The 57,671-nt window shown below is 62.3% G+C and carries 44 protein-coding genes and 1 pseudogene (2 of these 45 cut by a window edge); 26 read left to right on the top strand and 19 right to left on the bottom strand.

The features are described from left to right. Positions 1 to 983, top strand: the 3' portion of a protein-coding gene (locus tag AOT96_RS27490; protein WP_231915827.1) for a GGDEF domain-containing protein. The gene continues 430 nt to the left of window position 1, outside the view; 983 of the gene's 1,413 nt are visible here — the last part of the coding sequence; the start codon falls outside the window, past its left edge; the stop codon is at positions 981 to 983. A 61-nt stretch (positions 984 to 1,044) separates the two neighbouring features. Here AOT96_RS27490 and AOT96_RS27485 read toward each other — a convergent pair whose 3' ends face one another. From AOT96_RS27485 to AOT96_RS36380, 7 genes are all read right to left on the bottom strand, one after another. After that, on the bottom strand, positions 1,045 to 2,427 hold the full coding sequence (locus AOT96_RS27485; protein WP_047270124.1) for a tripartite tricarboxylate transporter permease: 1,383 nt from the start codon (positions 2,425 to 2,427) through the stop codon (positions 1,045 to 1,047). Next, positions 2,424 to 2,915: a hypothetical protein gene (locus AOT96_RS27480; protein WP_003941716.1), complete on the bottom strand. Its 492-nt coding sequence runs from the start codon at positions 2,913 to 2,915 to the stop codon at positions 2,424 to 2,426. Before AOT96_RS27480 ends, AOT96_RS27485 begins: the two co-directional genes overlap by 4 nt. A gap of 76 nt (positions 2,916 to 2,991) precedes the next feature. Next, positions 2,992 to 3,960 (bottom strand): hydroxymethylglutaryl-CoA lyase, encoded by a 969-nt coding sequence (locus AOT96_RS27475; RefSeq protein WP_082845755.1) that lies wholly within the window; start codon positions 3,958 to 3,960, stop codon positions 2,992 to 2,994. Positions 3,961 to 3,965: 5 nt separating this feature from the next. Beyond that, the gene (locus AOT96_RS27470; protein ID WP_037129754.1) at positions 3,966 to 5,249 is read right to left on the bottom strand and encodes a hydroxymethylglutaryl-CoA reductase, degradative; all 1,284 of its coding nucleotides are present in this window, start codon (positions 5,247 to 5,249) and stop codon (positions 3,966 to 3,968) included. 112 nt (positions 5,250 to 5,361) lie between these two features. After that, on the bottom strand, positions 5,362 to 7,335 hold the full coding sequence (locus AOT96_RS27465; RefSeq protein ID WP_065352954.1) for a helix-turn-helix domain-containing protein: 1,974 nt from the start codon (positions 7,333 to 7,335) through the stop codon (positions 5,362 to 5,364). A gap of 10 nt (positions 7,336 to 7,345) precedes the next feature. After that, positions 7,346 to 7,861, bottom strand: a complete 516-nt coding sequence (locus tag AOT96_RS27460; protein ID WP_030537101.1) for a tail fiber domain-containing protein — start codon at positions 7,859 to 7,861, stop codon at positions 7,346 to 7,348. Beyond that, positions 7,845 to 7,973 (bottom strand): hypothetical protein, encoded by a 129-nt coding sequence (locus AOT96_RS36380; RefSeq protein ID WP_003941742.1) that lies wholly within the window; start codon positions 7,971 to 7,973, stop codon positions 7,845 to 7,847. Before AOT96_RS36380 ends, AOT96_RS27460 begins: the two co-directional genes overlap by 17 nt. A gap of 288 nt (positions 7,974 to 8,261) precedes the next feature. Between AOT96_RS36380 and AOT96_RS35825 the strand changes: the two genes are divergently transcribed. Beyond that, positions 8,262 to 8,426 (top strand): hypothetical protein, encoded by a 165-nt coding sequence (locus AOT96_RS35825; protein WP_003941708.1) that lies wholly within the window; start codon positions 8,262 to 8,264, stop codon positions 8,424 to 8,426. A 5-nt stretch (positions 8,427 to 8,431) separates the two neighbouring features. On the opposite strand, the gene AOT96_RS27455 is transcribed toward AOT96_RS35825, so the two are convergent. The 3 genes from AOT96_RS27455 to AOT96_RS27445 form a co-directional block, all read right to left on the bottom strand. Beyond that, on the bottom strand, positions 8,432 to 8,806 hold the full coding sequence (locus AOT96_RS27455; protein WP_030537100.1) for a VOC family protein: 375 nt from the start codon (positions 8,804 to 8,806) through the stop codon (positions 8,432 to 8,434). 29 nt (positions 8,807 to 8,835) lie between these two features. Next, positions 8,836 to 9,249, bottom strand: coding sequence for a VOC family protein (locus tag AOT96_RS27450; RefSeq protein WP_003941719.1), 414 nt, complete (start codon positions 9,247 to 9,249; stop codon positions 8,836 to 8,838). Between the two features lie 101 nt (positions 9,250 to 9,350). Beyond that, positions 9,351 to 9,923 (bottom strand): helix-turn-helix domain-containing protein, encoded by a 573-nt coding sequence (locus AOT96_RS27445; protein WP_047270126.1) that lies wholly within the window; start codon positions 9,921 to 9,923, stop codon positions 9,351 to 9,353. Between the two features lie 64 nt (positions 9,924 to 9,987). On the opposite strand from AOT96_RS27445, the gene AOT96_RS27440 reads away from it, so the two are divergent. Beyond that, positions 9,988 to 10,701 (top strand): AzlC family ABC transporter permease, encoded by a 714-nt coding sequence (locus tag AOT96_RS27440; RefSeq protein WP_065352953.1) that lies wholly within the window; start codon positions 9,988 to 9,990, stop codon positions 10,699 to 10,701. Then, positions 10,698 to 11,018: an AzlD domain-containing protein gene (locus tag AOT96_RS27435; RefSeq protein ID WP_065352568.1), complete on the top strand. Its 321-nt coding sequence runs from the start codon at positions 10,698 to 10,700 to the stop codon at positions 11,016 to 11,018. Before AOT96_RS27440 ends, AOT96_RS27435 begins: the two co-directional genes overlap by 4 nt. On the opposite strand, the gene AOT96_RS27430 is transcribed toward AOT96_RS27435, so the two are convergent. Further along, on the bottom strand, positions 11,004 to 11,660 hold the full coding sequence (locus AOT96_RS27430) for a TetR/AcrR family transcriptional regulator C-terminal domain-containing protein (protein ID WP_065352567.1): 657 nt from the start codon (positions 11,658 to 11,660) through the stop codon (positions 11,004 to 11,006). The genes AOT96_RS27435 and AOT96_RS27430 overlap by 15 nt on opposite strands. Positions 11,661 to 11,824: 164 nt before the next feature. Between AOT96_RS27430 and bioB the strand changes: the two genes are divergently transcribed. From bioB to AOT96_RS27415, 3 genes are read left to right on the top strand one after another with little or no spacing between them, the layout of a single operon-like run. Then, a complete protein-coding gene (gene bioB, locus AOT96_RS27425) occupies positions 11,825 to 12,838 on the top strand; it encodes a biotin synthase BioB (protein ID WP_024487821.1) in 1,014 nt (337 codons plus the stop codon). Continuing rightward, on the top strand, positions 12,835 to 13,059 hold the full coding sequence (bsaP, locus tag AOT96_RS27420; RefSeq protein WP_030537095.1) for a biotin synthase auxiliary protein BsaP: 225 nt from the start codon (positions 12,835 to 12,837) through the stop codon (positions 13,057 to 13,059). The genes bioB and bsaP overlap by 4 nt, the downstream gene beginning before the upstream one ends. Before the next feature lie 11 nt (positions 13,060 to 13,070). Next, positions 13,071 to 13,661, top strand: coding sequence for a DUF2567 domain-containing protein (locus AOT96_RS27415; RefSeq protein WP_007733080.1), 591 nt, complete (start codon positions 13,071 to 13,073; stop codon positions 13,659 to 13,661). Between the two features lie 11 nt (positions 13,662 to 13,672). On the opposite strand, the gene AOT96_RS27410 is transcribed toward AOT96_RS27415, so the two are convergent. Next, positions 13,673 to 14,503 (bottom strand): SDR family NAD(P)-dependent oxidoreductase, encoded by an 831-nt coding sequence (locus AOT96_RS27410; protein ID WP_065352566.1) that lies wholly within the window; start codon positions 14,501 to 14,503, stop codon positions 13,673 to 13,675. A gap of 83 nt (positions 14,504 to 14,586) precedes the next feature. Between AOT96_RS27410 and AOT96_RS27405 the strand changes: the two genes are divergently transcribed. Further along, a complete protein-coding gene (locus AOT96_RS27405; protein ID WP_058226962.1) occupies positions 14,587 to 15,189 on the top strand; it encodes a TetR/AcrR family transcriptional regulator in 603 nt (200 codons plus the stop codon). 109 nt (positions 15,190 to 15,298) lie between these two features. Next, positions 15,299 to 15,631: a hypothetical protein gene (locus tag AOT96_RS27400; RefSeq protein ID WP_003941794.1), complete on the top strand. Its 333-nt coding sequence runs from the start codon at positions 15,299 to 15,301 to the stop codon at positions 15,629 to 15,631. Positions 15,632 to 15,645: 14 nt separating this feature from the next. On the opposite strand, the gene AOT96_RS27395 is transcribed toward AOT96_RS27400, so the two are convergent. Then, complete coding sequence (locus tag AOT96_RS27395; protein WP_007733069.1) at positions 15,646 to 16,374, bottom strand: NUDIX hydrolase; 729 nt, start codon at positions 16,372 to 16,374, stop codon at positions 15,646 to 15,648. 102 nt (positions 16,375 to 16,476) lie between these two features. Between AOT96_RS27395 and nadA the strand changes: the two genes are divergently transcribed. From nadA to nadC, 3 genes are read left to right on the top strand one after another with little or no spacing between them, the layout of a single operon-like run. Further along, on the top strand, positions 16,477 to 17,514 hold the full coding sequence (gene nadA / locus AOT96_RS27390) for a quinolinate synthase NadA (protein WP_065352952.1): 1,038 nt from the start codon (positions 16,477 to 16,479) through the stop codon (positions 17,512 to 17,514). Further along, positions 17,511 to 19,082: an L-aspartate oxidase gene (locus AOT96_RS27385; RefSeq protein ID WP_003941771.1), complete on the top strand. Its 1,572-nt coding sequence runs from the start codon at positions 17,511 to 17,513 to the stop codon at positions 19,080 to 19,082. Before nadA ends, AOT96_RS27385 begins: the two co-directional genes overlap by 4 nt. Next, positions 19,082 to 19,954 carry a carboxylating nicotinate-nucleotide diphosphorylase gene (gene nadC, locus AOT96_RS27380; protein ID WP_003941805.1) on the top strand — a complete coding sequence of 291 codons (873 nt, stop codon included), beginning with the start codon at positions 19,082 to 19,084 and terminating at the stop codon, positions 19,952 to 19,954. Before AOT96_RS27385 ends, nadC begins: the two co-directional genes overlap by 1 nt. A 6-nt stretch (positions 19,955 to 19,960) precedes the next feature. On the opposite strand, the gene AOT96_RS27375 is transcribed toward nadC, so the two are convergent. Next, entirely contained in the window at positions 19,961 to 20,869 is a 909-nt protein-coding gene (locus AOT96_RS27375; protein ID WP_065352565.1) for a LysR substrate-binding domain-containing protein, read from the bottom strand. Positions 20,870 to 20,940: 71 nt separating this feature from the next. Here AOT96_RS27375 and AOT96_RS27370 point away from each other — a divergent pair, with 71 nt between their 5' ends. The 7 genes from AOT96_RS27370 to AOT96_RS27340 all read left to right on the top strand — a co-directional run bounded on the left by AOT96_RS27370 (position 20,941) and on the right by AOT96_RS27340 (position 29,136). Next, positions 20,941 to 21,834, top strand: coding sequence for a dihydrodipicolinate synthase family protein (locus AOT96_RS27370; protein WP_065352564.1), 894 nt, complete (start codon positions 20,941 to 20,943; stop codon positions 21,832 to 21,834). A gap of 48 nt (positions 21,835 to 21,882) precedes the next feature. Then, complete coding sequence (locus tag AOT96_RS27365) at positions 21,883 to 23,187, top strand: HNH endonuclease signature motif containing protein (RefSeq protein WP_065352563.1); 1,305 nt, start codon at positions 21,883 to 21,885, stop codon at positions 23,185 to 23,187. Positions 23,188 to 23,268: 81 nt separating this feature from the next. After that, positions 23,269 to 24,552: an IS256 family transposase gene (locus tag AOT96_RS27360; protein WP_065352562.1), complete on the top strand. Its 1,284-nt coding sequence runs from the start codon at positions 23,269 to 23,271 to the stop codon at positions 24,550 to 24,552. Between the two features lie 136 nt (positions 24,553 to 24,688). Beyond that, positions 24,689 to 25,195: a GNAT family N-acetyltransferase gene (locus AOT96_RS27355; RefSeq protein WP_228401044.1), complete on the top strand. Its 507-nt coding sequence runs from the start codon at positions 24,689 to 24,691 to the stop codon at positions 25,193 to 25,195. Positions 25,196 to 25,288: 93 nt separating this feature from the next. Further along, positions 25,289 to 27,280: a glycosyltransferase family 39 protein gene (locus AOT96_RS27350; RefSeq protein ID WP_083197672.1), complete on the top strand. Its 1,992-nt coding sequence runs from the start codon at positions 25,289 to 25,291 to the stop codon at positions 27,278 to 27,280. 34 nt (positions 27,281 to 27,314) lie between these two features. After that, a complete protein-coding gene (locus AOT96_RS27345; RefSeq protein ID WP_065352561.1) occupies positions 27,315 to 28,571 on the top strand; it encodes a hypothetical protein in 1,257 nt (418 codons plus the stop codon). Positions 28,572 to 28,632: 61 nt separating this feature from the next. Then, entirely contained in the window at positions 28,633 to 29,136 is a 504-nt protein-coding gene (locus AOT96_RS27340) for a GbsR/MarR family transcriptional regulator (RefSeq protein ID WP_065352560.1), read from the top strand. Positions 29,137 to 29,172: 36 nt separating this feature from the next. Here the strand turns inward: AOT96_RS27340 and AOT96_RS27335 are convergent, their stop codons facing one another. Together AOT96_RS27335 and AOT96_RS27330 are read right to left on the bottom strand one after the other, a co-directional pair. Next, complete coding sequence (locus AOT96_RS27335; RefSeq protein ID WP_065352559.1) at positions 29,173 to 30,204, bottom strand: iron-siderophore ABC transporter substrate-binding protein; 1,032 nt, start codon at positions 30,202 to 30,204, stop codon at positions 29,173 to 29,175. Positions 30,205 to 30,386: 182 nt separating this feature from the next. Continuing rightward, positions 30,387 to 32,246: a DUF4012 domain-containing protein gene (locus tag AOT96_RS27330; protein WP_065352558.1), complete on the bottom strand. Its 1,860-nt coding sequence runs from the start codon at positions 32,244 to 32,246 to the stop codon at positions 30,387 to 30,389. A 192-nt stretch (positions 32,247 to 32,438) separates the two neighbouring features. Between AOT96_RS27330 and AOT96_RS27325 the strand changes: the two genes are divergently transcribed. Then, positions 32,439 to 48,650 carry a non-ribosomal peptide synthetase gene (locus AOT96_RS27325; protein WP_065352557.1) on the top strand — a complete coding sequence of 5,404 codons (16,212 nt, stop codon included), beginning with the start codon at positions 32,439 to 32,441 and terminating at the stop codon, positions 48,648 to 48,650. Between the two features lie 348 nt (positions 48,651 to 48,998). On the opposite strand, the gene AOT96_RS27320 is transcribed toward AOT96_RS27325, so the two are convergent. After that, positions 48,999 to 49,568: a DUF5655 domain-containing protein gene (locus AOT96_RS27320; RefSeq protein WP_065352556.1), complete on the bottom strand. Its 570-nt coding sequence runs from the start codon at positions 49,566 to 49,568 to the stop codon at positions 48,999 to 49,001. A gap of 95 nt (positions 49,569 to 49,663) precedes the next feature. Next, positions 49,664 to 50,317 carry a GNAT family N-acetyltransferase gene (locus tag AOT96_RS27315; protein ID WP_197523616.1) on the bottom strand — a complete coding sequence of 218 codons (654 nt, stop codon included), beginning with the start codon at positions 50,315 to 50,317 and terminating at the stop codon, positions 49,664 to 49,666. 124 nt (positions 50,318 to 50,441) lie between these two features. Here AOT96_RS27315 and AOT96_RS27310 point away from each other — a divergent pair, with 124 nt between their 5' ends. The 5 genes from AOT96_RS27310 to AOT96_RS27290 all read left to right on the top strand — a co-directional run bounded on the left by AOT96_RS27310 (position 50,442) and on the right by AOT96_RS27290 (position 56,917). Continuing rightward, positions 50,442 to 51,833 carry an MFS transporter gene (locus AOT96_RS27310; protein WP_197523615.1) on the top strand — a complete coding sequence of 464 codons (1,392 nt, stop codon included), beginning with the start codon at positions 50,442 to 50,444 and terminating at the stop codon, positions 51,831 to 51,833. A 3-nt stretch (positions 51,834 to 51,836) separates the two neighbouring features. Then, positions 51,837 to 53,393: a pyridoxal phosphate-dependent decarboxylase family protein gene (locus AOT96_RS27305; protein WP_197523614.1), complete on the top strand. Its 1,557-nt coding sequence runs from the start codon at positions 51,837 to 51,839 to the stop codon at positions 53,391 to 53,393. Positions 53,394 to 53,520: 127 nt separating this feature from the next. After that, positions 53,521 to 54,852, top strand: a complete 1,332-nt coding sequence (locus AOT96_RS27300; RefSeq protein WP_063316114.1) for an SAM-dependent methyltransferase — start codon at positions 53,521 to 53,523, stop codon at positions 54,850 to 54,852. A gap of 20 nt (positions 54,853 to 54,872) precedes the next feature. Beyond that, on the top strand, positions 54,873 to 56,192 hold the full coding sequence (locus tag AOT96_RS27295; protein WP_065352554.1) for a lipase family protein: 1,320 nt from the start codon (positions 54,873 to 54,875) through the stop codon (positions 56,190 to 56,192). A gap of 53 nt (positions 56,193 to 56,245) precedes the next feature. Then, entirely contained in the window at positions 56,246 to 56,917 is a 672-nt protein-coding gene (locus tag AOT96_RS27290; protein WP_030537075.1) for a DUF1345 domain-containing protein, read from the top strand. A 21-nt stretch (positions 56,918 to 56,938) separates the two neighbouring features. On the opposite strand, the pseudogene AOT96_RS27285 reads toward AOT96_RS27290, so the two are convergent. Continuing rightward, positions 56,939 to 57,184: pseudogene (locus AOT96_RS27285) on the bottom strand (LysE family transporter); the annotation flags it as partial. A 46-nt stretch (positions 57,185 to 57,230) separates the two neighbouring features. On the opposite strand from AOT96_RS27285, the gene AOT96_RS27280 reads away from it, so the two are divergent. After that, positions 57,231 to 57,671: the start of a recombinase family protein gene (locus tag AOT96_RS27280; protein ID WP_065352553.1), read on the top strand. 903 nt of this gene lie beyond the right edge of the window; only the first 441 of its 1,344 coding nucleotides appear in the window; the start codon lies at positions 57,231 to 57,233; its stop codon lies beyond the right edge, outside the window.

Here is a 57,671-nt window from a genome sequence, read left to right as displayed (position 1 = left end):
TGCTGTTCGGCGGGCAGTGGTGGGACGGCTGGTTGCTCTGGTTCTCGAGTGAGTTCGTCAACTACATGACCATCGTCCCCTTGGTGCTGACATTCCCTTCGCTTCGACGAGTGGATCGAGAACCGAAAGCTGTTGCCACGCTTGTGCGTCGATCAGTCGTTCCGACGGCGCTGCTGGCCGTCTGCATCATCTTGGAGTGGGTGATAGGCGGTGCCGGAGCGATCGCGTTTGCCATGCCGGCGCTGGTGACTGCAGCCTTGCTCACCAATGTATTTGTCACGTCGGTGCTCACCGCTGTGTCAACTGCCTGGACGTTGGTACTGACGGCCGACGGCCATCTCGGATTGTCCAGCGAGGGCGTCTCGCCGGTCAGCGCGTCGGTCCAGATCGGATTGTCGCTGCTGGCGGTAGCGCCGATCGCGGTGGCCTGCGTGATCCTCGAGCGTCGCCGCGCGCTCGAGGCACTCACCCAGGCCGTCACCCACGACGATCTCACCGGTGCGTTGCGCCGGGACGAATTCTTGCGGCGAGGCGGCAGCGTGACGGGTGCGACCGATCCGCGTCGCCACTCTGGACGTCCGGTCAGCGTCCTGATGATGGATCTGGATCACTTCAAGATGGTGAACGACAACCTCGGTCATCGTGCCGGCGATACGGCGTTGGTGAGTTTTGCCGATCAGGTGCGGCGGCACCTCGATGACAAGCATCTCTTCGCCCGATTGGGCGGCGAGGAGTTCGTCGTACTGATGGCCGGCGTCGATCTCGAGGGTGCGACCGAAACAGCCGAGATGATTCGACGCGCGCAAGCAGAGAATTCGTCGGCAGTATTGGGTGAATTCGGGCCGACGGTCAGCATCGGCGTCGCGTGTTCACCCCACGGCGACGCAGACCTGACGCAATTGGTCGATTGCGCTGACGAGGCGTTGTATCGAGCGAAGAAGTTGGACCGCAATCGAACCGTGGCGCTCACGGTCGGTAGCTGAAGAAATACGTGCGGACCCGCAGTTTGTTGCGGGTCCGCACGTGGTGGTGGAGTCGACCGATTCAGAACAGATTGATCAGGGCAGGAACACTGAACAGCGCTACGTAGTAACCCATGAACAGAACTCCGCCGTGAATCTTGAACAGGCGCCCGAGAAGGCCACCGACCAGGCCGACCGTCACGGTGATCAGAAGCCCGAGGACGCCGCCCTCCCAGATGCTGATGACGACGACGAGTCCCGTGAACACCGCGATCACAGCTTCGTGACTGATGTGCTTGACCACCGCTGACGCAGCGCGGTACGCGTAGTTCATGGCAAACGGGTATGCGATGACCGTTGCCGTGACCACTGCGAGCAGTCCGTAGAGCAGGAACTCCCACTGCGTCAGGTACGTGGAGAGATTGTTGATCACTCCGGTTTCCTGATTGGTCTCGAACACCGGTGGAGCGTTGAACAGAGGGGCTGCGGGGCCTGCCGCGAGCGGGCTGAGCGGAAGGCCGAAAGCGACGAGTGGGATGAGGGTTTCCGCGATGTAGGTGGATTCCGTCGTACCGTTCTTCGCCGAGACCATTGTGGTCAGTCGGTGATAGCCGTTCTTGATCCGCGCACCTACCAGCTCACCCATCAGAACAGTCATGGCGACCGGGCTGAAGACGAAGGTTGCGCTCGACACCGTGGAAGCGGCGGCGGTGTAACCGATCTGCTTGCGATCGAGGACCTTCAGAGGATTGGGGAAGTATCCCTTCCATCCTTTGATGTCCGGGGCCAATGCAACGGTTTTGGGTTCACTGCGTTCCATGTCCTTACGGCTCGACGGGCCCAAGGTCAATGCGAGGTCCGCGATCAGCGGCCCGACTGCGATCGCAAGGAAGTAGCTGATGTTCAGCGACACATCGTAATTCGACGTCAACGCGCGGGCGCCGAGGATCAAGATGACGAAGGGAACGAGGGCGACAACCCCGGCCCAGCGGCCTGGTGAGGCGTAGGCGATGCCGATGGCGGCGACCAGGAACAGCCACGGTGCTATCGACTGAACGGTGTCCGCAAACGGCGCGAGGATGGTCGCGAACAAAACGGCAACCGGCACAGCGACGAACGCCGAGATCACTGCTCCCGAGATCGCCTTGCGGAGTGCGATGTGCGGGATGCCGAGTGAGCGCATCATCTGCGCTTCCGGCAAGAGTGGAATCGCCATCGTGTCGCCGGGAATGCCCAGCAGCATCGTCGGCACCGCGTGCGTCATGTGTTTGGCGATCGCACCGGAGAGGAAGAACGTGAAGACCGCCGCCGGGGGAGCGCCGAGCAGAATCACGAGCAGAGTCAGCGGTGCGATCGTAGCGGTCTCGTCCGTGCCGGAGATCAATCCGATGAACGTGAACGCGACCGCACCGATGATGCCGAAGAGAACGGCAATCAGAATTTCGTTGGTCAGAACCGAACTCATGCGCGCCCACCGTCCTTCGGTGTGTTCGAGACCCGTGCGTGCTCGGCCTCGGCAGCGGCGAAGTGGTCGTACAGACCCAGCTCGCGAAGTTCCTGTCGGCTCTGCTCCGGAATGTCGGCGAGAGTGCCCAGACCCTGGCGCTGTTCACTCATCGTCGTGATGACACCGTCGATCGACTCCGCGTCGGCGGCGGCCAAGGCGACTATCCGCTTCGGCTTGATGAAGATTCCGCAGACCACGCCGGCGAGCAGGCAGGCCGCGATGCCGACCAGAAGGCTGTACGCCTGGGCCAACGACGGTTCGCTGACGACCCGTTCGAACAGTGCCTGGGCCGCGAGAAGGGCCGAGGCGCCGACGACACTGCCGACTGCAACGGAGATCGCGAGGTGTCGACCGTTGACGGTGTCACCCCAGACTTCGAGGTATGTCTGCTGCTCGGTCGGCTCGGTTGTGGTGGTCGGCGTCGTTGCCGGCTGCGGTGGTGACATCAGTCTTCTCCAGTGTCATGCATGGCGGGGTCGTACAGGGAAGGGCTTGCGAGATGAGGGGCTTGCGTTGCGGGTGTCAGGTGCGTGCTGCGCGGAGGGCGGTGACAACTCGGGACGGGCTCGAGTGGCCGATCTGTTCGGCCATCCAGCTGCTTGTATCGGTGAGCGAATCCAGGTCGATGCCGGTGTCGATCCCGAGGCCGTGGAGCATCCACACCAGATCCTCGGTGGCGAGATTTCCGGTCGCGCCCTTGGCATATGGGCACCGTCCGAGACCACCTGCGGAACTGTCGAATTCGGATACCCCAGCGGTCAACGACGCATAGACGTTCGACAGCGCCTGGCCGTAGGTGTCGTGAAAGTGCATGGCGATCTGCGATATGGGGATGCCACGTTCTCGGAGGGCGCCGAGCAAAGCGAGCACATGGCCAGGTGTGCCGACGCCGATGGTGTCGCCGAGTGAGAGTGACGTGACACCGCTGTCGATCAGGGTCTTTGCGATGTCGGCGACACGCTCGACGGGCACGGAGCCTTCCCAGGGGTCGCCGAAGCACATGGAGATGTAGCCGCGGACGGGAAGTCCCAGGGCTCGGGCGGCCGTAGTGACCTCGGCAGCCGCGGCGATCGCGCCGTCCACCGTGGAATTGAGGTTGCGTTTCGCGAATTCCTTTGTGGCGCTGACGAATACTGCAACCTCGCTTGCTCCGGCGGCGACGGCCCGCTCGAGACCCTTGCGGTTCGGGACAAGAACGACCGTACGTACCGAGTCCGGCAGGTGCAGCCGACCCATCAATTCTTCCGCGTCCGCAAGTTGCGGGATCCATCGAGGTGAGACGAAACTCGTCAATTCGACAGTGCGGGAGCCGGCCGCGACCAGGCGTTCGATGAACTGGGCTTTCGTCTCGGTCGGGATCACCGCTGTTTCCGCTTGAAGTCCGTCGCGTGGCCCGACTTCGTAGATCCGGACCGAGGTCGGCAGCCCCGGCGCCGGCACTCGATGAGGCGCCGGCTTCCACACCGGTGATCCTGCAACTGTTTCGGTCATTGTCGTCAGTTTCCGCCGCGGATCTCGGCGAGAACCTTCTCGGCATGCTCGACGCGAATGCTCTTGTCCGCGATCAGGCGTGCCACCACGGCGTCGATCTCGCTCTTCTGCGCTCCGGCGGTGGCAGCGATGTTGCGGGCGTGCAGCCCCATGTGTCCGCGCTGGACACCCTCACTGGCCAGAACGCGGACAGCAGCCAGGTTCTGCGCCAGGCCGACTGCCAGAATGATGCCGGCGAGTTCCTCGGCGCTCTCGACGCCGAGCATCTTGATTGCGGCCTGCGCTACGGGGTGCACTTTGGTGGCCCCGCCGACGAGGCCGACCGGCATGGGTAGCTCGAGGGTGCCGACGATGTTTCCGTCGGCATTCTTCTCGAAATGCGAGAGCGACGAGTAGATCCCGTCGGCGTTGACTGCATGGGAGTGGCACCCGGCTTCGACTGCGCGCGTGTCATTTCCGGTCGCCAGCACCACGGCGCTGATGCCGTTCATGATGCCCTTGTTGTGCGTCGCGGCGCGGTAGGGATCCAGCTCCGCCAAGCGTGCGGCATGGATCAGGTTGTCCACAACCTCTGCGCCGCCGATCAATTCGGCGTCGAACACGGCGCGAACGCGTGTCAGCCGCAGATCGGCCTTGTTGGTGAGGATGCGCAGGACGACGTGTCCGCCGCCGATCTCGGCGACTCGATCCGCGATTGCCTCGGCCATCGTGTTGACGGCGTTGGCGCCCATGGCATCTCGTACGTCGACGTGAAGGTGAAGGACGACGTAGGTGGCCTTGTCCGAAGAAACGATGCGTACCGAAATGTCCTTCACGCCACCGCCGACACTGACCAGCTTCGGGTCCTGTTCGTTGGCGAGTGCAATGATTTCTTCACGTGCCTCGAGGAGTCGGATACGGGCGGCTGCCGGATCCACGACGTCGACGAGTTGTATCTGGGCCTGCATGATCGGCGGGGTACTCGAGACGTGAAAGCCGCCGAGTCCGCGTGCGATGCGAGCAGCGTTGCTTGCGGCTGCGACTACCGACGGCTCCTCGGTGGCGAGCGGGATCAGGTAGTCCGTGCCGTTGACCGTGAAGTTGGTGGCCACGCCGACCGGGATGCCGATGACGCCGAGGACGTTCTCGACCATGCGATCGGCCTGGTCGATGGTGAGGCCGTCGGCGGCGTCGTAGACCGCGATGTCTGCTTCGGTCAGGTCGGTCTGGCGGACGATCTCGGCGCGTCGTGCGGCGACGTCGTAGGACCGGAAATCGGCGATGCGGCTGTTGATGGACCGGTTGTTCATAGACACGTGGGGTCGTCCTCCTGAAGTGGTTCTGTGCTCCGCTTCACAGTAGGGAGGTCGATGCCTGCCAGGCCACGTGCTCACGACACATCGACCGGTCGAAATTGTAGTGTCATGCACCATCGGTGCTGTCGGTGATGCCGCTTCCGGCCTCTTCGGTTCCCACGTCCCGAAGTTCGTCGAGCCTCGTCGCCATGGACACCCGGAAAAAGTTCTCGTCTTCGCGCCACGATTGACCGAGGAGCGTACGGATGCGGTCGAGACGCTGAACGACGGTGTTGGGGTGATAGTTGAGTGCGCGGGCAGCCTTGGTCGGGCTCCCTTCGTTGCGTACCAGGGCACGAAGGGTCGCGGTGAGATCGGTGTCCTTGTCGCGGTCGTACGCGCGTACCGGGCCGATTACTTCGTCGATGAACTGATGAAGTGATTCCGGATTTTCGCCGAACAGAACGGTGTACGGCAGATATGACGCCGTCGTGACCGCGCCGTCGGTCTTGCCCAATGCCGTGAGTAGGCGGGCCGTGCGCAGCGCCGAGGTGAAGCGCGCCGGGAGCTCTTCGGGGCGTTCCGCCGTCGTCGGCGCAATGACTACTGCGTGCGGTCCTACCGAACCGGTGATCTGACGGTGAATGACCGTCGCCGCGGCTGCCGGGTTTCCCGAGCGCGAGACCACCGCGATCAATCCGGCATGCTGCGCCGCCAACCCCGCTACCGGCAGAGACTGCCCGATTGCGCGGAGCGCGGCGGTGCGGAGTTCCGGAGCGACCGACACCACGAGGACGGTGTCCAGTTCGCCGAGGGAGATGCCGAGGTTTCGGGTCCTACGTTCGAGATCGCGCCTGCGCTCGGGCGCAGTGCTCAGCAAGTCGGCGACCAGTTCGTCACGTGCACGCCGGTCCGCTGCTGCTGCCGCCGAGTGTTGCAACACGAGGATGGCAGTGACCTGAGCTGCCCGTTCCACGGTCCGGAGTTCGACGGGGCCGATCGGCGCGTCCGAACGATTCAGCAAGATGGCCCCGAGGAAAGATTCTCCGGCGGTGACGGCGCTGACGAGTTGGATCGCGGTCTCACTGTCATCGGCGACAAACGTGCATCGGCCGCTTCGGCGACTCTGGTCGATGGCCTCGGACACGGCGGGAGGAAGAGACAACGGCACCGTCGTGATCTGCTCGCCAGAGGATTTCACGAGAGGGCGTAGCTCACTGTCGACGACGACGGTGCTGCGCTCGAGCGAGCTGCTGAGAGTTCGTGCAACCTGGGCGTATCCGCCGCCGCGGAGAACGGCGTGGATCAGATCCTGGTGGACGATGTTCGATTTGTCCCGCGCGGACACGTGCTCGCGCAGCTCGTCGAGTGCTCTCCCGGTCTCGGCAGCGGATTCCTCGGCGCGGTCGAGTGCCCGCGCGGTTTGCAGGACCACCGAGGCGTGATCAGCCAGCGCCGAGAGCAGGGCGATCTGATCTGCGGTAAAACGCCGTTCCCGACGGTCGGCGGCAAACAGGACTCCGAGGATCTGGCCGTCGGAGAGCATCGGCACGCCGAGAATCGCCACCAGACCCTCGGCGACGATCGCGGCATCGACCACTTCGTCATGGCGCGACTGCGTGTAGTCGCTGTAGTTCTGAACCCATTGGGCTGCTCGAGATTCGGCAATCGCGCTGACCAGTCCCGCGCCGGCAGGAACTTGCAGATGCTGGAGTTCCGGCGAGACCGCGCCGGCCGTCTTTCGAACATTCAGGTCACGAGTGATCACGTCGAACTCGGACAGGTACGTGACGTCGGTGCCCATGATGTCGTGTGCGCGGTTGACCAGCCTCTGCAGCAGTGTGTCCACGTCGCGAACCTGCGCGAGCTCACGTGCACTCGAATAGAGAACCGCCAATTCGTTCTCGCGACGGCGAAGTCGCCGAAATTCCGACCGACTGGCCCGGATGCGGGCCGCGGTCTCCGCGACCTCCGTTGCGCCAAAGCCGAATTCGGCAAGTACCTGTTCGACATGTTCGTCGCCGACTGCATCGGACGTCACGTCGAACAGCGCGGCAATCACGTTGGGCGCTGAGTCGGAGTCTGAATCAGGGGCGGTCACACCGAACAAACTACAGACCGGTGGATCCACCGAATTCGTCGAGCGGTGTGGATATGTGATTGTTGTTTGTTTCCAATGCATTCCGAGTCGTGCTCGTGTCTCCCGTTTCCCGTCTCAGTCTGTTCACGTCCTTCTCGAGCGCACTGACTTCTGTCTCGAGGGCACTGATTTTGCGGTTCAACGCTTGGATGCTCGCCATGCAGACGCCGTTCGCGTCGACGGCGGAGATCCGGCGGGCGTTGGATCCCAAGCCGAAAATCGCCGCAAAGTCTTGCGCCATCGGACCCAGGTGACGGACCGACTTGTGGTCGAATCCGTAACTCCACGTACTTATTCGGAGTGCCGTCAACCGGTCGAGCACGTCCTGCGCGCTCGTCGGAACATCTACGCCGGTATGCACGCCACGTCGATGCGCGGCCCGTGCGAACACCCACTGCGCGGGGTGTCGCATCGCGGCGTTCACCCGAATACCGACCCGAGTGCCCAAAAATTCAGTGCGCTCGCCCTCGTCAGGCGGTGAGTTCACGTCGTGCGGTTTTGACGGTCTTGTCGCTCAGCAGAATTCCCGCTCCTGCGCCGAGCAGTCCGAGGCCGATTCCGACAGCGGCGCTGCCGAGGCCCAAAGCAATTCCCAACATGATTCCTCCAAAAATTGTGCGGTGAATTGAGGGGCCAGGTGTCCGACGAAAGTGCTGCCGACCTGCTCCGCGCTCATCTTTCACATTGCTCCGCCGTGCGGGCGATGACAACCCGTCTGGACCGAATTTCTCGTGGAAAACACAGGCGTGCAACACTGGGTGAAGAACTGCTGAGTCATCGGCGTCTTGTCGGCGCCGTACGGGCGGCAGTAATTGAGTAGCCATCGACCGATCTCTAACGCAGGTTTATCTGCGCGCGGCAACGATGACCAGGCAAAAGGGTGGCATGTGAACGAATCGAGCAGTGGCTTGTTTTCCGACCTCAGCGCGTCGGAGCCCGTTGTCGACGCGAAAAGCGCCGAGCAACTGGCTGCCGAGCGTGAAACTGCGGCAGCAGAACGCTCCAACACCGACACCGCTGAACAGCGGCAGTCGCAGCTGTTCAGCGGTTAAGCGCGTCAGGACTCCTTGATCACCGACAGAACATTGCCGGCGGGATCGGTGAACCAGGCGATGTCGGGGCCGTTGCCACGCATGATGCCTCGCGCATCCTGGGGGAATCCGTCGTATTTGAGAAACTCCACGCCACGTGCGGTCAGTTGGTCGACGGTTGTGTCGATGTCGTCGACGACGAAGTTGAGAATCGTGTAGGTCGCCGCTTCGTGATTCGGCTTCGGATAAACGAGGATCTCGGTTCCGCCGGCAAGATGTAGGCGAATCAGTCCCATGTCTCCGTCGGTTACCTTCAACCCGAGTGTTTCGCCGTAGAACTTCTTTGCAGAGTCGATGTCTGTCACCGAAAATCCGCTGAATGCTTTCGTGTCTGTAAGCATGACTATCTCCGTTCCCAGCGGTTGCCGGACTAGGTGGTTTGGGAATCCGTCATTCCGGATTCCATCTCGGCCCTGGCTTCCTCGCTGAACTCGATGATCTGAACGTAGTTTCCGTCGGGGTCGATCGCAGTGGCGAACAAACTGCCCCCGCGGTCTTCGAGTGGAGCGTGCCAGTTTCCGCCGAGCGCATCGATGCGCTGTGCGATCGACCGGGCGTCGTCGGTCTCGACGTTGAGGAACATGCGACCCGGCTGGGGGTTGGTCTCGCCGACGTCGTCGCGTCTGTCGAGCATCACGTAGAAACCGTTGAAGTCGAGCACGTCGTAGCCGGGTTCGCCGGGAGTCCGGTCGACCTTCGGGGCGAACGCCTCGGCGTACCAGTCGCGCAAGCGTTCGGGGTCGGTGCTCGAGAGCAAAATGCTGCTGATGCTGGATCCGGACATGGGTCCTCCTGCTGTCGGTCGTTACTGTCGTCGGCAATCGAGGCTCTGGCCACATCACCTCCCAGATACAGACTTCCCGCAGCGGCGAAACTCATCGCGGCTCAGGTGTGTTCCGACACCAAGATCGCTGTCGTCCCTGGTTCGAGCGCCCGAAAGATGTGCTCCTCGTCGCCGGGATAAGCAAGATAGTCGCCCGGTCCGAGTTCGATCGGATTTGCAGTGGGCCCGACCTGCGCCCGTCCGGTGCCGATCACGACGTGTTCGGTGGTGCCGCGTGCATGCGGAGTCGAAATACGCGGCTCGCCCGGTTCGGCGACTATCCGATACAGATCGCGTCGTGCGTTCGGTGGGCTCGGCGCCAAGAGTGTCGCGATGTACGACGCGTTTGCCGACGCAATCGCCGGACCTTCTCCGGCTCGAATCAACTGAACGGTCTGTGCCTGAGAGTCGACGAGTTGTGAGAACGGCACGCCCAATGCGTTTCCGAGTGCCCAAAGTGTTTCGAGGCTCGGATTTCCGAGTCCGGATTCGAGTTGGGAGAGTGTGGACTTGGCGATATCGGCGCGCCGGGCGACCTCCGAAAGGCTCAAGCCTGCTCGGGCACGTTCGCGTTTGAGTGCGACGGCGACCAGTTTCTGAGGAGTCTCCGCTGTATCCGTTTCATTACTGGGCATCGTTCGATTCTCCGATCGATCGTTCTACTTGACGAACGGTGTCACTTCGTTCAACATAGAATACATGCGTTCTTTATGGCGAACAGTTGATCGAGACACGGTTCGGGTGAGCGTGCTGATCTGTCTCTCCGTGGCCATCGTCGGTGTGTCCTACGGTGTGACGGCAGGATCGGCTGGATTCTCGTTGTGGCAGCTTTTGGCGTTGGCTGTACTCGTTCTGGGAGCGTCTTCGGAGTTCTTGTTCATCGGAATCATCGCAGCCGGAGGCAGTGCCACCGCTGCTGTTGTGGCGGGCTTGTTGATCAACTCCCGTAACTTCGCCTATGGGATGTCGGCAGGATCATTCCTCGGCAGGGATCGCTACAAAGATTCAGGCTGGCGCAGGGGCTCGGGCTGGCGCAAGTTGGTCGGCGCGCACCTGGTCAACGACGAAAGCGTCGCGGTTGCCATGGCGCAGGGCTCGGTGAAGCAGAAGCGTGCGGCCTTCTGGTTCTGTGGGATCGGGATCGCGGTGTCGTGGCCGATCGGAGCTCTCCTGGGCGGGCTGCTCGGCAGAGTCGTCCGAGACCCCGGCGCGTTGGGATTGGATGCCGCGTTTCCGGTTGTCATTCTGGCCCTTGTCCTGCCTGCGCTGAAGGAAAAGGTGACGCTGCTTGCCGCCCTGATCGGTGCAGCAGTCGCGGTGGCCACGTCGCCGTTCCTGCCGTCGGGTACCGCTCCGCTCGTTGCGCTGCTGAGTATCGCGGTGACGATACCGTTCCGGGAGAAGGTTCGATGAATACCGCGTCGGTCTGGATCGGTATTGTCGTGTTCGCTTGCGGTTCTTACGCTTTGCGGGCAAGTGGCGTTCTGCTCCGCGCTCGGGTGAAGCTTTCGGTTTTTGCCGAGAAAACCCTCGATCGTGCTGTCGTGGTGCTGCTGCTCGCAGTGGTTGCGACATCGACGGTCTTCACCGGGCATGACGTTGCGGGGCCGGCGCGGATGCTCGGCGTGGTGGCGGGAGGCATCTGCGCCTGGTTCAAGGCGCCGTTGGTAATGGTGGTGGTTGTTGCGGCCGGCACTACTGCAGTACTCCGACTGTCAGGAGTGTCGTAGAGCCGATTCGGTGCGCGTTGAATGTGTGGTCGAATTCAGGCGAGTGCGGATGCCGTCGATGAACAGGTCCAGGCCGAACTGGAAGCGCACTGTCGGATCGCCGTCGAGGAGGTCCTCGTCGGAACCGCCGCCGATCACCTCGGGGGAGTCGGGGGAAATGGGTGCTCGGGTCAGTGCCCCCATTTCTTCCATCTGCGCTCGGGACTGCTCGTCGACGGTGTGGCCGAGCACGTAGTACAGCAGGGCGTACGCCGCGAGTTGGGCGTGCTCGCGTGAGAGACCGGATTCTTGCCCGGCTTGTACGAAATGCTCGCGCACCTTGCTGCTTGTCATCCGCGAGGCGAAGGTGGCGCTGACCAACTCGGCGCCGTCGCGGTGCGCCAGTAGGGCAGACCGAAGTCTGTGTGCCAGTTCGGAATACGCTTCTTGCCACGTGTCTGCGTCGACGGGGGCGTCGAGGTCTTCGAGGATCTTATCGACGACCGCGCCGAGCAAGGTCTGCTTGTTCGGGAAGTGCCAGTACAGGGCGCCGGGTTGGACGCCTAGTGAGGTTGCGAGCCTGCGCATCGTGAGGTCGGCAAGTCCGAACTCGTCGAGTATCGCCATGGCGCCGTCCAGCACGTCGCCGCGTCGCAACTGCACTTGTCGTTCCCCTCGTTTCGTCCCGCTGTGGACCGCTCGCGATCGGATGTCGATCGGACCCGCCTTTGACAGTATTCCACCACGTCTCTAACGTGAACACCGTTCAACTTGTACGGTGTTCAATTTTGCTGGTTTCGAAGGAGACGTCTGTGACCCCGCCCCCGATTAGCACGGCCCCTGCGACGGTCGACATCCTCGACCAGGCGCGCGAGCAAGTTCTCGAAAGAGGAGTTGGCCTGACCGAAAGCCAGGTGCTCGACGTACTCCGACTCGACGACGACAGGCTCGAAGACCTGCTGGCTCTCGCCCACGATGTGCGTATGAAGTGGTGTGGACCGGAGGTCGAGGTCGAGGGCATCATCAGCCTGAAGACGGGCGGCTGCCCTGAGGACTGCCATTTCTGCTCGCAGTCCGGACTCTTCCAGTCGCCGGTTCGCGCGGCGTGGTTGGACATCCCGAGCTTGGTGGAAGCTGCCAAGCAGACTGCGAAGTCGGGCGCTACCGAGTTCTGCATCGTGGCCGCCGTCCGCGGACCCGACGCCCGGTTGCTCGCTCAGGTTGCCGCAGGCATCGAGGCGATCCGCAACGAGGTCGACATCCAGATCGCCTGCTCGCTCGGCATGCTCACCCAGGAGCAGGTCGACCAACTGGCCGCCATGGGTGTGCACCGGTACAACCACAACTTGGAAACTTCGAAGTCGCATTTCCCGAACGTCGTGACCACGCACTCGTGGGAAGAGCGGTGGAACACGCTTCGGATGGTTCGCGAAGCAGGCATGGAAGTGTGCTGCGGCGGAATCCTCGGTATGGGTGAATCGCTGGAGCAGCGCGCAGAATTCGCGGCCAACCTGGCTGAACTGGAGCCGGACGAGGTCCCGCTCAACTTCCTCAACCCGCGTCCGGGCACCCCGTTCGGTGATCTGGACGTGCTGCCCGCCAGCGAGGCGCTCAAGTCCGTGGCCGCTTTCCGTCTCGCGCTGCCTCGCACGATCTTGCGCTTCGCGGGTGGACGCGAGATCACTCTCGGCGACCTGGGTGCCAAGCAGGGCATCCTCGGCGGAATCAACGCCGTGATCGTCGGCAACTATCTGACGACCCTCGGACGTCCCGCCGAGAAGGATCTGGATTTGTTGGTGGATCTGCAGATGCCGATCAAAGCACTGAACGACACTCTGTGAGCACTCCGGTGACCGAGGAGCGGTACAACCCGTTCACCGGGCGTCGGATCGTCGACGGCGTCGACGATCCGACGCCGCCTGCGGCGTCGATGGGGCTCGAGCCTCCTCGCTTCTGCGAGCAGTGCGGGCGCCGCATGATCGTTCAGGTCAGCCCTGACGGATGGTGGGCGAAATGCTCCCGACACGGTGTCGTCGACTCGATCGACGTCGCCCGCAGGTAGCGTCACTCTGTGTGATCTCTCTTCGGCAGATTCGTCTGCGCACCGCGATCGTGATCGCCGCAACCATTGCGGGCGTGAGCGTGCTCGTCGGTGTGCTGTGGGCGTTCTTGGCTCCGGCCGAGCACCTGTTGGTGGTGTCCGAGGGGCGCGGCGTCGCGTTGACGGGTGAGAGCCTTCATCAGTTCGACGCGAGCGCCGTGTTCATCTGGCTGGCACTGATCGTCGGTGTGCTGTCGGCGGTGGCGGCCTGGTTGGCACGCCTGAGTCGAGGTCCTTATGCCCTGGGCGGGTTGATAGTCGGTTCAGTGGCAGGTACCGGACTGATGGCACTCGTGGGTTCGGGCGTGACAAAACTGCGTTTCCCCACGGCCGACAATCCGGCGGTCGGGGAGATCATTGCGCGGGCCCCGAACGTCGGAACTTTGCTCGTGCTTCTGTTTCAGCCGCTCGCGGCGTGCGTCGTGACATTGGTTCTTGCAGTGCTCAATCCGTACGACGACCTCGGGGTGGGGGACCACCCGGAATCCGGGGATCCGGAATCTGGGGATCCGGCCACCGACACCGAACAGGCCGAAGTCGAAAGCCAGCCGAAACTTCCGTAACTGTTGCGTCGCTACGCCGCAGAGGTCGACGAGCGCTTGGTTTCGGCTTTCATTCGCACGTCACCCAACAGTCGCCCGGAAATCAGCGCGCCCAACCGGCGGGTTGCGAAGCGAGTGCTGATCGAGGACACCCAGTTCGGCAGTCCCGATACGACGGTCGGCGGCGCGTAGCGTCGATCCAGTGCTCGGAAAGCGGTGTCCACCACCTGAGTTGCCGTCTGCATTCGCCCGACCGCCGCGTCTTCGGAGCCGACTACGTCGAAGAACTCGGTGCGCGTCGGACCGGGGCACACCGCCAATACAGTCAATCCGCTGCCGCGAGCTTCGGCCCAGAGTGCTTCGGTGAAGTTGAGTACGAACGCCTTGGACGCGCCGTAGACGGCCATGCCCGGTGTCGGCTGGAACGACGCTGTGCTGGCGACGTTGACCAGTGCTCCGCGGCCGGTGAGAAGGTCGGGCAGGAATGTGTGTGTCAGCTCGACCAACGTGGCGATGTTGAGCTGAATCTCGGACGTGACGCGCTCGAGATCTTCGTCCACGAATGCCCCATGTGTTCCGAATCCGGCGTTGTTGATCAGCGAGTCGACGGTGATGCCACGGTTTGTCAGCTCCTGGTGCAGCGATGCACCGACGCCGGGTGCGGCCAGGTCGGCGGGCAGGACTGTCACGATGATGCCGTGGGCGCCACGGAGTTCGGTGGCGAGTGCCTCGAGGCGGTCGGCCCGCCTGGCGACCAGAACCAGGTTTGCGCCGCGAGCGGCAAAGCGATGAGCGAATTCCACTCCGAGCCCAGCGCTGGCTCCGGTGATGAGGACGGTGGTTCCGGCTACGTCGATGGCCATGGTGGCTCCTTCGGTTCGGGTGATCCCAAATGTAGGCACTGACACCATAGTTGTCAATGACAACATTTTGATATGGTGCCACCATGCCCGCCCACGAACAGCCGTATCATCACGGCAGCCTGCGACAGGAACTCCTGGCGTCGGCCGAAGCAACACTCGAACGAGATGGCGTCGACAAGTTGTCGCTGAGGCAACTCGCGCGTGAGGCGGGCGTGAGCCACGCGGCTCCGGGCAAGCACTTTCGTGATCGCCAGGCTTTGCTCGATGCCTTGGCCGAAAGTGGATTCCATCGGATGACCGGTGCGCTCGAGCGGGCAGTCGCGGATGCTCCACCGACCGCGAGGGCCCGGTTCTCCTCGCTCGCCAATGCCTACGTGGATTTTGCGCTGGGGCATCCGGGCCTGCTCTCTCTGATGTACAGCAACAAGCATGCGCCGGGCGCCGCCGAAACTGTCGTCAACGCGGGGCACGCGACGATGGACCTGACCGTCCGGCTCGTGTCGGAGGCTCAGGCCGCAGGTGACATTGCCGCCGGTGATCCGGAAAGCATTGCGCTGGTTGCCTTTGCGACGTTCCACGGCGTCGCGACGCTTGCTGCGGGCGGAATGTTGGGCGACGTGCCGGTGGGTGAGGTGGTGAACGCGGCCTCGACGGTCTTCTGGGCGGGCCTTTCCAGGGCTGTCTGAGGTGGGGCGCGCAATTCCCCAGAGTTCTCACAGAACCAGCACAAGGGAAGCACAAGATTGCGGACTTACATAGGAGTCAAGAAGTTTGATTCCGAGTGGAGGTTCGGCAATGAGTGTTTCAGAGATCGCCCCCAACAGGGGAGTTGTACTTGTCACGGACATCGGATTCGAGCACGGTGCGCGCACGGCCGCCGAGTTTCTCGACGCTGGTTGGAGCGTGGCGGTCACGGCGCGGACGGTCACCGAATTGGTTCGCGTCATGGCGGGAAAACCTGCCCATCGCTTCTTTGCGATTGTCGCCGATCCGACGGATCGTTGGCAGGCCGATCGGATTCTCGATCGGGTGACGACTCGGTTCGGTGTAATCAACCGGGTCATCGATCCGGCCGGCGCCGTGACCTCGGTGTGGTTGCAGCGCGGAAGTCTCGAAGCTGTTGCCTGACAGTGCGATCGGTGTCAGCTTGGCGGCCGTAGTGCGGCGAATTCGTCGGTGACCCGCAAGGTGGAGTCGGTGAAACGGTACAGGGCGGGTGGACGTCCACCCGACTTGCCGGACGGTGCGGTGTTGCCGGTGGGAGTCAGAACGCCTCGACGCCCCAGCACGCGTTGCAAGTTGGTGGCATCGACCTGGTAACCGAGGGCAGCGCAGTAGATTTCGCGCAGTGTCGACATCGCGAACTCTTCCGGGGCCAGCCCGAATGCGATGTTGGTGTACGAGAGTTTCGCGGCAAGTCGATTGCGCGCGTGCCGTACGACGGTTCCGTGGTCGAACGACATCTCCGGCAACTTCGAAACCGGGTGCCAGGCCGTGTCCGGTGGCAGTTGTGGGTCGGCGCTGAGGGGAACGAGTCCGAGGAAGGTCGACGCGATGCGGCGCGGACCCGGCACGCGCTGTGGATCACTGAAGACGGAGAGCTGTTCGAGGTGGGCGACCTTTCGTAGGTCGACCTTCTCGGCGAGGAGTCGTCGAGCGGAGGTCGTCAGGTCCTCGTCGTCGCGCAAAGTGCCCCCGGGCAGGGACCACGTGCCCTTCTGTGGGTTGAGTGCACGCTGCCACAGCAGCACGGCCAACTCTTCACGCCCTTGCGGGCAGTGATCGCCGTCACCTGCGGCGATGCTTGCGGGGAAGGTGCGAACTTGGAACACCGCTGCAAGCACTTCGTGGGTGGTGTTACTATTGGGCACGTTTTCGATCCTAAGTCGAAAACCTCGAATACGGAAATCCGGGCCAGCCCGTCCGGATTTGAACTGGGTGACGAGCCCGGGTTCACGGTGAAGGAGAACGCCATGACGACCACGACGTTATGGGAGGGATCGGCCTCGCAGATTCACGACGGCCCCGGCGGATACAACGGAGTCGAAGCGACCCCCGAGTGGGCCGCCGAGATCAAACGTCTGGCTCGCGAACGCGGCGCGACGATTCTTGCGCACAACTACCAGCTGCCTGCGATTCAGGACGTCGCTGATCATGTCGGTGACTCCCTGGCGCTGTCGCGAATCGCTGCCGAGGCGCCCGAGGACACGATTGTCTTCTGCGGTGTGCACTTCATGGCCGAGACCGCGAAGATCCTGTCGCCGTCCAAGACCGTGCTGATCCCGGACGAGCGAGCCGGCTGCTCTCTGGCCGACTCGATCAATGCCGAGCAGCTTCGTGAGTGGAAGGCCGACAACCCGAACGCGCTGGTGGTGTCGTACGTGAACACAACCGCAGAGGTGAAGGGTCTCACCGACATCTGCTGCACCTCGTCCAATGCCGTCGACGTGGTCAACTCGATCGATCCCGACCGCGAGGTTCTGTTCCTGCCGGACCAGTTCCTGGGAGCGCACGTCAAGCGCGTGACGGGCCGTACCAACATGCAGATCTGGGCTGGTGAGTGCCACGTGCACGCCGGCATCAACGGTGAGGAGCTGACGGCCAAGTCCAAGTCGCACCCGGACGCCGAGCTGTTCGTGCACCCTGAATGTGGTTGCGCTACTTCGGCTCTGTACCTAGCCGGTGAAGGCGCGGTCCCCGCGGACAAGGTCAAGATTCTCTCTACCGGCGGAATGCTCGACGCTGCCCGCGTCACCAAGAGCAAACAGGTTCTGGTCGCGACCGAGATCGGGATGCTGCACCAGTTGCGCAAGGCAGCGCCCGACGTCGATTTCCAGGCCGTCAACGACCGCGCGTCGTGCCCGTACATGAAGATGATCACGCCTGCCGCGTTGCTTCGCTGCCTTCTCGAGGGCAAGGACGAGGTCCACGTCGATCTCGAGATGGCCAGGCGTGCACAGAAGTCGGTGCAGCGCATGATCGAGATCGGTAATCCGGGCGGCGGCGAGTGACCAGCCCTGCCGGGCGTTTCGCCTGGGAGGCTCATGCCGACCTGGTCGTCGTGGGAGGCGGTGTCGCGGGCCTCACCGCTGCGCGCACCGCTTCTCTGCGGGGACTGAAAGTACTCACGGTCAGCAAGGGCGGTCCGACGGACACCGCGACTCAGTACGCGCAGGGCGGCATCGCGGTCGTCGACGATCTGAATACGGATTCCGTCGAGTCGCACGTTTCGGATACGTGTGAGGCCGGCGTCGGTTTGTGCGACGAGGAAGCCGTCTATTCCATCGTCGAAGCTGGTCACGACGCTGTTGCTGCGCTGGCCGCGTTGGGAGCGGTCTTCGATCGCGGGCGAGACGGCGAGGTGTCGCGCACCCGCGAGGGTGGGCACAGCACGCGTCGGATCATCCATGCCGGCGGCGACGCCACTGGCGCGGAAGTGCAGCGGGCTCTCAATGCTGCCGGGCTCCCCGTTCTGTTCGGTGCAGCGGCAGTCCAGGTGGTGACCAACCGGCGTGGGGTGTGCGGACTCATCGTCTCCTCGCCGGAAGGCCTCGGAGTGATCCATGCGCCCGCGGTGCTGCTCGCTACCGGCGGACTCGGTCAGCTGTATGCCTGCAGCACAAATCCGCCCGGAGCGACTGCCGACGGAATCGCGTTGGCACTCGAAGCCGGTGCGGCGATTGCGGACCTGGAGTTCGTTCAGTTCCATCCGACGGTGCTCTTCACTCCGGGCGGGGTAGGCCGCCGACCCCTGATCAGTGAGGCGGTCCGCGGCGAGGGCGCGATTCTTGTCGACACCAACGGTGATTCGGTCACCGCAGGTGTTCATCCGCTGGGTGATCTCGCCCCGCGTGACGTGGTCTCGAGGGCAATCGCAGCACGCCTACGCGATCTCGGCACTGATCACGTCTATCTCGACGCTCGCAAGCTCGACGGTTTCGATTCGAGATTCCCGACCATCACGGCGTCCTGCCTCGAAGCGGGCATCGATCCACGCACCCAATTAATTCCGGTCGCTCCGGCCGCGCACTATTCGTGCGGCGGAGTCGCCACCGACGTCCATGGACGAACGGGAGTGCCTGGTCTCTACGCAGCAGGCGAAGTGGCTCGCACGGGATTGCACGGCGCGAATCGTCTTGCGTCCAACAGCCTTCTCGAGGGTTTGGTAGTCGGGGAGCGTGCAGGAATCGCAGCTGCCGAGCGTCGCGAGGTTCATGCCGAAGTGGTCAACGTGGTGCGCAAGCCGATGCCGATCCTGCCGCGAGAGACCGTGCAGTCCGTCATGACGGCACACGCGTCGGTGGTTCGCGACGGAGGCGGTCTCCAGATTGCGCGAGCCGCGCTTGCCGACGCCGAACAGACAGTGGCGGTGGCTGCTCCGGACCTCGAAGACGCGGCGCTCACGTTGACCGCGACTGCATTGGTCGACGTGGCCGTGGCGCGAACCGAGAGCCGTGGCTGCCATACCCGCACCGACTATCCTGAAACAGATCCGAATCAGCGTCGCAGCACTCGGATCAAGATGGGTGCCGATGGAGCGCTCGAAATACCCGACATGTTGTTGACAGGAGTTCATTGATGACCGAGCAGAAGATCCTGCCCGCGCCGCTCGACCGTGACGAGCTGCTCACCTTGGTCAGGCTCGCTCTGGACGAGGATCTGCGCTATGGACCCGACATCACTTCTACCGCAACGGTTCCCGCCGATGCGGTCGCGAAGGCGTCGGTCGTCTCACGCTCCTCGGGTACTGTCGCCGGCATCGACGTCGGACTGCTTGTTCTCGACGAGGTGATCGGCGCGGGTAACTACGAGGTCGTTGATCGGGTGGCCGACGGAACTCGGGTTGCGCCAGGTCAATCGGTGCTCACCGTTGTCGCGCCCACCCGCGGACTTCTCACGGCAGAGCGCACGATGCTCAACCTCGTCTGCCATCTCTCGGGAATCGCCACGGCGACATCACAGTGGGTCGACGCCATTGCCGGCACTCATGCCAAAGTGCGGGACAGCCGAAAGACGCTGCCCGGACTGCGTTCTCTGCAGAAATATGCAGTCCACGTGGGCGGAGGCGTCAACCACCGTATGGGATTGGGCGACGCGGCGTTGATCAAGGACAACCATGTTGCTGCTGCCGGTTCGGTGGTCGCAGCACTTCGTGCGGTCCGTGAGCTCGCCCCGGACATCGAGTGCGAAGTTGAGGTCGACAACCTCACTCAGCTCGATCAGGTGCTGGCGGAGAACGTGGAACTTGTTCTGCTGGACAACTTCCCGCTGTGGCAGACGCAGATCGCGGTCCAGCGCCGAGACGCTGTTGCTCCAGAAACCAAACTCGAGTCATCCGGTGGTCTCACCATCGACGTTGCCGCAGAGTACGCCCGAACCGGCGTCGACTACCTCGCTGTCGGTGCCTTGACGCACTCGGTGACGGTCCTCGACCTCGGGCTCGACATGTAGGTGTCGCTATTGCTCGGCGTCCAGCAGTTGCGGGACGGCCGAGCGAAGCGCGTTTGTCACGGTTGCGACCGCCGGGTGAGCGTCGGAGCCCGCTCGGTGTGCAATCTTGGTCCTTCGTCGAATGGGCATCGGCGTCAGGCGCACACCTAGCGGCGGATGGATTGCTCCGAGTTCAGGAACCAGCGAAACACCCTGTCCCGCAGCGACGAGGGCGAGAACGGTGGCGAACTCGTCGATGTGGTGTCGCACTTTCGGGGTGAATCCAGCTGCATGGCATGCGCGAATAGTCATTGCATGACAAGCAGTTCCGGGAATTGCGGTAATCCAGGGACGTTCTACGCAGTCGGTCAGCGATGCGACAGCGTCGTGGGGATCTGACTCGATGTCACTCGATGCGAGGTACACGGCTTCGCTGCACAGCGGCAATGTCGTCAGGCCCGGTTCGGTGGGGCGAGGGACGAAGTCGTAGTCGTGAATCAACGCCAAGTCCAGAGTCCCAGCTCGTAGGTCGTCGGCGACGTCCGCCGGGTCGATCTCCGAAACCATCGGTTCCAACCCGGGATGCTCGCGAGACAGGGCGATCAATGCCGCCGGGAGGATCGCCCGTGCCGCGGTCGGGAACGTTCCGATGCGCAGCGGCCCCGCCAGTCCACGACGTGCGTCGACCAATTCACCTGACGCCTGCTCCAGGCGTTGCAGGATGGCTTCGGCATGACGTGCGAGGTTCTCACCGGCGGGTGTGAGTCGGACGCGACGGCCTGTTCGTTCCAGCAGCGGCACGCCGGCTTCATGTTCGAGGACGGCCAACTGCTGTGACACCGCGGAGGGGCTGAACGACAGCGCCTCGGCAACGGCAACGATGGTTCCGCGCAGCGCTAGTTCGCGCAAGAGCTTCAGTCGGCGAACATCGAGCATCAGCTCAGCTTACGCTCGACGATGGAAATGCGAACTAGACCTACAAGGTTTGTTCGGTGAGGCTGAGTTCTATGACTACGACTCGAGTTGACCTGGCCGGAATCCATGTTCCACTGATCACGCCCTTCGAGAGCGACGGTCGTATTGCAACCGATGCACTCGAACAGCTTGCGCACCAGGTCCTCTCCGAGGGTGCGGTCGGACTCGTTGCGCTGGGGACTACAGCGGAAGCCGCAACACTCACCGAACAGGAGAGAGTGACCGTTCTGGATATCTGTGCGAATGTGTGCCGTGCGAGAGGTGCGACGTTGATCGTCGGCGCGGGCAGTAACGACACGGCGGGCAGTGCGCAGGCGCTCGGGAGGCTGGCACGGTGGCCTGAGGTCTCGGCGGCGTTGGTGCCGGTTCCCTCCTTCACGAGGCCGTCGAAAGCCGGTGTGGTGGCGCATTTCGCGCATCTGCAGTCGTCGAGCCCAGTGTCGCTGATCGTCTATCACGTGCCGTACCGGACTGCGTGCGATCTGGACAGCGGCACTTTGCAGGAGGTGGGTACCTTGCCCGGGGTTGTTGGTGTGAAGTATGCCGCGGGCGGTATCGACGCAGCTGCCGTCGAACTCTTCGCGGACCTTCCAGGCGACTTCGCCGTACTGGCGGGGGATGATCTGTTTCTCGCGCCTTTTCTGGCCTTGGGTGCGGCCGGTGGCATCTTGGCGTCCGCTCATGTGTCGACCGCTGAGTTCGTCCGCTTGGTAAAAGCTTGGGACAGTGGCGATGTGGACGGCGCCCGTGACCTCGGGCGGAGTTTGTCGAAGCTGTCCGGAGCTCTGTTTTCCGAACCGAACCCGACTGTGATCAAGGGCGTATTGCATGCGTTGGGACAGATTCCGACTCCCAATGTTCGACTGCCGTTGCTACCTGCGGGTGACGAATCGGTAGCGCGGGCGCTCGAGGTTTACCACTCTTGACTCGAACGGGTGTTCGAGTATTGTTTGGGGAGGGGATCGGGGGATTCAATGAGTGTCTTGTTGTCGGATGTGGTGTCTGGTTCTGCGGTGGGGTTGCGCGGACGCCTGTGGCAGTTGACTGCTGCCGAGTTGCGCGCTGCTGCTGTCGAAGCGAGTGCGGAGATTCTGCGTCTCGAAGCCGTGCGTGTGGCCGTGGTCGACGAACTCTCGTTGCGCCCGGATGATCAGGTGATTGCCAGCCGCGGTGTGGGGTCCTGGTTGGCGGCCAACACGATGCTGCAGGTTCGGGACGGGAAGAAGATCGCCGCACTGGGTGCAGCTTTGCGGCCGTTTCCGGCGGTCTCGGCTCGGTTCGATGGCGGGGACTGCTCCTTCGAGCATGCCGTGTTGATCGTGGCGTTCTGTGAATCACCACCTAAAGGCATGCCGGAGGAGGCGCTACCGAAGTGCATCGATCTGTTGTTGGCTGCTGCGTCGGGTGTGGAAGCGACGACCACGAAAGTGCGGAACGTGATCGCGACGTTGGAGCGGTTGTTCGAATCGGATGAGATTCCGCCCGCCGAGGATGTGGATCTCAATGAGTTGCGGATCGCGTCGACGCTCAATGGCCGGGTGGTGGTGCGTGGTGATTTCGACGCCCTGACCGGTGAAATGTTGTTGTCGGCGTTGTCGAATTTGACGATGCCGACCCCGGCACCGGATGGGACGCCCGATGCTCGGTCGGCGGCGAAACGGACCGCGGACGGGTTCACCGAACTGATCCGCCGCTATCTCGATTGCGCCAAGACCGGAACCGATGGTGGTCAACGCCCGCACGTGAACGTGCACATCAACGCGCGGGATCTGGCCGAGCATAGGGACTGCGCCGCCACACCCTCCACTTCTGATGACGGAATGGCTGTATCGGATCTTGATGTCGGGCACATGCCCTGGCTCGGACCACTGTCCGTGTCGCAGACCAGACTCCTCGGCTGTGATTGTTTCCTGTCCACCGTCCTGCTCGACAGTCACGGCGCGCCGTTGGATGCGCAACCAGGAAAACGATTGGTCACCGCCGAACAGCGAGTGGCGTTGATCGCCCGGGACAGAGGCTGCGCGTTCCCCGGCTGCACATGTGTACCGGCCTGGACTGATGCGCACCATATCCGGCACTGGGCGAACGGCGGCCCGACGGTGATGAACAACCTGGTCCTGCTGTGCCGTTCGCACCACCGGCTGATGCACCGCAAATCCGGGTTCGTCGGGAAATGGGAAATCCGAATCGGTGTCGACAACAAACCGTGGTTCATCCCGCCACCCTCGATTGACCCGCAGCAGCATCCGCGACCGGCCAACACCACATTCAAAACCTGACTGAGTGGTGACACCCGTTCAGACGCATAACTTCAGGGACTGTAAGAACAACGGTGTAACTCTGAAAGGAGATACGCCACTATGACTGACGTGATTGAACGTGAGACAGAGACGAACTCGGCTCAGCCGGGTATCAGCGATGCGCGGCTCAAAGAGCTGGTCGAGCAGGCGCGAGCCGAAGGGCTGCAGTTGACCGGAGATGGTGGATTGCTGTCGAAGCTGACCAAGCTAGTCGTGGAGTCCGCGCTCGAAGGCGAGATGGACGACCACCTCGGATACGGCAAGAGCGACCCGGCAGGGAGGGGCAGCGGCAACTCCCGCAACGGCAGACGAGCCAAGAACGTGTTGACCGAGGCCGGCCCGGTCGAACTCGAGGTGCCCCGTGACCGGGATTCCTCCTTCGAGCCGAAGATCGTGGCCAAGCGGCAGCGTCGGCTGTCGGGCGTGGAGGACATGGTGATCTCATTGTCGGCCAAGGGTTTGACGACCGGTGAGATCGCTGCACACCTGGCCGAGGTGTACGGAGCTGATGTGTCCAAGCAGACGATCTCGACGATCACCGAGCGGGTGATGGAAGGCATGGCCGAGTGGCAGAACCGGCCGTTGGATCCTGTGTACCCGGTGTTGTTCATCGACTGCATCCACGTCAAGATTCGCGAGGGCAACGTCGCTAACCGGCCGATCTACGTCGCGATGGGGGTGACTGTCGACGGCACCCGCGACATCCTCGGATTGTGGGTCGGTGAGCACGGCGACGGGGAGGGAGCGAAGTACTGGCTTCGGGTGTTGTCCGAGCTGAAAAACCGTGGTGTGCAGGATGTTCTGATCGTCGTGTGCGATGGTCTCAAGCATCTACCCGACTCGATCGAGCAAGTGTGGCCACAGACCATCGTGCAGACTTGTGTGGTCCATCTTCTCCGTAACACCTACGCCTATGCCTCCCGCAAGGACTGGTCCGAGATCGCCAAGGACCTCAAACCCGTCTACACGGCTCCGTCGGAGCAGGCCGCGCTCGACCGATTCGCAGAGTTCAGTGACAAATGGGAGAAACGCTATCCCGCGATCATCAGGCTCTGGACTAACGCCTGGGCTGAGTTCGTGCCGTTCCTACAATTCGACAACGCCATCCGGCAGGTCATTTACACGACCAACCCCATCGAGAGTGTCAACGCTCGAATCCGCAGGGCTGTCAAGGCCCGTGGACACTTTCCGACCGAGGCCGCGGCCTTGAAATGCGTGTATCTGGCCATCATGAGCCTCGATCCCAAAGGCACCGCCCGCAGGCGCTGGTCCAACCGATGGAAGGCAGCACTGAATGCCTTCGAGATAACGTTCGACGGACGGCTGTCTGCCGGACGAAAGTAGTTAGAAACCAATCAATTACACCGTTTTCTGGACAGACCCTAACTTCACGCCGATAGGCTTCAACTCGTAGATACACCCGGGTTGGGGCCTGGAGGCCGTGTTGTTGTGAACGGCTGCAGATTTGGGGGAGGTGGTTGTGGACGTTGTGCAAGCGGTCGAGACCGATGGGCCGGAGATTCTGGCGCTGCGGCATGCGGCAGAAGACTGGTTGGCAGAACGCGGAATCATCCAGTGGCGCCCGCGTGAAGTGTCTGTCGAGCAGGTCGAGCAGCAGATTTCGAGAGGGGAGTTCTTTGTTGCGCGAGACCGGGAGCAGTCGAGGATTGTCGGCGCCCTGCGGTTGATCTGGTCGGACCCTGTGGTCTGGCCCGATTCGAACGAGCGTGCTGGTTACGTGCACGGATTGGTCATCGATCGAGAATTCTCGGGAACCTCGATGGGCGAACGCTTACTCGTCTGGGCCCATCGACGGTCCGCGCAGGAGAACGCGCAGTACCTGCGGCTCGATTGTGTAGAAACCAACGTGCGGTTGCGCCGCTACTACTTGGACGCCGGTTTTACCGAGGTAGGGCGTCGTGACTTCGGAGACGATGCCGACACCGGTTGGTTCAGCGTCGTGCTGTTCGAGCGCTCCCTGACCTGAGCCATTCACAGCAACTTTCCAGCCGGCTCCCAGTGCCGCCAGGGTTGGAGACGCGATCGTTGGCAGGACAGTAACTCGTGAAGGGACTTCCTGATGACCGCCGTTCTGCATCCGGCCCCGCGTCAGCGGCCGGCACCAACTGCCCATCGCGCGGAGCCCTCGCCGTCGTGGTTCCGCACGCGCAGTACAGGATTGGCGCTGACGATCCTGTTGGCAGCAACGGCAGTCCTGTATTTGTGGAATCTGACCGCGAGTGGCTACGCCAACACCTTCTACGCTGCAGCGGCGCAGGCCGGCTCCCAGAATTGGAAAGCGTGGTTCTTCGGGTCCCTCGATACCTCGAATTTCATCACGGTCGACAAACCGCCCGCTTCATTGTGGGTCATGGGTGTGTCCGGGCGAATCTTCGGATTCTCGAGTGCCAGTCTTCTAGTTCCGCAGGCATTGATGGGCGTCGGATCAGTAGCGCTCGTATACGCGGCCGTCAAACGAGTGGCGTCGCCCGCTGCGGGTTTGGTGGCGGGAGCTGTTTTGGCAGCTACGCCCGCTGCCGCCCTGATGTTCAAGTTCGACAATCCTGATGCACTGTTGGTTCTGCTCATGACTCTTGCGGGCTACTTCGTGATTCGGGCTATGGGCACGGCGATCGGTCGTCGAGCCGCGATGTGGGTGGCGCTCGCAGGAGTAGCGCTGGGGTTTGCCTTTCTCACCAAGATGCTGCAAGGGCTGATGGTGTTGCCTGCATTCGGTGCCGCGTATTTGATCGCCGGACAGGTGCGCTTGCGGATTCGCCTGGTCCACCTGGTGATCGGTGCTGCGTCCGTTGTCATATCGGCTGGGTGGTGGGTGTTGGCAGTGTGGCTGTGGCCCGCTGATTCTCGCCCGTACATCGGCGGATCGACCAACAACAGCGTCATGGACTTGGTACTGGGATACAACGGATTGGGTCGACTTTTCGGGAGCACCGGTGGCGGTGGCGGAATGGCCGGTGGCAGTGCAGGTTCGAGCTTCGGGGGAAGTGCCGGACTCGAACGGCTGTTCGGCAGCGAGATGGGTATCCAGATTTCCTGGCTTATTCCTGCGGCTTTGATTGCGTTGGTGTTCGGCTTACTCGCCTGTGGGCGCGAACCGCGCACAGATCTTGTCCGTGCGTCGTTGATCCTTTGGGGTGGCTGGTTTCTCGTTACCGGCCTGATCTTCAGCTACATGTCCGGCACGATCCACCCCTATTACACAGTTGCGCTGGCGCCCGCCGTCGCGGGGATGATCGGGACCGGTGGATACGCTCTGTGGTTGGTCCGTGCCCGTTGGATCGGACGTTGCGGCTTGGCTGCGACGATGCTGGCCGCAGGAATCTGGAGTTGGGTGTTGTTGCACCGCAATGCCGACTGGCTGCCGATGCTGAAGTGGATTCTGTTGGCGGGCACTGTCGTCGGCGCGATCCTGGTTCTCGTGGGAGCCAAGGATCGATTCCGAAGGCTTGCTGTTGCTGGATTGATCATCGGCTCGTTGGCAGGGATAGCAGGTTCGGCGTCTTACGCGATTGCCACTGCCGCAGCCGCGCACGGCGGATCCATTCCGACAGCCGGACCAGCCGGTGCGGTGTCCGATTCCGGAATGGGTGGGGGAGGAGGTATGGGTGGGGGCCCAGAGCTGCAAAACGGTGACGCTCCGCCGAATTCTTCTGACGCGACTGTAAATCCGGCGTCGAACGGGCAAGAACTGAGTAGCGGCAGCGAAAGTGCTTCCGAGTTGACGGCAATGCTGGTCAATGCGGGCACCACGTGGTCGGCCGCGACCAACGGTTCGCAAAGCGCAGCGACCTACGAGTTGGCCAGCAATACCGCGGTGATGGCGATCGGCGGTTGGAGTTCCGATCCCGCACCGACATTGGATCAATTCATCCAGTACGTGGCAGACGGAAAAATTCACTACTACATTGCGGGTAGCCAGGGCGGAAGCCAGAGAGAGGGCCAAAGCGGGGACAGCACGTCGAGTGCCATCCAGGAATGGGTCGAAGCCAATTTCGCATCGACGACCGTGGGAAATTCCACGGTTTACGACCTCACTGGGTATGTCGGATAGTGACGTAGTTGTTGCCGTAGGCAATGATCGAGAAATGTCTGGGCGCACCGCACACGAGTCGAACCGTCGCCGCGAGCAATGGACCTGGCGTGACGGGCTGGTGATCGTCTCGATCGTCGCCTTGGGAACTGTTGTCGCGGCGGTGACGAACGAGGACACGGGCACGTCGATTCCCGGCTGCGATTCGGTGGCATCGCCGGGTCCGCCGGTGCGTATCAACTACGGTTTTGCCGGTGAGCCCGGTTATGACGACCCGGACTATCCATGGTTCTCGGGACCGAAGGCCACCGCCATGAGCGACGCACTACTCGAATCGCTGCCTTCCGATGTCGACGTTGCATTTGCGAGTCCATCGAAATCGCTCGAGTTTGCGCCGATCCAGAATTACCGGGGTGCCTCGTTTCCTGACGGGGTCGACCCGATCGAGTTCAGCGGTTCTACGTCGGCGAAGGGAACCTTGACTCGCGTCGGGCGGACTGCGGATATCTCGGTTCAGGTGCGTGCATGGGATCAGCCGGTGCCGCCGTGCTTGGAGGGTCTGGTGGATCGGCGGGAGCATCTCGAAAACGGAACAGTGCTCGACATCGCCGATTTCGAGGACAGAGCCGATTTCGAAGACAAAGACGGTTCGGAAGTCGGGGGCGAGCGCGGAGTCGTCGCGTATCTCGGTGATGGATCCCGGGTTGTTGCCAGCGTCGACACGTCGACCGGAACTTCGTCGGATGCTTCCCCGCTCTTGACGATGGACGAACTGATCGCGTTAGCGACCGCGCCGGGGCTTGCGGTGACTGCGCCGGTTCCAGACTCGACGCCGCCGCCGATGGCATCCTGCTACACCGATTCTGTGAATGCCGGTCCACCTGCGTCGCGCATGGATATCGACCGACTGAATCAGTTGCTCGATGCACGTTGGAAGGATCTCGGCGCGGCAGGCGTCACTTTGGAGCGCCCGCTCGGTTCGTTGGTTCCAGATGATTACGGACAGGGAGGAGTGTGCGAGCGGATCGTCGCCTCGACAGCGGACGGCAGCAGCGATGTCGAAATATCAGTTGGTAACGCTGTGCCGGAACCGGGTGACACACTGACGTTGCCAGGCTCCACCACCGTGACTCGCCTGGTCGATCCCGATGGCTCGGGCGATGACACGGTCCGGGTTGTTCACCCCTCCGGCGAAACAGTAGTGGTGACCCAGTTCGTGACATCGGCTGGCTCCACATCGGCGTCGCCTTTGACAATCGAACAGCTCGAGTTCATCGCAACCACTCCAGGGCTGGTGATTTCGGCTCGGTGACGGTGGTGCTGGCACAATAGTGGCGAATTGTTCGTACCCAGAGACGTCGGAGGCTCAACGAATGGGCGATGCCAGCCCTGCTCGCGGTGACGATTTCTCCACCTGGTTCATCGATCAGTTCTCCGTGTACTGGCAGTCCGGCGGTGGGGCCCGCATCGAAGGACGTATTGCGGGCTATCTGTTGATCAGCGAGTCGCCAGGGGTCAGCGCCGAAGAGTTGGCGAAGGCACTCGGAGCAAGTCGCGGATCGGTGTCCACCTACATTCGTCGGTTGATCGACCGGGGGTTCGTCAAGCTCACGCGCAAGCCTCGGGATCGGACTCACTACTACGTCATGGATTCCGACGTGTGGGGCGGATTCCTCGAAACAGAGCACGTGTATCTCGAGAATCAACGCAAGCTTGCGACCGAGGCCCTGCAGTACGCAAATCCCAACGGTCCCGCGTACATTCGTGTGCTCAACATGCGCGATTACATGGGGTGGATCATCGACAATCGCATGCTGAGCAGTGAGTGGATGCGATTCAAAGCTGAACGCGACGGCAAGAAACCCGCGTCCGAATAGGACGCGGGTTTCTCGATCGCACGATGCTGATCTACATCACTTGTTCAGCTTCGCGATTACCTCGTCGATCATCGGCACGTAGCGCTCGAGCGACCAGGGCACGGTCAGAGGGTTGATCATCGAGGAACCGGTGACGAAGGGCTGTTCGGTCGGAGCGATGACAGTTCCCCGAGCCACAGCGGGGATTGCCTGGTAAGCGGGCTGCGCTTCGATCTCGGCCCGATTGGCCGGGTCCGAGTAGAAGGTGAAGAGCAGGTCGGACTTGTCGAGGAGGTTTGCGTTCTCGAGGCCGATGACGGCCGAGTCTGTTCCTTCAGATTCCGTCAAGGTGTAGACGACGGGATCCACCTGCAGGCCAAGTGCGCGGACCATGGCCACACGCTGCTCTTCGGCGAAAAAGACGCCGAGGGTTCCTGGGCCCGTGTTGTAGATGAAAGAGAAGCTGACGTCGGCGTAGTTCGGATGTGCTGCAGTCGATTCCGCGAACTGCGACTTGATCTTGTCGATTTCGGCTGTCGCCTTCTCGGATTCGCCCATGGCTTTGCCGATGACGCTGATCTGGTCTTCCCACGTGATGGTCCAGGGGCTCTCGGCGTAGGCGACGGTCGGCGCGAACGCGTTGAGTGAGTCGAACTGCTGCTGAGTGATGCCGGACCAGGGGGCGAGGATCAGGTCGGGTTCGAGAGCGATGATCGCTTCGATGTTGAGATCGGTTCCGCCGGTGAACTGCTCTGGCAGTTCGCCACCTTGCTTCGTGACCGCTTCGTGCACCCACGGCAGATACCCGGTGTCGTCGCTGCCCCATGCGTACTTTTCGACGCCGACCGGGATCGTGCCGAGCGCGATTACGGTCTCCGCCGACCCCATGCCGAGAGTCACGATTCGCTCGGGCTTTTCGGTGATGACGGCGTTTCCGAGCGCACTTTCGATGGTGACGGTTTCGAAGTCGCTGCTGCTCGATTCGGTTGCGGTGTCGTTGTTACTGCATCCGCCGATTGCCAGGGCGGCAATGACCAATCCACTCAGCGCCACAGTTCGGCGAAGTGAGCGCACACGGGCGTATCGCATGGGGAACCTTCCGTTGTCGATGCGCCGAGGAGTGAGACTCCGACGGATCGCAGCCGACGGCCGGTTCCAGGCGCGTCAGGAAGCATAGGCTAGCCTTCGCCAAAGTTTCAAATCTGCTGAAAGTTCACGAGCCCGACAAACGGCGACATGCCAGGGGCCTCGTCGACGTTTGCCGGTCAAGCTCAGCAGGTAGGCACGTCGACGGTAATCTTCGGGTCGTCGACCAGCGGCTGGACCGGTACGCGAGCTTCGCCCTCGGCTGTGGGCTCGGTCAGATCGAACTTCAGCTCAACCGTCTGGCCTCGCGGAATGACGGCCCTGGTCATGTAGGCCGGGTGACCCTGTTCAGTTCCGTTGACGGCAAACGAAATCTGTCCACCCACGGAGACGGCATCGAGTTTGGCGCCGGCTGTCGCAAGCAGAGTGACTGCAGCCACATTGGTGCCATTGGGCAGTCGTCCGGGGTTGTCGACGATCCCGCTGACATATTCGGTCAGGTCGGCGTCGGGCGCGTTGTTGGTCAGTCGAACGGTGACCGTTGTCTTTCGGGTGTCGCCGGTGCACGTCTGGGCTGTGTAGTCGATTTCTCGTGTGAGGTAGTAGTCGAGCTTGTTGCCGGCTTGGTTGTTGATCACCACACCGGCATACGGAGCCGCATCATCGGGAATGGTGTGCCCGAGGACGGTGTCGGCAAGAACCGATTGTTCGTCGGGGTGAGAGCTCCACACGGCGATTCTGCCCTCGCTGACACCTCTGCCCAGAGCTTCCAGCAGTGCGCTCGGCGACTTGATGTTCCCGGTCATCTTCTCCACGACACGAGCTGCGATTGTCTGCAGATACTGCTTTCGTGCCTTGTTGTCGGAAGGGAAGCGAGCGTACGCAGTCGACTCGGTCAGTTCCACGACGTTGTCGGCGGTGACCGACTCTCCGTCGGGCATCTTGATCGGTCCTACCGCTTCGAGGATGTAACTCAGGGCGATCGGATCGGTCGCTATCGCACCGTCGACCATCTCACCCCCGGACTCCTGTGACCACAGGGACTGCCAGATCTGCGCTGCGTAGGGAAAGTGCGAGCTGAGGTTGCTGTTGCGAGAATCGGTGGTCGGGCGACTGTTTCCGTACAGCTGGTTGAAGTCAGGACCAAGGTCTATCGGTTGATTGTCCAGTGTTAGTTCGGAGTTGGGGGAGAGTGTGTCCACCCGAGCGGCGCCGTTGTCGACTCGGACGATGCCGTATCCACCCAACAGGCCGCCGGTTCCTCGCGCTTCCGCATTGGTCTGGAAACCGATGAAGTAGTTGCGCGGTCCGTCGGTGCCGAGCATCGCCGGTGCGATGCGCGCCGCGGTGGCGGTGTTCGTCAGGAGGGTAGCCAGTTCGCTTGTCTGCGACTGTAATTCTGCTCTGGCATCGTTAACTCGGCCCAGGTACTTCGATTCGGGAACTTCCTGTGCCTGCGACGACAGCAATTCCGCGGCGATAGCTGTTTCGGCCAGTTTCGGTTCCGCTTCGCGTAACGGTGCGAGTGCCAAGCGCCCACCGGGCTGCACCAATTCCGTTGGTGCGAGTGAAGTTCCGGTAGTCACGGCAGGGCCGAGAACGTCACGCGTAAGCCCCTGAACGACCTCGGTCATCTGGCGCGTCGACTCGAACGGCGACCCGATGACGGGAATTGCGGCGGTGATGTTCCAGGGGAGTGAATGGGTGTTGTCGTATGCGGCCGATGCTTCGCGATCGGCTTCCGCCGCGGCAGACTCTGCGACTCCCGTATCTCCGGCCAGGAGAGCGCTCTTCGCCGACTGTGCGTGGTCGCGAGCCGCCTCCAGGTTGTCTTTCGCTTCGTATGCCGTGTACCCGAGCCATGCCACGAAACCGCCCACTACCAGCGTCGTTGCGGTGATCGCGACTGCCGTTCTACGGCTTCGGAGAAAAGCGGCCGCCCCCTTGGTTTCGCGCTCCGGGCCCCTCGGTGAGATGGTGTTGGAGCCGCTCGGTTCAGCCCCGGAATCGTCGTCGGACTTTGGTCCCACCGTGTCGTTGTTCATCCGCTGAAGCTCCTGACGTTTGAGTGCGTGAAAGCTGCGTCGACATGTCTAGCAGTGTTGGCCCAGTGGTGAAAACTTAGACGAGACAGTAGGGTTCGGTTCGGCCGTTCGTGGTGTTCGCTCCCATGGATTCACGTGATCAGCCACCGAACGTTCGTGAAAAACAAGGCTGGTGAAATGTGAGGTGACGGGTTGAGTGCTTTTCCGTTGTCTCGGGCTCAGCTCGCGCTGTGGTTCGCGCAGCAATTGAGTCCGTCAACTCCGTTCGTGGTGGCTCAGTACGTGGAACTACGCGGACCGGTTGACGTCGACGCGCTGATCGAGGCAACGAATACGGCATGTCATGAATTGGAGTCGCCGTTCGTTCGCCTCGTCGCTACCGATGCCGAGCCGGCACAGGTCGTCGATCATTCGATCGTCGACGATCTCGCATACCTCGACTTACGCAGCGACCGCGACCCGGTTCAGCGCGCGAACGAGTGGATGACAGCGGAATACTCACGGCCACTTGACGTGATGTCTGACCGCCTGATCTCGGCAACCTTGCTTCACCTGGCAGATGAGCACTACTACTGGTACTCGCACGCCCATCACCTCGTGCTCGACGGACATGCGGCGATGACACTCACCGCTCGGGTGGCCGAGCGCTATTCGCATCTGGTTCATGGCAAGACGCTGACTCCTTTCGGTGGTCTCGGGGTACGTGCACTGCATGACCTCGACGTCGATTACCGATCCTCGTCGCGGTATCGATCGGACGAGCAGTACTGGACGGAGATGTCCGAAGGCCTGCCCCGCCCGGTTCGCCTCGCCGACGGCGCCGGCCTGACGTCCATGCCGCAGCGCATGATGGTGCGGACACTGAATCCAAGTCTTGCAAAACAGCTTTCGGATGTCGCGACCGAGTGGACTACCTCCGAGGTGGCGGTCCTCGTCGGTGCATTCGCGTCCTATCTCGGTCGCATGACTGATTCCGATGACGTAGTCCTCAGCTTGCCGGTGTCCGGCCGCACCACGGCGACGTCGAGACGTTCAGGTGGGATGCTGTCCAACATCGTGCCTGTTCGTGCGCAACTCGAACGGGATCTGTCGCCACGAGAACTGGTGCGTCAGATCTCGGTTCAAATGACCGGTGCGCTACGCCACCAGCGATTCCGCTACGAGGACATGGGCTTCCAGGAAGGTCAGGGCGGATCCCGTGAGGCGGCGGGCCCGGCCGTGAACGTCATGATGTTTCACGAAGCCATTCGGCTCGGCGACGTCGTCGGCGAGTTTCACGTCCTCACATCCGGCCCCACCGAAGACCTGTTCTTCAGCATCTATCCGTCGATCGCGGGGGAGAACGTTCGCCTTTCCTTCGAAGCCAATCCGCACCTCTACAGTGAACGTGACCTGGCGATGCATCATCGTCAGTTCGTTCGGCTACTCGAGGGGTTCCTCGACTCTGCTACCCGTGCGCTCGGTGACCTCCGCATCCTCTCGACGGATGAAGTGAAGGATCTGGTCCCCGCGCTGGGTCCGCGGACGGACGGATTCGCGACGCTCGATTCGGTCATCAGAGGCGGCGCAGGGCAGGGGAGTGCTGTCGCGATCCGCGAGCAAGGTGTGGACGTCACTTATGACCAGCTCGGCGCTCGCGCGGATGCACTCTGCGCCTTGCTCGTGGAGAACGGAGTCGGACGAGGCGACGTCGTCGGGATCCTCACCGAGCGCTCGACCGATTCCGTAGTTGCATTCCACGCGGTAGTGCGGGCTGGTGCTGTCCTTCTTTTCGTGGATCCTCAAACACCCTCCGAGCGTGTCGCTTTCATTCTCGACGACGCCGACGTGTCCGTTGTGGTCGGTGGCGAACTCGTGGACGTGCCGGCTTGGGTGTGCGTCGTTGATCCCAGTGGCGACGAGACCGTCGAAGGGCCGGTGGATCGACGCGTGGGGGCGGGTTCATCTATCGCCGACCTGTCTCTGGACGACACCGCCTACGTGGTCTACACCTCTGGTTCTACCGGGCGACCGAAGGGTGTCGCGGTCACGCACCGAGGCATTGTGCCGTTGCTGCGTTCTCACGCACGGCGTCTGAACATCGATAGTTCCTCCCGCGTCGCGCTCCTTGCAAACACATCGTTCGACGTGGCGATCCTCGAGATTCTGCTTGCACACGGCTGCGGCGCGACCGCAGTGATCGTTCCTCCCGGATTGATCGGCGGAGTGGACCTCGAAGACTATTTGCGGCTCGAAGGTGTCACGCACCTGAACTCGACGCCATCGGTTCCGTTGACGATGGATCCTCGGGCTTTGCCGGAACTTCGAGTCCTGAACGTCGGCGGCGAGCGACCGCCGGGAGCGCTAGTGGATGCGTGGTCGAGTCACGTCGACATCGTGAATTCGTACGGCCCCAGTGAAGCGACCGTCGCGGCATTCATGAGCGAGCCACTCGAGCCTGGCGGTGATACTCCGATCGGGCGTCCGATCGACGGCGTTGCCGCTGTGGTGTTGGATTCGTGGTTGCGTCCGACTCCGGTCGGCGCCGTGGGTGAGCTGTACGTGATGGGACCAGGACTGGCGCGCGGGTATCTTTCCGCGACGCTGACCTCGGAGCGTTTCGTAGCGGCGCCCTTTGGTGCCACTGGTGCCGGCGAGCGCATGTACCGCACCGGGGATGTCGTGCGATGGAACGATGCCGGTCAACTCGAGTTCTTGGGTCGCTCTGATCAACAAGTCAAGATCCGTGGAGTACGCGTCGAACTGGGCGAGATCGAGGCTGTGCTCCTGTCGACTCCCGGCGTTGCGCAAGCAGCGGTGGTCGAGCGATCCGGGTTGCTTGCGGCGTATGTGACCGTGGCCGAAGGTGCAGCTCATCCGTTGAGCCAGACGATGGTGCTCGATCATCTGGCTTCCCGACTTCCTCGTTCCATGCTGCCGAGTTCGGTGACTATTTTGGCAGCATTGCCCGTCACGAGCCATGGAAAGACTGACCGTTCAGCGCTCCCCGAACCGGCGTCGTCCGCGCCGGCCGAGCAGCGCGCGGCGGTCAACCGTCCGATCGAGTACGACGAGGAATTGATTGCCTCGGTGATGGCCGAGGTCCTCGGCGTCGGAGTTCTCGGACCGCACTCCGACTTGTTCGCCTGGGGCGGTAGTTCACTCGACGCCGTGTATGTTGCCGCGCGAGTGAGTTCCGCTCTCGGAAGACGGGTTGGTGTCAGGGACGTGTTCGGTGCCCCGACGCCGGCGCGCCTGGCCCGGGTAATCCGTGCGGGGCGGGCGGAGTGGATGGTGGAACCCCAACGCATTTCGGACGACCTCGTCGTGGAAATCGCACCGGCGCAACAACGCCTGTGGTTACTCAACCGTCTGGATCCCCAGTCGTCGGCGTACAACATTGCGTTCGAGGTCGCGTTCAGTGGTGCTCTGGATATCGAGGCGATGAGGGCGGCGGTAGGTGACCTGACCGATCGCCATCTCGTCTTGCGTACTGTTTTCTCGTTCGACCAGAATCACGATGCGTGGCCGATCCAGGTTGCGACCGCGACTCCGGTGACTCTGATCGAGGTTGCGTCCGAGGATTACGAGGCTGCGTCAGCGGATTTGGTTGCGGCGGGTTTCGACCTGGCGACCGATGCGCCTCTTCGCTTGATCCTCGCCTCGGGCAGCGACGCCGACCACCGCATGACCGTGGTTGCCCATCACATCGCCCTGGACGGCCTTTCGTTCGCGACGATCGTCTCGGACCTCGTCGCGGCGTACGACGCTCGCGCCGACGGACGGTCGCCGATCTGGCCTTCGCCCGCTCTCGACTACCGCGACTATTCCGCTTGGCACAGAACCATTCTCGGTGATCCCGCGGATCCACAGAGCTTGGCAGGACGCCAGCTGGAATTCTGGTCCGACACACTCGCCGGTGTTGATCCGACTCTTGCGCTTCCCGTGGACAGATCCCGCCGGCCGGACCAACCGTCGTCGGCTCGGGACGTGACGTTCGAGTTGCCCTCACCTATCCATGCGGCGCTGAACGAGATCGCTCGCGCGCACGACTGCACAACCTTCATGGTGTTGCACGCTTGCCTTGCGATCGCACTGAGCAAGATCACCGGTGCGTCCGATGTGGTCATCGGGACCCCGACCTCCGGACGAACGCATCCTTCGTTCGACGGTGTCGTCGGTATGTTCGTCGGGACCGTCGCGCTGCGAACGCTCCTTCGCGGCGGAGACACGTTCGGTGAGTTCTTGACTCGGGTGCGCGAGGTTGATGTGGCGGCCCTGTCCAATGCCGACGTCCCGTTCGACTGGGTGGTCGACCGTGCGGTCGGCGGGGCCGTAGGCGAGAAGAAGTCTTTCCTCCGAGTTGTTCTCGCTGTCGATCCGGTAGCGCCCGACTCCGAGATCGCGATGGGAACTCTGACGGTGCACGGCACTCCGCTACCCCCCGTGCACCCTCGCTTCGACCTCGAAGTGACGGTGCGCGAGGATCGTACGATTGACGGCGACGCGAGCGGTATTCGCGGCACTTTCCGATATGCCGACGATTTGTTCGATGCAGGCACCGTGCAGAGCTGGGTCGAGCGCCTTCGTCGAGTGTGTGGCTCGATTACCGAGAACTCGTCAATCATGCTGCGTGACATCGATGTTCTCAGTGTTGCGGAACGCGAAGAATTGTCGGCTCGGGTGCCGGCGCCGTCGATTGTCGCGCAGTCGCTGCCTGACCTCTTCGGGGCCGTCGCAGCCCGGCATCCGAATGCAATCGCGGTGTCGAGTGGCGATACTCGTTTCACCTATGAAGAGGTGCGAGTTCGTTCGGAGGGCCTTGCCGCTGTCTTGATCGATCGAGGAATTCGAGTCGGTGATCGCGTGGCGGTCGCCCTGCCTCGATCGGTCGACCTCGTCGTAGCCATCATCGCTGTCGTTCGCGCGGGCGCGACGTACGTACCGATCGACTTGCAGTATCCCGACGCTCGTATCCACTACGTACTTGCCGATGCAGGCCCGAAAGCGATTCTGTCGACGGACGAATCTGCTGGGCGGTTCGTTGGGTACGAGCAACTTGTCATCTTCGTGGACGAGACGACTGACGCTACGGCCGACTGGCCCGTTGCACAGTCGGAGTCCGCCGCCTACGTGATCTACACTTCCGGATCAACTGGAGCACCCAAAGGCGTAGTGGTGTCTCAGGACAACGTGTTGGCGCTGCTCGCCTCGACCCGAGAGATCTTCGACTTCAACGCCGAAGATGTATGGACGATGTTTCATTCGTACGCATTCGACTTCTCGGTCTGGGAGATGTGGGGCTCGTTGACCACTGGCGGATCCCTCGTGATCGTGGACGGTGATGTCGCGCGCTCACCCGAAAGATTCGCGGATCTGATTGTGCGGGAACGAGTGACCGTTCTCAATCAGACCCCGGCCGCCTTCTATGCGTTGGCGGAAGTCACGCAGGAAATGCTGCTTCCGCTCCGGACGATTGTTTTCGGCGGTGATCGCCTCGACGCCGGGCGCGTGGAGGCTTGGTTCGATCGGCACCCGGACGTGCGGGGCGTCAACATGTTCGGAATCACCGAAACCACAGTCCATGTCACCAGTTTCGATCTTGTCCCCGGTGACGAGACTGTCTCGCCGATCGGGTCCCCACTACCAGGGTTGCGCAGCTACGTACTGGACGCGTCGTTGAAGCCCGTCCCTCCGGGATCTGTCGGCGAACTGTATGTTGCGGGTCCGCAGGTGGCCGAAGGCTACTTGGGTCGACCCGCGATGACGTCTTCGCGATTCGTGCCTGAACCCGGATTCGATGGATCACGGATGTACCGCAGCGGCGATCTGGTCCGTTGGCGAGCCGGCCGACTCGAATATGTTCGCCGCGCCGACGGTCAGATGGCACTGCGCGGTTACCGCATCGAACCGGGCGAGGTCGAATCCGCGCTGTTGGCTCACACGTCGGTGGAGCAGGCCGCGGTAGTGGTGAGAGAACTCGACAGCGGGCCGACTTTGGTCGGTTACATCACCCCGGGGAGCGGACACGACCTCGACGGCGTCTTGCGGACTGCTCGTTCGTTACTGCCCGCGCACATGGTTCCGTCGGCTTTGATGGCGCTCGCGTCATTACCGGTCACGATCAACGGCAAAATCGACCGAGCATCGTTGCCGACCCCGGTGTCTCTCACGCAGCCGACTCGGCAGTCGCGAGACTTCTTCGAGCAGACAGTCGCAGCCATTCTGAGCGATTTGATGGAAGTTCCGCATGTCGATCCGGTCCGGAACCTCTTCGATCAAGGCGCCAATTCCTTGATCGCCACTCGTCTTTCGTCGCGTCTGAACTCCGCCCTGGGCTGCAACCTCGACGTCCGCGATGTGTTCGAGCACCCATCCGTCGATCAGCTCGCAGACATCGCTGCTGCGCGGATAGGTGTAGGGCGAACCGGCGCGGAGCACGCGTCTGACGTGTCCTTGGGGCCTCGTTCGGACAACACGGAAGTGCACCTGTCAGCTTCCCAGCATCGAATGTGGATTCTGAATCAGTTGGATACAGACTCCGCCGGATACAACATCCCGATCGTGCTGCGCTTGGCAGGCGAGCTGGACGTGGTTGCGGCCGAACTGGCAATTCGTGACGTGATCAATCGCCATCGCACTCTGCGGACCGTGTACCCGGTTGTCGGCGGCGGCCCGGTTCAGACGGTGCTCGACGCCGAGGATGCGCTTCCGGCCTTTCAGCTCGAGGCACTCGACGGCGGCGACGCCGAAAATTGTGTAGCAGAACTGGTGGGTTCGGGCTTCGATGTCACCGTTGATCCGCCCGTACGTGCGGCACTTCTCCAGGTTTCACCCGTCGAGCACATCCTGGCTGTCGTCGTCCATCACGTTGCCGCCGACGCTCGATCGCTCGAATTGTTGGTCCGCGACTTCACTGCGGCGTACATCGCCCGCTCGGCGCAGCACGCTCCGCAGTGGTCGCCGCTCGCGCTCGAATACTCCGATTACAGTGCATGGCAAAGGGAATCGGGGATTCCCGAGACGGTACGCAGCTACTGGATGCAGGCTCTCGAAGGACTTCCCGAGCAGGTGACGCTTCCCCTCGATCGTCCACGTTCGACGTTCGCCCGTGCGTCGAGCTGTCGGGTGGAGATCTCAGGTTCGGTACGAACGGGCCTTCAGACACTCGCACGATCGAACAACGCGACCATGTTCATGGTTGTACACGCCGCTCTCGCGGCGCTGTTGGCGAGGTACAACGGTAGCGATGACGTAGCTGTCGGCACTGTTGTGTCCGGACGCGTCACACCTGAACTCGACGAGCTGGTCGGCATGTTTGCCGGCACGATTGTTCTTCGAACCGAAGTCGATCCGTCGAACTCGTTCGGCCGGTTGGTCGAGCAGGTTCGTCAGCGTGACGTAGCGGCGTTCGCGCACGCAGAGATGCCCTTCGAATCGCTGGTCGATCTGATCGACCCACCGCGATCGCGTTCGCGACATCCGTTGTTCCAGGTGGCGCTCTCGTTCCGAACTGCTGAGACCGCCGCGTGGTCGATACCAGGGCTGGACATCACACAGATTGCTCCTGAAGTCAGGCACGCAAATTTCGATCTGCAGGTCAACGTCACGGACGAGGGGGTCGGGGGCGAACTCGGTCTCGAATTCGTCTACAACGCTGATCTATTCGATGATCTGACGGTATCGAGCTTTGCGGGCCGGTTCGAGCGCTTCCTGAATCAAGTGTCTGTCGACCCGAATGTCGCCGTAGGGCAAATCGACCTGTTGGACAGTGCGGAACGAGCTCTTCTCGTCCCCGCACACGGCGCGGTCGACCGGCCTGATCGATCTCGACTTTCCGGTACGACACTTGCCTCCATGCTGCGCTTCGGCGTCGAATCCGCCCCGGACGCTGTGGCGGTCGAGGGTGAGGGCAACACACTGACTTACCGGGAACTCGATGCCCAGTCGGATGTCGCAGCCGACGAGTTGCGCTCCCGGGGAGTTGGAGTCGACCAGGTCGCTGCTTGGACTGCAGATCGGTCGATTGCGTCGATCGTGCAACTGTGGGCAATCGCGAAGGTCGGTGCAGCTCCGGCATTGACGGACCCGGAACAGCCGCAGGCGCGAGTACGCGATGTCCTCGAAACACTGGGCACCGGAGCGATCGGCGGCCGCAACGCTGGTGGTGAAGACGCTGGTGCTGAAGACGCTGGTGGTGAGAAAGTCACCGACTCGGTGCGCGAATATTCCGAGAACCTGGCGGCCTACGTAGTTTTCACGTCAGGAACGACCGGAACCCCCAAGGCTGTGGTCGTGACCAACGGCGGGCTCGGTGTGATCGCCGAAGACCTGCCCGGTCGATTCTCGGCTGGGCCAGGTTCTCGCGTATTCCATCGCGGAGCGCCAGGATTCGACATGACGTTGCTCGAGGTGCTCATCGCGAGTGCGTCCGGGGCCACGCTCGTTCTGGCGAAGAACGAAGAACTGTTCGGCTCGGGACTCGCATCAGCACTGAGGCGCGAGCGAATTACTCATCTGTGCGCCACACCTACTGTCGTCGCCTCGATCGGCGATCCTTCGCTGCCGGACCTTTCCACGGTGATGTTCGGGGGCGAGCGACTCGGCGGCGCGTTGGCGAAGCGCTGGCAAGCCGGACGCCGAGTCATCAACGGATACGGACCTGCCGAGTCGACGATGTATTCGCTTGCTACCGAACCACTGTCGATCGAACAACTGTCGGGTGACACTCACGACGGATCGATCGGGTATCCACTGGCCGGGGTCGACGCCGTCGTGCTCGATGATCGACTCGAACCGGTGCCGCCGGGAGTCGCCGGCGAACTGTATCTCTCAGGTCGAATGCTCGCTCGCGGTTACGCCGGCCAACCGGCCCGAACTGCGGAACGATTCGTGGCAACCGGTTCAGGCGCCCGGATGTACCGGACGGGCGATCTGGTGATGTGGAAGCCGGAAAGCCCCAAATCCGAGGGAAATACGTATCGCCTGCATTATCTCGGGCGAACCGACGTGCAGGTGAAGGTCAACGGTGTCCGGATCGAACCGGGTGAGATCGAGGCAGTCATTCAGTCTGTCGCGAACGTCGACTTCTGTGTCGTCGGGGTTCGGTCGGCCGAAGGTGGAAGTCCTCTGTTGGTCGCCTACGTGAGAAGTTCAGGTGCCGAAAGAGTTGACACAGGTCAACTTCGCGCTGCCGCCGCAGAAGTCCTTCCGACGTACATGGTTCCGCATGCCATCGTCGACATCGAGGGCGAGCTTCCGATGCGGAACGGCAAGGTCGACTTCGCCCGTCTCCCGTCGCCGACACTGGATGCTTCCCGTGCAGAGGGGCCGGCCACCGCCACCGAACGTGTTGTAGCCGGAGCTTTTGGTTCCGTCCTCGGTGGGAATGAGGACGACCGCGACGCAGACTTCTTCTCGCTCGGGGGCAACTCGCTGTCGGCCGCGGAGGTTACCTCGCTCTTGAGTAGTACTCTGGGGCTGGTTGTTCCGCTCAGGACCGTATTCGAGCATCCAACAGTTGCGGCGTTGGCAGCCCGGCTCGATTCGCTCGAGCAGAACGACTCGGTGACCGATCTTGTCCGACTGGAACCGCGCCGCGACCCCACGCCCGCACCCCTGTCACGAAACCAGCGTGCGATGTGGGTACTGAATCAGCGGAACACGGCGAGCGGCGCGTACAACCTGCCGATCTGCATCGAGATCGACGGTGAACTCGACGCGGCCGCGCTGCGTCAGGCAGCAACGGATCTTGTCGGTCGTCATGATGTCCTCAGAACCCGGTATCCGGGCACTCCACCGGTTCAGGTCGTGGATCCTCCGACCTCCGTGACAATGGAAACGCGGCTGGTCGCCGGCATCGAGGTCGAGGTGCTGCTGCGAGAGTTCGGCTCGCGTGGTTTCGATGTAGCGAGAGACCTGCCGGTGCGCTGGATGCTGCTCCAGGTGTCACCGGTCAGGCACGTTCTGGCAGTGAGCTTTCATCACATCGCAGTCGACGGGGTGTCGATGCGAACGGTGGTCGGCGACCTGCTGACCGCGTACGGCAAGCGACGAGCTGGACTGGATTCGCAATGGTCTCCGTTGCCGATCCAGTACGGGGATTTTGCCGCGTGGGAGGCAGCACGTGACGTTTCCCCTGTCGTCGAGCAGTTCTGGCGCCGAACGCTCGACGGTGTGACATCTGTGTCTCCGCTGACGGTGGATCACTCTGATGGCGGGCCGGATACCGTGGCGCAGCGAGTGAACTTCGTGATACCAGCCGTCATCACCTCGGCACTGCAGGCGCGAGCCGACCGATTGAAGGTCTCGCTGTTCGCGGTGGTTCATGCGGCGTTGTCGGTGGTGCTTGCCAAGCTGAGTGGAAATCCCGATGTCGTGATCGCGACAGCTGTCGACGGACGGCGGGCGCCTCAGCTCGACGGCGTGGTCGGCATGTTCGTGGATACGGTGCCTCTTCGCCTTCGGATCGACGGGGACGTGCCGATCGATCTTCTGTTGGGTGCAGCTTTCGATGCTGATGTGGCAGCGTTCGAAAACAGCTCTGTTCCTGCCGAATTGGTTGGTGAGCTGCTCGGTGGACGAACTCCCCAGATTGCGCTGGGTCTGCAGAACTTCGCGATCCCTGCCGTGGAGGTTTCCGGTCTCACGATCGAGGCTCGCGAAATCGAGACCGCGACAACGAAGTTCCCCATGCATGTCTCGCTCGCACCCGCTGTCGACGGTTCATTGACCGGAGCGCTCATCTATGCCGCGAGCGTTTTCGATCCTTCGAGCGCCGACGCGGTTACCCGACAGCTGTCGAGAGTGCTCACCTCGATTGCCGAGGATGTGCCAGTACTCGTTTCGGATCTCGCGGTGGGCGCGGCGCCCAGTTGGACTGCTGCCGAGGTCGATTCGTCCCGCACGCTGACCGAGATCTTCGCCGCCACCGCGGCGCGATTCCCGAACAACATTGCTCTCGACGACGGACACCGCACGGTGACGTATGCCGAACTCGACTCTGCCTCGGATGCCCAAGCCTGGGAACTGGTGGCTCGGGGAGCAGGACCGGGTGCCGTGTACGAGATTCCGGCGGTACGGACTATCGCGTACCTGGTCCGAATGTTGGCGATCTCGAAAACGGGCGCGGCATTCGTGCCGATCGACCCCGACCTGCCACCGGCACGTCTGAAGCAGCTGCGCACAGTCCTCTCCGATCGCAGCCCTGTTCCCGGTCGGCAGTATCCGGATTCAGTCGCGTACGTTGTTCACACGTCCGGGTCGACCGGTGAACCGAAAGGCGTTGCAGTCACCCACCGAGGACTGGGCCTGCTGACCGACGATGCTGTCCGCAAGTACGGCGTGACTTCGGACTCGGTTGTGCTGCACGGTTACAAACCGACGTTCGATGCAGCAATCCTCGAGATGATGTTGGCGATCGGCGCCGGGGCTACCTTGGCGGTCGCTCCTCGGGAGGCTTTCGGCGGAAGGGCACTCGAAGAATTCGTCGCAGAACGCGGCGTCACTCACATGTTGTCCACTCCAGCCGTACTCGACACGATGGCTCCGGAGCGGTTCGATTCGCTCGAGGTGGTGGCAGTCGGTGGCGATGTGCTCTCACCTTCCACCGCGCGTGCATGGAGTCGCCGCGCGCGAATGCTCAATGCGTACGGACCGACGGAATGCACGGTGGTCACCACTGTCGCCGAAGTGGATCATCGGGTCACCATCGGAGTCCCGCTCGCCGGAATCGGTGCAGAGGTGCTCGATACGCGACTGCGTCCGGTGCCGTGGGCCGGGATCGGTGAGTTGTACGTCAGCGGGCCCGGGCTTGCGATGGGCTATGCCGGAGATCCTGCCGGCACCGCCACGTCGTTCATCGCAGCACCCGGTGGGTACCGCCGTTATCGGACCGGTGATCTGGTTCATCGCCGCACGGATGACACGCTCGGATTCGTCGGACGCTCCGACCGTCAGATGAGCGTGCGAGGAATCCGCGTCGAGCCCGCCGAAATCGAATCAGCTCTGCGTCGGTGCACGGGCGTCGAGGCTGCGGCGGTTGTCCTCGTCGACGACATTGCGGTTGCATGTGCGGTCGGCGATGGTGTGGAGGCGGATCAGCTGACAATCGAGTTGGCCGCGATGTTGCCTGCGTATCTGATGCCCGGCCGCGTGGTCGTATTGGAGTCGATCCCGCTCACGACGAACGGAAAACTGGACGCAGATGCGTTGCGGCGCCATGTGTTCGAGAGCCAGGCGCCCGATGCAGCAGTGACGGTTTCGGAGGAACTCGTCACCGCTGTCATGTCGGAACACGTGTCCGGAAGTTTCGGCGCTCTGCACAACCTGTTCGAATCAGGTGGTGATTCGTTGGCCGCGGCAGCGGTGGCAGGTCGACTCGCCTCGATCTTCGCGCGAGATGTGCCTGTTCGCGCCGTCTTCGACAATCCGTCGCCGCGAGCGATGTCTCAGTGGCTGTCGGCGAGCGCGTCCGATGGCAAACGCCGCGAACTGACTCGACGTGATCCCGGCAAGCCGGCCCCGCTGGCGCCCTCGCAACAACGACTCTGGCTGATCAATCAGCTTCAGCCGGAATCGACTGCGTACAACCTGACGTTTGCAGCGGTCCTGGCAGACGACATCGATCGTTCGGTCTTGAGCAGCGCGCTCGGCGACGTCGTCGATCACCATGCCGTATTGCGAACTGTCTGTGTTCCGGGTGAATTCGGTCCGCAACAACTTGAAATGGACTCTGTCGCATTCGATCTCACTGCGGTACACGTCGGCGATATCCGTGCGAGCGCTTCGGCATTCGCGACTGTGCCGTTCGATCTCGAACGAGATGTTCCGTTCCGTGTGCGTGTGATCACCGAAAAGGCAGGAGTCGACTCTGCAGGACTGACGGTCCTGGTCATCGTTGTTCACCACATCGCGATCGACGGAGCGTCGATGGGCCCGATCCTGACCGATTTCGTGGCAGCCTTCCAGGCCAGGTCGGCAGGTCTTCCCTGGGATCGCTCGTCGGGGGAGATCAGCTACGGCGACTACAGTTTCTGGGCGAGAGAGAGCTTGGGTGACCCCGAGGATTCTCTCAGCATGGCTCACCGGCAACTCGACTACTGGTCGGACGCACTTTGTGGCGTCGAGGATGTGTTGGCTCTACCCGTCGACAACCCCCGGAGTCCCGTGTCTTCACGATCCGAGGAGATGGTGACGGAAGTCCTCGACGGCGCCACCTACGACGCGTTGTCGGCGTTGGCTCGTTCGCATGGCGTCACGGTATTCATGGTCGTCCACAGCGTGATTGCCGTGCTGCTCGCTCGCGAGTGCGTCACGGACGACGTCGTGGTGGGAGCAGCTGTGAGTCTGCGGAACGATCCGGCGCTGCTGAGCGTCGCCGGAATGATGGTGGGTACAGTCGCATTGCGCACGAGGATCAACTCCACCGATCGCTTCGCTGCTGTTCTGGACGAGGTTCGCCGTGTCGATCTGGAAGCAATGGCGAACGCGGACGTCTCGTTCGACGACGTCGTTGCGAAGGTCGATCCGCCGCGCAGGATGAACGAGCATCCGCTGTTCACGGTCATGCTGGCGTACCGGCGAGCGCTGGAGTTGCCGCAGATCGACGGCATTACCGTCTTCGACATCGACAATGCAGGGGCGTCGACCGGTTACGACTTGACGTGGGACCTGGTCGACACCGGTGACAGTCTGACTATTCGATTGCTGTATGCGACGGACAAGTTCCGCGAGTCGACCGCGGAACTGTTCATGCAGCGGGTGAGACGTATCGCCGAATCAGTGACCGTGGAACCCGAGATTGTGATCGGGGAGATCGAACTGCTGTCCGGACTCGAACGCTCGGCGCTGACTGCTGCGAATCCTCGCCACGTCGAACCTCTGACGATTGCCGACATTTTCGAACGCGCTCTGCGTCAGGCGCCCGACGGCGTAGCGCTGGAAGAGAACGGCAGACGCTGGACTTACCGCGACCTGCACGAGGAGTCGTCGCACTGGACACGCGAGTTGGTGGTCCGAGGAATCGGACCCGACGACGTGGTGGCCGTTGCGCTCGGGCGCGGGCATCTGTGGATCGTTGCGTTGTGGGCAGTAGCGCGTGCAGGCGCAGCGTGGCTGTCGCTCGATCCGGCGCTGCCGACAGCGCGCCGGCAGACGATGGTCGAGGAATGCGGTTCGGTTGTCGGTTTGACAGCGGGAGGTGCATCCGAGAGTTTGCCCGAGTGCGTCGAGTGGGTGGCGATGGACGAATCCCGCACTGCTGGTGGCGCTGCCGAGGTATCGGCAACGCCGGCTCACCCCGACAACCTCGCCTACGTCATCTACACGTCGGGTTCCACGGGAAGACCCAAGGGCGTGGAGGTTTCACACCGCGGAATCATGAACGTCTGCACCGCACACGCCGAGATCGCCGAGCTCGAGCGTGGCCCCCGAGTCCTGCAATTGGCGTCGTCGACCTTCGACGCGTCGGTGATCGAGATCCTTCTCGCGGCTGCAGGGTGTGGAACGCTGATTCTGACTCCCGACTTCGTCTACGGGGGAGAAGAACTCACGAATCTGCTGGTCGCCGCCGACGTAACACATCTGATCGTGACGCCGACGGTCCTGGCGACAGTCGATCCGGATGCAGTGCAACCGTTGATCGTCGAATCGATGGGGGAGCCGCTCTCTGCGCGCCTTGCGTCGGCGTGGTCACCCCGACATCGCATCGTCAACGGATACGGACCGACCGAATCAACGATCGCGGCATCGATTTCCGCACGGATCACTGACGCGGACGTCACTGTCGGCACTCCAGTCCCTGGTACGACAGCATTTGTTCTCGATCAGAGGCTCCGACCGGTTCCGGATGGCGTTGCGGGAGAACTGTTCCTCGCCGGTGAGAATGTGGCGCGGGGGTACGTCGCTTCCCCGGCTCTGACGTCCGAGCGCTTTGTTGCCAATCCTCATGCGGTGGGGACCCGGATGTATCGCACGGGTGACCTCGTGCGTCGTAGGCGTCACGACCGAGCGCTCGAGTACCTGGGTCGCAACGACGCGCAGGTGAAGGTGCGGGGTGTCCGCGTGGAACCGGCGGAGGTCGACGCGGCTCTGTCAAGCCATGGAACAGTGGCCTTCTCGGTAACCGTTGTCTGTGACGACGGGCACGGATCCGCTGAACTCCGTTCGTATGTGACGTTGGCGGAAAACGGTTCGGCGACGGAATCGGAGCTTCGCGGGTTCGTCTCCGGCCTGCTGCCGAAGCACCTGCTGCCTTCGTCGGTGACGATAGTGGGCGAGGTACCGTTGCTCGCTTCGGGGAAGATAGACGCAGCGGCACTTCCTGCTCCTTCACCGCAGCCAGGGTCGAGTGTGGATCGACCCATCTCGGATACCGAACGTCACGTGGCACAGGCATTCGAGGGCGTGACCGGCGCGAAATCGGTCGGCCGCTACGACGACTTCTTCGAGCTCGGCGGGACATCGATGGGTGCAGTTCGAGTGGCTACGCGCTTGCGTGAGAGCCTGAACAGGGAATTCCCGGTTCAATGGATTTTCACCGACCGAACTGTGGCGGAGCTTGCCTCTCGGATGGATCTCGTTCATGCCGATGCCTTCGAGGGTGATTCGCTTCGTTCGGATCCGCTGGACACGGTCGTCATGCTCGGCGGCGACCCCGATGACCAACGGCCGCCGTTGTTCTGTGTGCATCCGGTCAGCGGAATCGCCTGGTGCTACGCCGGACTCGTCGGTCAGCTGAGGGGTCGACGGGTGTACGGCATCCAGGCAACGGGAGCAGGTGAATTGCCAGGCACGGTGGCGGAGTTGGCGTCGGGGTACGTCGATGCCGTACGGACGGTGCAGCCGTCGGGTGAATACCATCTACTCGGTTGGTCTGCCGGCGGAACGATCGCGCTCGAGATGGCGAGCCAGCTCGAAGAGGCCGGCGATCTGGTCGGTTCGGTTGTCATGCTCGACGCGCTGTTACCGGAGATGATGCCATCGGTACAAGCGGCTCCGAAACCTTCCGAACTGTTCGCGCAGATCGGGCTATCCGAGGTTGAAACTGAAACTGCAGCACTGACTTTCACAGACGTTGCGACAGAGATCCGAAGGCAGACCGGTATGGATTTCCTTTCCGATACGGTACTCGAATCCGTAGTGGGTCGGGTGGAAAAACTGTCGCGAATCGTTCGGGACCACACGCCGAGGCACTATTTCGGGTCAGTGGAACTGTTTGTGGCGCAGCATGATCTGCCTGAACATCGTCACCTGGTCGAAAGGTGGTCCGAACTGGTGGGGCCGTTGCGGGCGTACCTGGTCGACTGCTCCCACTCGGAAATGTCGAGCACTGAGGTGTTGGCGGAGGTCGCCCAAGTTCTCGTCGGCTATCTCGAAGGTGTCGATTCGGATTCGAAGGATCGCAATCATACTGGGGTGCAGTAGATCTAACGGGCCGGGACTTTGGTCCGGAATTGTCACTCCCGTGGTCCCCTTGCTTCAGTTCCGCAAGTGGAATCGGTAGCATTTCCCTTGTGGCAGTAAGCCATTCAGAAACTATCTCCGGAGGATCGTATGTTGGGTTCCCTTTTTTCCATCAGCTCTGAAATCGGTGTTCCGTCCGTCGACGCGCTCTTCGAGGCTGCTCGGACCATCATCGGCGCGCTCTTCGGCCTGAGCTGACACGTCGCAGCGACCTTCCCCCGCGGTGAAGAAAGTCCCTGTTCTCCGACAAGGAGGACAGGGACTTTCGTGCAGCCTGCAGGTGCGTTTGCGTGGCGGTGAGTGGGCGACCTACCGGCCGTTCTGTTGATACGCGATCGCTGTCAGCGATCCGACTTCGTCGTTCACGTCTGCGGTGCTGGTGAGCCCGATCTTGTGGGTCGACTGCCCGGGAGCCTTGGCCGGCACAAGAAGTTCGGATTCGGGGGCCTCGACAAAACGTAGTCCGAGGTCGACTCGGGCCTTGGTGGCCGCTGCGATGGCGGCGAATTGGCGAGCGCGAACGAAGGGTGTGTAGGTTCTGCGGCCTTCGACCCGAACATCGGCTCCGAGTTCGTCGATCAGATGTCGGGCTGCATCGAAGATCGGCCGCAGTGCTGCCTTCGGGCCGCTGTACTGCTGGTCGATGTATTGCTCGACGGTCGGCTCCACCCATCCGGACTGTTCGGCAGTCTCGAATGCAATTGCCCACTGCGAATTCTGCGGTACACCGTGCTCTGCTTTCAGCCACTTGCGCACTTCGTTCTGATCGAGCGGGTCGACCCCGGACGTCCGTACGGCCTCAACCCATTCTTCGAGGGTGCGCCCGGTACGGTCGCGCATGGACGAGGTGACTGCGGCCATCATGTCGGAGGGTTCCATGTGTCTGTTCTACCGGTTGTCACTGGTCTTCCGGTTGTCACTGTTCTTTCGGTTGTCGCTGCTCTTTCGGTTCTCACTGTGCACGGGGAGCTCGCTCAGTCGATGCCGAGCATCGTCTTGAACGCGCGCACGCCGGTCACTTCGACGGGATACGGCGGTGCGACAAAATCTTCGCGGCTGAGGGTGAAGAGACGACGCACGGTCATGCGACCGTCGGCAGCCAACTCCTCTACTGTGCCGTCTGCGCGGTACCCGACTTTGGTGGACACCGTGATCGAGGCGGGGTTGTCCGTGAATGCCGACGACACGACGCTTCGTGCACCCAAAGAGTCGAATGCGAATGCGCAGATTGCCTGTCGGGCGAGAGTGCCGACACCCCGGCCTTGGAACCCGCGTCCGATCCACGAGCCGGTTTCACCGGTACGACTTTTGGGAAAGTCCGTCGCGGCGAACGCCTGGCAGCCGACGATTTCTCCGTCGACGACAATGGCTGTTTCGAATTTCCAGTCGGTCATGGTCATCGCTCCGCGGACCGACCAGTGGTATTGGATGAGTCTTCGCGACACTTCGTCGGAAGTGCCCACCGTCCAGGGGACGAGAAACGGCATCTGTTCGGCAGGGTGAATGCCGGCTCGGACCAGCGCAGTGAGTTCGGGGAAATGATCGTCGCGCACAGGGAGCAAGGTGATGGGCCCACACGTGATCGTGACTCCGTACGGAGGCCAGATCTCTCGCAGTGGGTCAACCATCGTCTTCAGACCTTCGTTTCGTGTGCGAATCGGGTCACAGTCTGGCATGCCAGGCCCGTCCGAGTGAGCGACTTCTGGTCATCGGGATTCTTTTGCCCTCGCGGTACGGAGTCGTGACATTAGTGTGTGGACGGTGACTACAGACAAACCGGTACGTCTTCGTGAAGGTAGATCGCCCGACAGGCTTTCGCGTGGTGTGGTGGCCGGATACGCAGCGGGAAGTGTCGGTACGGGTGGATTCGGTGTTCTGCCAGGTCTGGTACTGGCGTACTACCTGACCGACACGCTCGGCGTTGCCGCGGCGCTCGCGTCGCTTGTGGTCATTGTCCCGAAAATCGCCGACGTCCTGATCGATCCGCTGATCGGGTCGATCAGCGACCGAAGCTCTCATCGAACCGGTACGCGAGTGCCACTCATGCTCGCAGGCGCTCTGGGACTGCCGTTGCTCTTCATTCTCACGTTCTCGGCCCCGGTGTCGGCCGGCCCAGGAGTCGGGGCGATGTGGGTGCTCGTCTTCTTCCTGCTCGCGGCGAGTGCCTACAGCCTCTTTCAGGTTCCATATATCGCGTTGCCGACCGAGTTGACCGGCGATTACCACGAGCGCACTCGGTTGGTATCGGTTCGAATTGCGGTGTTGGCCCTGACAATTCTGGTCATCGGCGCCGGCGGACCCGAGCTCCGCGATGCTGCCGGAGGCGGAGCACGCGGTTATCTGGTCATGGCGATCGGGGTGTCGGCGCTGATGTGCGGGGCAATGATCTGGGCAGTTCGCGGAGCCGCGCGCCACACGGTGACTCACGCGGACGCGCCGGTCGGCTCGTTGCTCTCGCAGTACCGGGACGGGTTCGACGCGATACGACGTACCCGCGCGTTCCGATTGCTGGTCAGCGTCTTCGTGCTCCAAGCTCTTGCCGCCGCCGTGATGTTGGCGGGTGCGCAATATCTGGCGACCTATGTGATGGGCAACGAAGGTGCGCTCACCGGTCTGTTCGTTGCACTCGTCGGACCAGCTCTCGTCGTCATGCCGCTGTGGTACCGGTTCTCGCATCGGTACGGAAAGCTTCGCGGTTACGTGGTGTCTTCGGTTCTGTTCGTCGTCGCCACGGCGTTGTTGACGCTTGCGGCTGTCGACGCGGGTTCGTGGATCTACGGTGCCGTCGCGCTTGCCGGCGTCGGCTACGCCGGCATGCAGGTGTTCCCGCTGGCGATGCTTCCGGACGTCATCGAGGACGACGCGCGAATCGGTGGGCGCCAACGCGGTGGTTCGCTCAGTGGTATCTGGACCGCCGCGGAAACCGCAGGCCTTGCCCTGGGACCCGCGGTGTTCTTGGGTGTACTCGCGGTGACCGGCTTCGTCTCGAAAACTGCGGGCGAGACTGTCGTGCAACCGGAATCGGCGCTGACCGGAATTGCCCTCGGCTTCTCGGTCGTGCCGGCGATCCTGGTTGCGATCAGCCTGGTCGTATTGCGGAATTACCGCACCGAACAAGAATCCACTCACGAGAACGAAAGGTGAACGATGAGTTCCACTCGGGTCGAGGAACTTCAGGGCAAGATCGTCGAGAGCGCAAACCTCGAGAAGAGGGCGGCCGACATCTTGAGTCGGTTGCGTTCGCTTCGCGAGCAGGACGCTCCGACGCACGGAGGCCGGGTTCTGTCGTACGTGTACGACAGCGGCCTCGCAGCGCTCGACGAGTTGGCAGCGGACGCAGCTCGATTGGTTCAGCCGGTCAACGGTCTCGACCCGACGGTGTTCCCGTCCACCGCGGTGATGGAGCGTGAGTTGGTTGCGTTCGCACGCGAGTTCCTCCATGGAGCTTCAGACCCAGCCGCAGATACAGACGCCGGAGGCGTAGTCGTCGGCAATGTCACCAGCGGCGGAACGGAGAGTTGTGTGTTGGCCGTCAAGGCAGCTCGCGACTTCCGTGGGCTCCCGCCGGGTGAGGGTTCGCTGGTTCTTCCGACCACCGCGCATGCCGCTTTCCACAAGGCAGCTCACCTGCTCGGACTGGAACTGATCCTGGTACCAGTAGATCCCACGTCGGGGCGCGTCGGCGCACAAGATATTGCGACGGCAGTTCGGAAAGACACGGTCTTGATCGTCGTCTCCGCGCCCAGCTACCCGTTCGCGGCGCTCGACCCGATCGCCGATGTCGCGGAAGTTGCTCGTGCACATTCGATTCCACTGCATGTCGACGCCTGCATCGGTGGGCTTGCGTTGCCGTGGTGGGGTGATCTGCCACCCTGGGATTTCCGGGTGCCCGGGGTCACCAGCATGTCGGTCGATTTCCACAAGTACGGATACTCGCCCAAAGGCGTTTCGGTCCTGCTGCACCGAGGGCGAGATCTGCATCGCAAGCAGTATTTCGGACTCACGGACTGGCCGGGGTACCCGGTGGTCAATCCCACGCTTCTCGGTTCCAAATCCGTTGCTGCTCTTGCCGGTGCTTGGGCGATTTCGCAAGTCCTCGGGCAATCCGGGTACGCCGAATTGGTGTCCCGGGCGCAGCGGGCCACTCGTGCACTGATCGGCACGGTCGAGGCAATCGAGGGTCTTCGCGTCGTGGGCTCGCCGGTGGGACCACTGTTCGCGGTCGCTACCGACGATTCCGTGCCGCTCGAACGGCGAGTGGATCCGCATCGCTGGGTGAGCGCTGTCGGTGCTCGCGGCTTCGTCCTTCAAGGGCAGCCGGCGTCGACGCAACCTGACGGGACGACGTTGCCTCGAACAACCCACCTCACCGTCACCCCGGTGACGGAATCTGTGCTCGGCGAGTTGACCAGCGCACTCGTCCTCGGTGCCGACGACGTTCGCGGCTCGGCGGAAGCCGAGGCGCCGCCGGCCCTGGCAGAGTTGGCCGGAGCATTCGAACGTGGCGATGTCACCGTCGCCGATGTTCTTGCGTTGCCCAGTGACGCCGTCGCGGCAGCGTTGACGTCGGCGGGGCTGGATCCTCGGGGCTCTTCCGATTCTCCCTTGGACATGGCGGCCGTCCTCGCGGCAGTGGAATCGCTGCCACGTGAGGTCACGAAGAGACTGCTGGTGGAATTCCTCGCCGGAATGGTGGAACCCTGAACTCGGCGATGAATACCGAAACCGCGATGAACACTGTCCAAAACTCGGACAAATGGCGCGAAAGATTCGCGAATCGGGCGTAAGTTTTCTGTCATCGGCTAACCATCTTTTGTCGGAGGGTTGATCAGTGACTGGTGCCGCGGCCAAGATTTTGACGGTGTTCGAGGAAGTGATCGGGGTTCCGCTTCCGGTTCGCGTGCGATGTTGGGACGGTTCGGAGGCAGGGCCACCGGACGCCGCTGCGCAGGTTCACTTCCGGAATCGGCGTGCCCTACGGCGGGTCCTCTACTCTCCCAACGAATTAGGGCTGGCGAGGGCGTACGTTTCCGGCGATCTGGACGTAGACGGCGATATCTTCGCGCTCCTCGACGTTCCGGAACTGGTCACGCGGCTCGGTGAGAATCGTTTGTCGACGTTGCCGCTGCGCTCGATTGTTCGCGCCGCCGGTACTTTCGCCGGCTTGGGAGCGGTGGGTCCACCACCGTCACCCCCGGCGATCGAGATGCGTAGTAAGCGAGGCAAGCGGCACAGTAGATCACGCGATTCGGCGACTGTCTCCCATCACTACGACGTCGGGAATCGCTTCTACGAACTGTTCCTCGGGCCGAGCATGGTCTATTCGTGCGGATACTGGCCGGAAGGTGTCGAATCTCTCGAAGCTGCTCAGTACGCGAAGCTGGACTTGATTTGCCGCAAGCTCGATCTGAAGCCGGGAATGCGACTGCTCGACGTCGGCTGCGGTTGGGGATCGATGGCATTGCACGCCGCCCAGAACTACGGCGTCGACGTCGTCGGAGTCTCGCTGAGCAACGAGCAGGTCGAATACGCCAAGGGGCGAGTTTCCGACGCGGGTTTGACCGATCGCATCGAGATTCGGGTGCAGGACTACCGCGACGTCGACGACGGCCCTTACGACGCGATTTCGAGCATCGGCATGTCCGAGCACGTGGGCCTGGTCAATTTGCCGGTGTACACGGCAAAACTCTACGACCTGCTCGTGCCGCAGGGTCGTCTGCTCAATCATGCCATCGCCGCGGTGAAGTCGTTGTCGGACAACGTCGATGACGGTCCCAGCTTCATCGACAGGTACATCTTCCCGGACGGTGAGATCCTTCCGTTGAGTAAAACCATTGATGCGCTGGAACTTTCGGGTTTCGAGACGCGTGACAGCGAAGCGTTGCGCGAGCATTACGCACTGACACTGCGCGCATGGGTGCAGAACCTCCGCGAGAACTGGGACGCATCGGTCTTACAGGTCGGTGCTCCCCGGGTGCGTACCTGGTTGCTGTATCTCGCTGCCAGTGCCCTGGGTTTCGAGGAGCCGCACAGGCTTACGATTCATCAGGTTCTGGCCGTGAAACCAGGGGATCGGGGGGCCAGCGGCATGGCCCGCTCGCGTGACAGTTGGTATCGATCGATTGAAGTCCCGCAGATCGAAACCGGTCCGCGCGTCGACTGAGGCCTATACGTTGGATTTCCATGAGCACCCGGAAGGTTGTCCTCGCGGCACTGAAGGTTACGGCCGTTGCGGTATCAGCGCTGTTGCCGACCTCGCTGCTGTTCACACCGATGTCGAACGCCGAACCTGTGAACGATTTCTACGATGCGATTCCGGGCGACGTCGGTGATCCGGGTTCGGTGATTCGGACGGAACCGCTGGCTCTGGCCGGTGCCGTCGGCGGAGTGCCTGGTGTGGGGACCCGGATCCTGTATTCGAGTACCGACGCCCACGGATCCAAGGTTGCTGTGTCGGGCTCGTACCTGGAGCCGGCTGCCCCGTGGTCAGGAGCGGGCCCCCGCCCGACGGTGGTGATCGGTCCGGGTACGCAGGGCCAAGGTGATCAGTGCGCGCCGTCGAGGATGTTTCCCACTGCCGGTCAGCTCCGCCTGGCGGAACCCGGGAATCCGTCGAACTACGGTGCCGGTGTGGACAGTGTCGGTGTCAACTACGAGTCAGCTTTTGCTTTCGCTTTCCTCGCCCAGGGCGTTCGTGTATTCGTCACCGACTACATCGGACTCGGAACACCCGGCGTCCATACCTACGTCAATCGCGCCGAGGAAGCCCATGCGATGTTGGACGGTGCACGCGCTGCCCGAGCCCTCGCGCAGGCAGGAGAGGACGATCCGATAGCGCTGTGGGGCCATTCGCAGGGCGGCGGCGCCACTGCCGCTGCAACCGAACTGGCACCCGAATACGCGCCTGAGTTGAATCTGGTCGGGAGTTACGCGAGCGCGCCCCCGGCAGACCTGGCAAGCGTTCTGCGTCATATCGACGGTACCGGCCTGATGGCCGCGATCGGTTACACGATCAACGGCGTCCTCGACCGCTATCCCGCCGCCCGAGAGCCGATCGAATCTCGACTCAACGACTACGGCCGGTCCGTGCTCGCCGACGTCGCCGGGCAATGCCTCATCGATTCCCGAACCAAGTACGGGAAGCAGTCGACGGCGTCGTGGACCACAGACGGACGACCACTCGCCGACGTGGTGGAATCGGTACCGGAGATCCAACAGGTGATCGAGGAACAACGCATCGGGTGGCGAACCCCGGCCTCGCCGATTCTGGTCAACGGAGCGCTCAACGATGATTTCATCCCGTACGAGCAAACCCGGCGCCTGGTTCAGGACTGGTGCACGCGCGGGGCCGAGGCGACGTTGTTCACCGACACTTTGCCTGCGGTGAATCCGGGGAGCGGCAACAACCACCTCGCGCCGGCCGTAGCGGATTTCGGCGTCGGATTGCAGTACGTGCTGGACAGATTCAACGGCAAGCCGATAGTCGGTGCGTGCAACGCCTGAGTCGCCGTGTCACGTAACCACCGTCTCACTTCTAACAGTGGTTGACTGAGCCCGTGAACGATCGACCGCACGACCTTCCGATCAACCCGGTTCCACGGAGCGCCCTGGGTGCCGGGCCGGCGCTGAGAGTGTCGACGGGTCTGCTGCTCGGTGTGGCCGCCGGTGTCGTCACGGCGTTGGTCGGCTATCCCCGATTCGCGTTTCTGATCGGCTGGGATGTGGCGGCGATGGTGTTCACGGTGTGGACGTGGATTCTGGTCTGGCCCTTCGACGCGACGCTCACCGCAAGCCACGCAACGCGCGAAGAGCCGGCCCGAAACGTCGCGCACCTGCTGATTCTCGGTGCCGCCGTCGCGAGCCTGGTCGGTATCGCGTTCTTGCTCCTGGCGGCACCCGACGGACATCACTACCAAGTAGTGGCGGCATCGGTTGCAGTCGGCAGCGTCGTGATCTCGTGGCTGGCGGTCCACACGCTCTTCGCCCTCGGATATGCACGGCTGTACTACTCCGGCCCCGACGGCGGAATCGATTTCAATCAGGAAGAACCGCCGAGGTACAGCGATTTCGCCTACGTGGCGTACACGGTCGGGATGAGCTTCGCGATTTCCGACACCAACTTGAAGTCGTCGGACATGCGCGCGATGGCACTCGGCCACGCATTGCTGTCGTACCTGTTCGGTTCGGTGATCGTGGCGTCCGTCGTCAACTTGATTGCGGGCCTGTGATCTCTCGAGCCGTGTGACCGATCAAGCCGCTGCACGCCCGATGCTCGAGAGGAAGCCGGCGGCTCCGAAGAACAGACCGGCGAACACTCGATTGGTGGTTCGCTGCTGTTTGGGGGAGCGCATCAAGGTGAGCACCCGGGCGGCCAGGCCGGTGTATCCGGTCATCACGATCACGTCGACTGCGCACATCGTGGCGGCGATGATCAGATACTGCGGCAGCAGCGGCGCCGACGGGTCCAGGAACTGCGGGAGCACTGCGAGCATGAAGCTCTTGTATCGTCAATAGCATCAGTTGGCGATCAGGAGTTAGAACATGAATCATCCCAGCTCAGCGGCTGTTTACGTGCGAATCTCATTGGATCGAGAAGACGAAGCAGGCGTAACCAGACAGCGCGAAGACTGTCAGGAGCTTGCTACCAAATTGGGTTGGATCATCGGCCAGGTCTACGAAGACAACAGCGTATCGGCGTACAAACGCAAGGCCAGACCTGAATGGCAATCGATGCTCGATGACCTACGGTCAGGTATTCGCGATGGTGTGATCTTCTACGACCTTGATCGAATCGCAAGGCAGCCCAGGGATTTGGAAGACCTGATCGACGTTATCGAGCTGAAAAAGATCCCGAACAAGGTAGTCACTGGTGACGTGAACCTGAGTGACGACAATGGTCTGTTCATGGCTCGATTGCTGGTCAACGTCGGTAACAAGGCATCGAAGGACACAGGTAGACGAGTGGCCCGAGCAGCACTACAA

The organism is Rhodococcus sp. 008 (assembly GCF_001682295.1).
GTDB lineage: Bacteria > Actinomycetota > Actinomycetes > Mycobacteriales > Mycobacteriaceae > Rhodococcus_F > Rhodococcus_F qingshengii.
The sequence above is the reverse complement of the archived record's forward strand: the minus strand, read 5'-3'. Positions and strand labels throughout refer to the sequence as shown.

Coding starts and splice junctions, on each gene's coding strand:
- AOT96_RS27485 (WP_047270124.1), bottom strand. CDS start 2,427: ATGAGTTCGGTTCTGACCAACGAAATTCTGATTGCCGTTCTCTTCGGC.
- AOT96_RS27480 (WP_003941716.1), bottom strand. CDS start 2,915: ATGTCACCACCGCAGCCGGCAACGACGCCGACCACCACAACCGAGCCG.
- AOT96_RS27475 (WP_082845755.1), bottom strand. CDS start 3,960: ATGACCGAAACAGTTGCAGGATCACCGGTGTGGAAGCCGGCGCCTCAT.
- AOT96_RS27470 (WP_037129754.1), bottom strand. CDS start 5,249: ATGAACAACCGGTCCATCAACAGCCGCATCGCCGATTTCCGGTCCTAC.
- AOT96_RS36380 (WP_003941742.1), bottom strand. CDS start 7,973: ATGTTGGGAATTGCTTTGGGCCTCGGCAGCGCCGCTGTCGGAATCGGC.
- AOT96_RS27455 (WP_030537100.1), bottom strand. CDS start 8,806: ATGCTTACAGACACGAAAGCATTCAGCGGATTTTCGGTGACAGACATC.
- AOT96_RS27450 (WP_003941719.1), bottom strand. CDS start 9,249: ATGTCCGGATCCAGCATCAGCAGCATTTTGCTCTCGAGCACCGACCCC.
- AOT96_RS27445 (WP_047270126.1), bottom strand. CDS start 9,923: ATGCCCAGTAATGAAACGGATACAGCGGAGACTCCTCAGAAACTGGTC.
- AOT96_RS27440 (WP_065352953.1), top strand. CDS start 9,988: ATGCGTTCTTTATGGCGAACAGTTGATCGAGACACGGTTCGGGTGAGC.
- AOT96_RS27435 (WP_065352568.1), top strand. CDS start 10,698: ATGAATACCGCGTCGGTCTGGATCGGTATTGTCGTGTTCGCTTGCGGT.
- AOT96_RS27410 (WP_065352566.1), bottom strand. CDS start 14,503: ATGGCCATCGACGTAGCCGGAACCACCGTCCTCATCACCGGAGCCAGC.
- AOT96_RS27405 (WP_058226962.1), top strand. CDS start 14,587: ATGCCCGCCCACGAACAGCCGTATCATCACGGCAGCCTGCGACAGGAA.
- AOT96_RS27400 (WP_003941794.1), top strand. CDS start 15,299: ATGAGTGTTTCAGAGATCGCCCCCAACAGGGGAGTTGTACTTGTCACG.
- nadA (WP_065352952.1), top strand. CDS start 16,477: ATGACGACCACGACGTTATGGGAGGGATCGGCCTCGCAGATTCACGAC.
- nadC (WP_003941805.1), top strand. CDS start 19,082: ATGACCGAGCAGAAGATCCTGCCCGCGCCGCTCGACCGTGACGAGCTG.
- AOT96_RS27375 (WP_065352565.1), bottom strand. CDS start 20,869: ATGCTCGATGTTCGCCGACTGAAGCTCTTGCGCGAACTAGCGCTGCGC.
- AOT96_RS27370 (WP_065352564.1), top strand. CDS start 20,941: ATGACTACGACTCGAGTTGACCTGGCCGGAATCCATGTTCCACTGATC.
- AOT96_RS27365 (WP_065352563.1), top strand. CDS start 21,883: ATGAGTGTCTTGTTGTCGGATGTGGTGTCTGGTTCTGCGGTGGGGTTG.
- AOT96_RS27360 (WP_065352562.1), top strand. CDS start 23,269: ATGACTGACGTGATTGAACGTGAGACAGAGACGAACTCGGCTCAGCCG.
- AOT96_RS27350 (WP_083197672.1), top strand. CDS start 25,289: ATGACCGCCGTTCTGCATCCGGCCCCGCGTCAGCGGCCGGCACCAACT.
- AOT96_RS27345 (WP_065352561.1), top strand. CDS start 27,315: ATGTCTGGGCGCACCGCACACGAGTCGAACCGTCGCCGCGAGCAATGG.
- AOT96_RS27340 (WP_065352560.1), top strand. CDS start 28,633: ATGGGCGATGCCAGCCCTGCTCGCGGTGACGATTTCTCCACCTGGTTC.
- AOT96_RS27335 (WP_065352559.1), bottom strand. CDS start 30,204: ATGCGATACGCCCGTGTGCGCTCACTTCGCCGAACTGTGGCGCTGAGT.
- AOT96_RS27330 (WP_065352558.1), bottom strand. CDS start 32,246: ATGAACAACGACACGGTGGGACCAAAGTCCGACGACGATTCCGGGGCT.
- AOT96_RS27320 (WP_065352556.1), bottom strand. CDS start 49,568: ATGGAACCCTCCGACATGATGGCCGCAGTCACCTCGTCCATGCGCGAC.
- AOT96_RS27315 (WP_197523616.1), bottom strand. CDS start 50,317: ATGGTTGACCCACTGCGAGAGATCTGGCCTCCGTACGGAGTCACGATC.
- AOT96_RS27305 (WP_197523614.1), top strand. CDS start 51,837: ATGAGTTCCACTCGGGTCGAGGAACTTCAGGGCAAGATCGTCGAGAGC.
- AOT96_RS27295 (WP_065352554.1), top strand. CDS start 54,873: ATGAGCACCCGGAAGGTTGTCCTCGCGGCACTGAAGGTTACGGCCGTT.